Here is a 57,671-nt window from a genome sequence, read left to right on the forward strand (position 1 = left end):
TCCTACCCTCTGAGCTAAATCCGTGGTTGGCTTTGAGGGGAGTGTAAGTCTATCGCCCCACCAGCCATACTCATCACTGACCATCGAAGACTTTTTAGAAGGGGAGGGGCTGCTTATTGTGTGCCCCACACTTCTAATACAGACCTAGCTCCCAACAAACCTATCCATGGGGCTCTGCCACCGCATCCATGCGGTGGAAGGTCTATCATGGTGCTTCCTACCCTCTGAGCTAAATCCGTGGTTGGCTTTGAGGGGAGTGTAAGTCTATCGCCCCACCAGCCATACTCATCACCGACCATCGAAGACTTTTTAGAAGGGGAGGGCCTGCTTATTGTGTGCGCCACACTTCTAATACAGACCTAGCTCTCAACAAACCCATCCATGGGCGATCTGCCACCGCATTCGTGCAGTGGAAGGTCTATCATGGTGCTTCCTACCCTCTTGGATAAATCTGCTGATGGCTTGAGGGAAATGTGGGACATAAGGTGAATCAGTAAGCATAAAAAAGCCGGCGATTTACGCCGGCTTGATAAGTGCTAGTAACTTACTAGATTATTAGTGTTTCCAATGGAAGTGATGTGCTTTCGCGTCAATCGCTTCCGCGGTAGTTCTTGGCATAAAGGTGGCGTTGTTTTCTTCAAAGAAGAAAGGGGAGCGCTTGGTTTTACTGCCTACTTCGTTCATGGTGGCGGCTTCGTATACACGGCCGTTAAGTACGGTAAATTCTACATATTCACTGCGGCGTAAGTCTGCTAATACATCGCCGTCAATCACGACTAAGTCAGCCAATTTACCTTTTTCAATACTGCCGATGTCGTTACCCATACCTAGGTGTTTTGCGCCATCGATAGTACCGCCGCGTAATGCTTCCCATGCGGTGAAACCGCCTTGTTGCATTATCCACAGTTCCCAGTGGGCGGCTAAGCCTTCACGTTGGCCATGAGCGCCAATATGTACACTAACCCCATTATCTCGAAGCTCTTTGGCGTAGCTGGCAACGTTTTGGTGGTTGTACTGGTTATCGGGCGCGGTAGGGCGTCTTATAGAGCGGCTATGCAACATGGTGGCAGGTGTGTAGCGAAGTAAGCGTGGGTTCTTCCATACTTCTGTACGGTCGTACCAATACTCTTCACCCATCATGCCGCCGTAAGAAACCACAAATGTAGGTGTGTAACCAAACTCGGTGGCTTTCCATAGCTGGGTTACATCACTATAACCGCGCTCAATAGGCAAGCTGTGTTCTAGCCCTGTATGGCCATCGACCAACATGGTTAGGTTTTGCTGAAACTTACCGCCACCCTCGGGGACTACCATCATGTCTTGATTTTTCGACGCCCATAACACTTGTTGGCGTTGATCCCGACGTGGTTGGTTGTAGCTTTTCACCGAAATTGCGCCGCTTTCTTTTAAGCGTTCTACGTGGAAGTACGCATCTTCATAGTTATTGATGATGGCTTTGTAGCCTAGGCCTTCTGCGCCGTACAAAATAGTACCGGTAGAGTAAATACGCGGTGCCACTATGTAGCCTTTACGCTGAAGCTCAGAGGCGGCAAAAATCTCTGTGGTATCGTTTGATGGGTCATGAATGGTGGTAACACCAAAGGCCACATTCGAGTATTGGCTCCAGTTTTTATCTGGAATAATCTCATTCCTGCCTTGTGCACCATGAGCATGAGTATCAACCAACCCAGGTATAATGGTTTTGCCACTGGCATCTATTTGCATAGCACCTTCAGGAATAGCAATATCTCCGCGCTTGCCCACAGCTTCAATACGATTATCTTTAATGATAATAACGCCGTCTTCAATCACTTCTTGGGTGTTGTCGGCATCACGCATGGTCACGACCTTTCCACCAATTAAGGCTTTGTAACCGCTTGGTTTATCGGCTTCGGTAGTGAACGATAAATTAATACCATCGGCTACAGGGTCGGGCAGGGTTTCTGGCGCGCCATCTACAAACGCAAAAGCTTCTTTAAGCGAGCGACTGTAGAAAGTGGGGCCATTAAACCAGCTCACCGTTTCGTTATCCGGCGACCATGTTAAGTACTCACCAGCTTTAGATGAAAGCTGAGTAATCGGAAGTGAAGTCATGTTGGGGCCAATGGTCACTTTCTTACCATTTTCCACAAACGGGGTAACGAAGGTTTTGAATTGGTAAACAAACGCCACCCATTTTTTGTCATGTGAAAGTTTGTACTCACTTACGTCATCAGCTCCGTATAAATGAGTTCGTTTGTCATTGCCTTGCAAGTTAACACTTGAAAGTTGTGTTTCTCGATACGGCGTGCCGCCTACCGATTCAGTGAAATACACTCGTGAATTGTCGCCTGCAAAGTGTGGGTTAATACCCCCATCAGACACTTTCTTTTCGGTTTTTCTATCAAGGTCTGCTACATAAATACCAGGGTCCACTGAGTATTTAGGGTCGAGTAAATAGCCGCCAGTAAACTTGCGGTACACCACCTTTTCACGATCACTTGAGAACGATGGTTCTATATAATGGCCAGGTTGCTTAGTAATCACTTTACCTTTACCGCCGCGGGCCGAAACAATGCGTACTGATCCTAATTCATCATCATTCCACGTGGTGTAAACAATGGCTTTGCCGTCGTTAGAAAAACGCGGGTAATATTCGCCATGGGCATTTTGCTTAGTCAGGCGTTTCATCTTGCCCGACTTTACGTCTTTAACGTAAAGCTTACCTAATGCTTGAAACAAGAGTGTCTTACCGTCAGGTGACATTTGCGACCAGCGAATCATGTTTACATCAAATTCATCCGGTGCCACATTTACATCAAAGCGCAGTGCATCCGCATATTGAAGGGTAGCTTCTACGTTAATGTTAATATCAGAGATAGTCTTATCGTCAATATTGATGCTATGGAAAGTACCACCAGTCCAATACACAATGGCTGATGAATCTGGCATCCAGTCGAAGTAGGCGAAGTAACCTTCAGAACCAAAGCCTTCTTGCATGTCACGTTCAAGTTCTGTGGTAAGCGGTGTTTCTTCACCGGTTCTAATGTCTTTTAAAAACAGAGCGGTTTTTTCTTTTACCCGGCGAACAAACGCAACGTATTTACCATCCGGTGATGGCGTAGGTACCACTGCACCGCCGGTGCCACTAATATAACGGCTTTCGTCGCCGTTCTCACGGTCAAAGCGGGTGATGGCGAATATGCCACCTAATGGGTCGCGGTTATAGTCGAAACGACTCCCAGGCACTGTGTTCTCTGTGAAGTAAATATATTTACCGTCGTGAGAAAAAACAGGGTCAGCTATGTTTTGCTGGTCCTTTTTACCATGATTACGGGCTTTAATTTGCAAGCCGTCACCACCGGTATTGTGGTACATCCAAATTTCACCTGCAGGTATACTGCGGCTAGACATAATGCCTTTCGATACCAGCAAGTATTCACCATCTGGGCTCCATTTAGGAGAGTGAATAAGGTTGTTCTTTTCTTTGGTCACTTGGCGCAGATTTTCGCCATTGCTGTCCATTATCCAAAGATTATTAATGCCATCGCGGTCAGAAATAAACGCAATCTTTGAACCGTCCTGTGAAATACTTGGGTGTATGTTCCATGCGAAATCTTGCGTGATAGGTGTGGCATCGCCGCCTTCAATATTCACTTTATAAATATCACCTAGCATATCGAACACCATATACTTGCCATTCGGGGCTATATCCAAGCTAGACCAAGTGGTTTCGGTGGTATTGATAGTGACTTCATTAAGTGCAAATGGCGGGTTACTTACATCCCACTTTTCTTCATTAATCGTTGCTTCTTTTTTGATGTCGTCAGCTGCATGCGTAGAGTACGTGGTACTTAAGCCTAAGGCGCTGACAAGTGTGGCGGCTAAAAAGCTTTTTGTTGTTTTTATCATAATGTGTTTCCAATTGCTTGAAATGCGTTTTCTGTCTATTGATGAGTATGCCCGTGAGCGTCTCATCTATTTGTAAATTTGTCGTTAACCTTAACCTAAAATGGTGGGGTGCTACCTAACTTATGAGATTTTACGCATAAATCTAACGACCAAATTACAGTTTTACCACCCACCCGTCTATTTATCCATCACTCACGATGATGCTTGTCTATTAAGTGGATAAACGCTAATTTTGCAACAAGCTGTTAACAATGTTTGATGTAGGTGCTATTCGTGGTTAATTCAAAGCAAGATGTGGTCATTTCAGAGCAGAAACTCCATTATTCAACCTGTACGCTGTGCGAAGCTATGTGCGGCATTGAAGTTGCCACACAGGGTAAACGCATACTATCCATTAAGGGCGATAAAGATAATCCTTTTAGTGCCGGCCACGTATGCCCCAAAGCCAGTGCGCTGAAAGATTTATATGATGATCCTGACAGGTTAAAACGACCGGTAAAAAAGGTAGGCGACGAGTGGCAAGAAATACCGTGGAGTGAGGCCTTTGGCTACGTTGCTGAAAAACTACACCATATTCAGTCCCAACATGGCAAAGATGCGGTTGGTGTCTATCTAGGTAATCCGAATGCCCACAACATGGGGGCTATTTTGTTCGGCCCTTATTTTTATCGCGCCCTTGAGTCACACAATAGATACTCTGCCACCTCGGTGGATCAGCTCCCTCATCATATTGTTAGCCGAAGGCTGTTTGGGCATATGTCACAAATTCCTATTCCAGATATCGATCACACCCAACACTTTGTGATTATCGGTGGAAATCCACTTGCTTCCAATGGCAGCATCATGACTGTGCCCAACGTTAAAAATCGCTTAAAAGGCGTGCAAAAACGGGGTGGTAAAATAGTGGTCATCGACCCTAAACGAACAGACACTGCTGATTTAAGCTGCGAGCATCACTTTATTCGCCCCGGCAGCGACGTATTGCTATTACTTGCTATGTTACATGTAGTATTTGAAAAGCAATTTCACAATGCCGAGGCGCTCTTACCTTACGCCGAAGAATTGCTTGAAGTTGAAGGTTATGTAAAAGACTTTTCTCCCGACACTGTAAGCGAATTAACGGGCATTGAAGCGTCACAGGTAATCAAATTGGTTACCGATTTTTGCGAAGCTGAATCGGCTGTATGTTACGGACGCATGGGCGCGAGTGTGCAAGCATTTGGCACACTCACTCAATATCTCATCATGCTGTTTAACATGTTGACCGGAAACTTAGATAGGCAAGGGGGGATGATGTTTACCCAGCCTGCAGCCGATATTTTACCGGTATCAAGCAGGGGCAGCATATCAGGCTATAGTTCACGGGTAAGGGGTCTACCCGCTTTTGCAGGGGAATACCCTGTGGCGTGTTTAGCAGAAGAAATATTAACGCCTGGTGAAGGCCAAATTAAAGCCATGGTCATAGGTGCTGGAAATCCAGTGGTGACTACGCCTAATACCGAGCAGCTGGAACGTGCGTTTTCACAACTCGATTTTATCGTGTCTGTGGACTTCTACATTTCTGAAACTTCTCGGCATGCAGATATTATATTACCTCCCGTTACACCGTTAGAGCGGGACCACTATGATGTGGTTTTTCATAATTTCGCAGTAAGAAACTACGCCACCTATTCTGAGGCAGTGGTCGATATAGATGATGATCAATTAACAGATTGGCAGATATACCTATCGCTGGCAGAGCGTCTAGATAAATTAAATGGCAAAAGTACCGCGCACTATCAAACACTATGGCAAAAACAGCCCAAAGGTGTGATAGACGATTTATTAAAAAGTGGCCAATACGGTGCACATGCTCGCGTAAACTCCAGTGCCAGTGATAACGCTAACGGCAATAAAAACGCTAACGCTCAGGGACAAACAGACGGCATTGGCAAGGAAGGCTATAACTTGTCGCTAGATAAGCTGAAAGCGCATCCACATGGCATTGACCTTGGGCCATTGCAGAGTGCACTACCTGACGCCATTTTTCATGAAGATAAAAAAATCAATTTAGATTTTGATTACTTTATGCCAGATATTGCCCGAGTAAAGACGCATTTCTTTGACCAGAAGCGTAAGGAAAATCAAATGGTACTCATTGGCAGGCGTCATATTAAAACGAACAACTCTTGGTTACACAATAGCCCTAGAATGGTGAAGGGAAATAATCGATGTACCCTACAATTGCACCCTGAAGATGCTGCTAAATACCAAGTCCAAGAGGGTGATAGCGTTAAGGTCACTTCAAGAGTGGGGGAATTATTCGTAGAGGTTGAAATTACCAATTCTATTATGCCAGGCGTGGTCTCTATACCGCATGGTTGGGGCCATAATAAGAAGGGAATAAAGCTGGGTGTTGCTAGCCAGTACCCTGGCGTGAATACGAATATTCTGACAGACGAAATGCAGGTAGATACCTTGTCGGGCAATGGTGTATTAAATGGTGTGCCGGTTTCGTTAGAGAGGATGTAAAAGAAAGGCGATAATCAACATATTGATTATCGCCTTACATTTTATAAGTACGCTATCGTTTTTACTAAGCTTGGTTAACCTGAGCTCAGTTAGTCGACCTAGGTCATGGTAACGTATTCTTCAGCACTAGTAGGGTGAATGGCCACACATGCATCAAAATCGGCTTTGGTCGCGCCCATTTTTATGGCGACGGCAAAGCCTTGTAGAATTTCATCCATACCGTGGCCTATACCGTGAAGGCCAACCACTTTTTCATCATCACCTGCACACACCAATTTCATTTTGGTCATTTGGCGGTGACGGGTTACTGCGGTGTACATAGACGCAAAGCTCGACGAATACACTTTAATATTGTCTTCACCGTACTGTTCTACCGCTTCTGGTTCGGTTAAGCCCATGGTGCCAATAGGCGGGTGGCTAAACACCACGGTGGGGATCATGGAGTAATCCATGTGCGCGTCTTCTTGGCCGTTGAATAAACGTTCGCTGAGTAAGCGACCTGCTTTTACTGCCACAGGCGTCAATTCGGCTTCACCAGTAATGTCACCCACAGCATAGATGTTCTTAGCTGTCGTGTTTTGGTATTTATCTACTTTCACGGTGCCGTTTTCGGCAAGCTCTACACCGGTGTTTTCAATCGCTATCACATCGGTTGATGGTTCGCGGCCAATGGCCCAAATTAGGCAGTCTGCTTCAAGGACTTCACCATTAGTTAGATGAATTGAAAGGTGCTTACCTTCACCGCGCTCTACTTTTTCAACGCTGGCGTGGTTGTGTAATGTGCAGCCTTCAGCGTGGATCATATCAACTAGGGTTTCATGGATGATAGGGTCGAAGTGACGTAGTGGAGCATGTTTACGCACCACTAAATGGGTCTCTGTCCCCAAACTATGCAATACGCCAGCGAGTTCAACACCAATGTAACCTGCACCCACTACAACGGCTTTTTTAGGTTGTTCTTTTAGCGCAAAGAAGCCATCAGAGTTAATACCGTGCTGTGCACCTGGAATATCAGGTATGACAGGGCGACCACCAGTGGCAATAGTAATGTGATCAGCGGTATAGGTTTCGCCATCGACTTCAATAGTATTGTTATCAACAAACTTAGCGAAACCACGAATAAGGGTGACGTCGTTAGCACTGAGCGAGCGGTCATACGATGCATGAATACGTTCGATATAGGCTTGGCGGCTGGCAATTAGGCTATCCCAACTGAAGTGGTTTACTGTTATATCAAAACCATATTCTGGTGCGTAGCGGTGAATAGCTTCGGCAACTTGTGCGCCGTACCACATGGCTTTTTTAGGCACACAGCCTACGTTAACGCATGTGCCGCCAATGTCTTTAGCTTCAATAATAGCTGCTTTTTTGCCATGCTTGGCGGCGCGGTTTGCAGACGCAATGCCGCCACTACCGCCGCCTATGCAGATATAATCAAAATGTTTCATGTTAACCGCCTTATTATCCGTTAGGCCTAAAATTGTCATTTATTGTGACACGAAATTGAAGGAATACACACTGTATACGCGTTTAAGGGACCGAGGCACAAGGTAGAAGATTTCATTATCGTAGGCATCATTTGTAAAAAAAAAGAAGCACTAATTGCATTAGTGCTTCTTTGTTCCAGTGTTATGGGTACTGCCACAGATACACTTAAGATCACGCGTCTTGAGGTGTAGCACCTTCTTCGCTTTCATTTAATGGCGTATCTGGCTCAATCAAAATGCTGAACTCTCGTCGACGTTCTTGTTCAAATTGAGTCAGCTTTTGAATAGTGGCGTCAGTGAAGATATGCCCTTCAGGCAGTATAAGAATATGGCTATCATTGTATAAATTCTTGGCTAACACCATGCCTGCTTTTAGCTGTGATGCTTTCATGGTGTTGTAAATGTATTTTGACGTGCTCACATTTTCATCTGCAAGTAAGAACGACAAAATTTCACCATCATACCGTGTGTTGGTATGCTTTTTCATTTCCGCTTTTGCATCTCGTGGTGTCATCTCTTCACCACTCATTCGGCCGGTGACTAAACGCCAGTAGTCTCTGGCTATTGAGACTATACGGGCACCTATGGGAATTTCTTTCGCCACCACATTACGTGGGCCAGCACCGTTATAATGCTCGAATTGAAATTCAATCATGTCTGATACAGGTTGTAACTCCATTGCGGGAGCAAGCATTAGTGCAGCTTTTTTGGTTTGATCCAAGTAGTTCTGTTGCTGCTGATACTTCAGCTTCGCAAACGGCGCTTGAAAATCATCTGTACTTAGCCCCAACAGGCCCAGCTCACAGATTAAACCCGCATAGCTAACGCGTTTAACTTCTTCAGGAGAAAGTTGAAGGTACTTCGCTAATTTAGCGGCAAGTTCGCTCACTTCAATGGCAAATTTTCCATCTATGTTCGGGTTTATACTGATAACGTTGAACAGTACTTGTTCCATTGCAAGATTATGTTTTTCAATCTTGTTCAGGGCAGCTTTAATTTGGCGAGTACGCTTATGTACCATTTGCTCAAGCGACGTATTAACTTCTTTTAATTTACGGTTTTGTAACCGTGTTAATTTTTGCAAACGGGCATTTTCATTTTTTAATTTTACCCGCTCTAACCCGTCTTCAATGGCAGATATAAGCTCTTTGTTGTCCCAAGGTTTTTGCAAGTAACGATGAATTTTTCCTTCGTTAACCGCTTTGATGGTAGATTCGATATCGGCATAACCGGTTAGCACCAACCGATAACTTTCAGGGTACAACTCTGCAACTTGTTGAAGTAATTCAGCACCAGACATCTGTGGCATTTTCATATCTGAAATGATCACGTGAACATCATTTTCTTTCATGATCTCCAATGCTTTTGCGCCACTGTCAGCCAGCAATAAATTGACTTTTAAAGAAAAAAGCGCGCGCTTAATGGCGCGAAGAATATTAGGTTCATCGTCGACAAATAAAACAGTGTACACGTCTGCGTTTTGGTCAGTGGTATCATTCATAGTGAATCGTCCTGAAAAGAATCTTCGGCGTTGTCGTCTAACGGGTTATGTATTGGTAGGCATAGTGTGAAACAGCTTCCTTCCCCATCTTTACTTGAAGCATGAAGGGTGCCGCCGTGCTCTTGAGCAATGCCGAAAGAAATAGAAAGCCCAAGCCCGGTACCTTGCCCTTCTGGTTTGGTAGTGAAAAACGGGTTAAACAATTTATCTAAGTGACTCGATTGAATACCGCAGCCAGTGTCTTGAATGCTAAGCTCAATGTAGCCATCTACTTCTCGCGTCGTAATCGTAATCGCACCCTGCACACCAGTGCTTTCGATAGCTTGCCCAGCGTTTATAAGAAGGTTGGTCACCACTTGGGAAATTTTACCCATGTTCATCATGGTATGGGGAATCGACCCTAAATGGGTTTCTACGCTACATATGTATTTCAGCTGGTTGTTCACCATCGCTAGGGTGGTTCGAACGCAATCATTTAGGTTGTAAGATTGCATTTCATCACTGTCTACGCGAGAGAACAGTTTTAGCCCTTTAACTATTTCGGCCACCCGAATCAAACCATCTTTCGAATCGGTGATGAGTTCAGAGATATCGCTGTTGATAAACTCCATGTCTTGCTGCTGTATAATGTTGCGCAGCTGTTTAATCGCTTCATCCTGATGGATAGCGGTATCTTTTGAGAGCACATCATTAAGCTGTTGGAATATCATTTGATAGGTGGATACATATTCGCTGAGGGTATGCATATTACTATTTACAAACCCGATTGGGTTATTGATTTCGTGCGCTACACCCGCAGCCAACTGGCCAACCGATGCCATTTTCTCTGCTTGTAACAATTGAACCTGTGCTTCTTTTAAGTCTTTATTTGCCTCTTCAAGTTGGAAGTTTTTCTGGTTTAACAACGAGGTACGTTGTTTAACTTTTACCTCCAATAAGCTATTGAGTTCTTTAAGTTCACCTTCAACGCGCTCGCGATGAATATTCTCATCTTTTAAAAGCTCAACCAATTGATTAAAGGCTTCAGCAAGCTCACTGAGTTCATCTTTGCCGCGCACTTTTACAGAGATATTCTGGTAATTTTTATCTTTAACTGCCGCCCCTAAATGCCTAGTACCTGCACGTAGCAGCTTTAACTGCGACATTAAGTACGAGCCAAGCAAATATGAGCACAATGCAATGAGGCCTAGTTCTATGGCGGCAAGTGTTAATGTCCAAGTACGTACCCGTTTTACCGACTGATTAATAGAATCAACATCAAGGCCTATTTCTACTCTGCCAAATAAGGTTTCGCCAACTTTAATATCAGCTGCGGTATCGTAAATACCATCCACTGCACTCATTACATCGCTGTCTTGCTGAAAGGGGTGACTGAGAGCTTCTGGCTCACCTTTTTCGACATATACATTGTTGTTGTTATCGAGAACCCGAACATAACTGATATTTGGGTTTGAAAGCATTTCAGTTGCATCTGCCTCTAGCGAAGCGAGGTCGTAGCTTAAAAAAGCATTTTTCGCTGTGGACACAAATAGGTTTGTAGTGGTTTGGGCTGACGTATCAACACTGGTGTCGACTAAGTCATTTAGCAGTTTAAATACGGTTGTGATAAGAATTAAAAACAAAATGGCAGCAATAAGCGCCACCCCAACAATGGTTTTTGTTCGTAGCGATAGCGTAAGCAACGCATCCCTTTTCACAATTGTGGCCTAGCCAATGAGGTGATGCCAAGTGCCCGTACGTCGTCCCAATCTTCATCTGCTGACGACATAAATCCTTTAAAGCCAATATTTTTCAATAGCTGATGATTGTCTTTGTCCTTCGACAGGGTAAGCAATGCATTTAATAGTGCGTCTCTTTGCGCCTCGGTAACCCGAGGGTGGGTGGCTACAGCATGAGGGGTGTACCCATCACTTTCCCATAAAATACGAAGGGCATTTTGAGTACTGTCATCAGTGTTATTGAAGGTTCTTATTATGCCGCCGCCGGCGTCAAAAAAGCCTCGTTGCACATTGAGGTACACCGAGTCATGAGAATGCACATAGCGCGGTGTAAAGAGAATATCTTGTTGTCTCAAATATGCACTAGGGATAATGGTGGCAGCGAATGCAGCAGGAGAGGGAAAGGCTATGTCCTTACTGTCCAGATCATCAAGTGACATAATATCGCTGTTCGCATTCACAACAATAATGCCTTTAATTCGCTTATCTTTTTGACGAGCCAACGCGCGATAGCCAACCGTGTCATGAAATACCACAAAGTGGTATGGGTTCATGTAAGCAACGTCATATTCACCCTCAGCCAGTCTTTGTTCGAAGGTCGGAATATCTTTGGCTGTTTTAAACACCACATTAATGTCTGAGTGCGCAGAGATATAGTTAATAAGTGGCTGCCACGTTTCAGCGAGCTTCTTCGCAGACTGTTGAGGCACTATGCCAAGCGTTAACGTATTGCATGCACCATGAGCGGCGAACAATGCGAGCGCTAAAAAAACAAACATATGTCGTGCAGATTGAAAAACTGATTTTTCCACCATGATTCACCTCAAACCGACCCAGTTAAAAAGACCATATTAAAAACATTGGCCACAGCTACTTACTATGAACTTACTCAAACATAAACTTTTCGATAGTTTCAATAAGTTCGCCATTCGCGAATGGTTTGGAAAGCGCTGCATTTGCGCCAAGGTCTATTGCCCGCTCAAGACTAATGTCGTCAAGAGCAGAAATGACAAGAATTTTTAAGTTTTTGTATTTAGGTTGCTCTCGAACAAACTGGATAACGCTGTAGCCATCCATGCCAGGCATACTCAAATCGAGAGTCATCAACTTTGAATTATACTGGCTCAACATAATGCCAGCTTGAAAACCACCCGTAGCAATATGGCTTTCGAATCCCCCCCGGCGTGCCACGCGTTGAATCGACTTTGCCACCGGCATTTCATCATCGACAATGAGAATGGAAGGTGAAATCTCACTTTGGAGGTCATCAGGAATAGGAATGTTATGATGTTCAAGAAAGGAAACGAAGTCTGATACTAGCACGCGATTATTGCCACGACCTGGCAGCTTAAACCCTTTAAGTTTTCCGCTTTCTATCCAGCGGATCACAGTTCGAAGGTTTACATCACAATAAGTTGCGATCTCGCCTGATGTTAATGTCTTCATTGTTCAATTCCTATTGCCAACTTGTAACGTTATAGCACTGAATAGGATTGTTCACAATTTAGACAAAAGTAGTGAATGTGACATTTGTGACACTCTTTTTTCTCGTTTTTAGTCGCCAAATTAATGAGTTACATGATTCACACCACGCGGTTAAAAAGAAAAAATTAGTCAAAATTTGATCTGCACGCTTACCGTTTACAGTAATCCTAGTATAGAACCTAGAAAAATCACTGTTGTGTTGAACAATTACAGCGCTTGTTTTTATTGCAATTAACCCCAACATAACTTGCTATACGAACTGAAAAGAGTAGACGGATTATGACGACCCCAGCAATTGAATTGGTAGATGGTTTACCTTTGTTTTCATCCATTAAGCCCGCACAGATAAAGCCCGCCATCGAAAAAGCGATAGCTAAATGCAAGCTTGAAATTGATGAGGTGGTTGCATCTAAAGATTACTCTTATGCGAACTTAGTACTGCGCTTAGAAGAGGTAGACGACAATTTAAGTAAGATGTGGTCACCGGTTTCTCACATGAATTCAGTGGTGAGTAGCGACGAACTGAGAGAAGCGCATGATGCTTGCTTACCTTTGCTTTCAGAATATGGCACTTGGGTAGGTCAGCACGAAGGCCTATATAACGCTTATGTGGCGATTAAAGCGTCAGACGAATATGCCAACCTTGATGAGCAGCGTCAAAAAGTTATTGATAATGCTATTCGCGATTTCACTTTAAGTGGGGTGGCACTGCCTAGCGGGGAAAAGAAACGCTATGCAGACATTCAAGCGAAGCTAAGCGAGTTATCATCCACATTTTCAAACAATGTGATGGACGCGACTATGGGGTGGAGCAAACATGTCACTGACGAAGCCATCCTCTCTGGTATGCCAGAATCAGCCCGCGATGCAGCTGCACAAGCGGCACATCAAAAAGACTTACAAGGCTGGCTATTTACATTAGATATTCCTTCTTACTTACCTGTTATGCTGTATGCAGACAATGCAGCGTTACGAGAAGAAATGTATCGCGCTTATGCCACGAAGGCGTCAGATCAAGGCCCCAATGCGGGTAAGTGGGACAACACCGACATTATTCAACAAACACTGGCTCTTCGCAGTGAAATTGCACAATTACTCGGTTTTAGCAGTTATTCTGAACGTTCTCTTGCCACCAAAATGGCTGAGTCGACTGGTCAAGTTACCGGCTTTTTACGTGATTTAGCTGCTAAATCGAAGCCACAGGCTGAAAAAGAGTTAGAAGAAGTGCGTGCCTATGCGAAAGATACCCACGGGGTAACAGAGCTTAACGCGTGGGACTTACCTTACTACAGCGAGAAGCTGAAACAGGAAAAGTACACCATTTCAGATGAAATGCTGCGTCCGTATTTCCCTGAAGACAAAGTATTGTCGGGTTTGTTCGAAGTGGTGCATAGATTGTATGGCCTTAAAATCATTGAACAGCCAGGTATTGATACATGGCATAAAGATGTACGCTACTTCACTATTACCGATAGTGCAGATGCCCTGCGTGGTAGCTTTTACCTAGACTTATACGCTCGCGCTAAAAAGCGAGGTGGTGCGTGGATGGACGAGTGCCGTGTTCGCCGCGAAAAGTTAGACGGCGAATTACAGTTACCTGTGGCGTATCTCACTTGTAACTTTAACGCACCAGTAGGGGATAAGCCTGCCTTATTCACGCACGATGAAGTGGTTACTCTTTTCCATGAATTCGGACACGGCATACACCACATGCTAACTAAAATGTCGGTGGCTGGTGTATCTGGAATTAACGGTGTGCCGTGGGATGCCGTAGAGCTACCAAGTCAGTTTTTAGAAAACTGGTGCTGGGAAGAAGACGCACTTAACTTTATCTCGGGTCACTTCGAGACGGGGGCCCCCTTACCCGCTGATTTACTTGACAGAATGTTAGCGGCCAGAGATTACCAAGCCGCTATGCAAATGGTGCGTCAGCTGGAATTCAGTTTGTTTGATTTCTTATTGCATAGCGAGTCTGGCGACAAGGTTGATGTTCAAGCCATTCTTAATAGCGTGCGCGATGAAGTTGCCGTTAATACACCTCCAGCATTTAACCGTTTTCAGCATAGCTTTGGGCACATTTTTGCTGGTGGTTATGCAGCAGGGTATTACAGCTACAAATGGGCAGAAGTGTTATCTGCCGATGCTTACAGTAAATTTGAAGAAGATGGTATTTTTAACCGAGATACGGGTAAAGCATTTTTGGAAAATATACTTGAAATGGGCGGAAGCCGTGCGCCTATGGACTTATTCGTTGCCTTCAGAGGCAGGGAGCCAAACGTAGATGCCTTACTTCGCCATAGCGGCATTCGTGGCTAATTAGTATTAGGGTAATAATCATGGGAATAGAATCTTTCTCCACCATTTACCAGCGGGCATGCAAGCGAAAAGGTGGTGAAAAGGCGCTTGAAAGCATGCTTTCAGCGCCGCTTTCCTCTGAGCACGTTGCCAAAATACCGGACGATCGTTTCTTAGCAGCCATGACGAAGCAAGTGTTTCAGTCAGGCTTTGTTTGGCGCGTAATCGAGAAAAAGTGGCCTGAGTTTGAAACCGTGTTCTTTGGTTTTGATATCGAAAAAGTGCTGCTGATGCCTGATGAGATGTTAGAGCAAAAAGCATCTGATAAGCGCATTGTGCGTAATTACAAAAAAGTAATGACCGTTCGCGACAACGCCATGTTCATTAAAGATATTAGCCGTGAACACGGCGGCTTCGGTCAGTTTGTGGCTAAATTCGACGCCAGTAATATTACCGATTTATGGACCACGTTAAAGAAACGTGGGTCGAGACTTGGTGGGAACACGGGGCCCTACATGCTGCGTGCGTTAGGCGTAGATACCTTCTTGTTCTCACGCGATGTTGAAGACTACTTAAGAAAGCACGATATCATTGATGGTGGCCTCACTAGCAAGAAAAGCTTAACCGCTGCGAATGCGGCTTTTGCACAGTGGCATCAAGAAAGTGGCCGCACGTTACAAGAAATAAGCGTTATTATTGCGTTCAGTTGGGGCACAAACCAGTATTTAGCATAAGGTAAATACTGTTGCTGGGCGCTACAATCCGATACACTTCAGCCTTTACTATGAATCACTATTGCAGGAATGCCATGAGCGACAACCATAACAACACATCGCCCACCGAGGCATCGGATGCACCTACTACTCATTTCGGCTTTAAGCAGGTTGAGAAAAACCAAAAAGCGTCGTTAGTAGCCAATGTATTCGATTCTGTTGCCGCTAAATACGATGTCATGAACGATTTAATGTCGATGGGTGTGCACCGTTTATGGAAGCGCTTTGCCATCGATTGTTCAGGTGTGCGTGCAGGGCAAAAAGTGCTTGATATCGCTGGTGGTACTGGCGATTTAACCGCAAAATTTTCTCGTCTTGTTGGCCCTACGGGCAACGTAACGTTGGCCGACATTAACTTATCGATGCTAAAAGTTGGCCGCGATAAACTAAGAGATCGCGGACTAGTTAGCAATATCGATTACGTTCAAGCAGACGCTGAGGCGTTACCTTTCCCTGACAACCACTTCGACGTGGTTACCATGGCTTTTGGTCTAAGAAACGTGACCGAAAAGCAAAATGCACTTAATTCAATTTACCGAGTGTTAAAGCCGGGTGGTCGGCTCTTGGTATTGGAATTTTCTAAGCCAACGTCAGAGCAATTAAGCAAACTTTACGACACGTATTCGTTCCATATATTGCCTAAAATGGGGCAGTTAGTGGCCAACGATGCCGAGAGTTATCAATACTTGGCAGAAAGTATTCGTATGCATCCTGATCAAGAGACCTTGAAAGGTATGTTCGAAACCGCTGGATTTGACCAGTGTGATTACCAGAACTTAACTGGTGGAATTGTAGCACTGCACCGAGGCTATAAGTTTTAATGCCAACGTCAGCATTGGTAAGTGCCGTTATTGAAACGGCAGCGAATAAAATTTTAGCGTTAGATCCAGACAGCGTTGCCAGAATGGCCTCGCTGAAAGGCGCGCGACTTATTGCTTATGTAGACCCCTTACCTTTTGCTGTAGTGCTTGTATTTTCTGAGCAGGTAGATGTACTGGCCTTACATGAGCCGTTTCAAGACACAGTCGCTACGCTAAATCATAAAGACTGCTGTATTAAAACATCCTTAGATACCCTGCCTGAACTTAAGCACATCAATCAGCTAACCCGACTTATTCAGCAAAACAAATTGCAGGTTGAGGGTGAACTTGCTGTGGCTCAGCAGGTTAGCGGCTTATTTCAGCAGCTAGATATTGATGTAGAAGAGCTGCTGGCTGCTAAAACCAACGATGTGGTAGCCCATCAAGCGATGAGCTGGTTTAGTGCTGTTAAGCGCAAAGCGACGGGTGCCCTGTCAGAGTTTAATAAAGTCGCTAGCAATGCCTTGATAGAAGAAAAGCAAATAGCAGCGCCCAAATTAGCGGTATTACATTTTAGTGATGAAGTGAACGCACTACGTGACGATGTAGCGCGATTAGACGCCCGCTTACTTCAGCTAGAACAAAAATCAATTTAAGAGACAAGCATGCGCATTGTTAGGTTGTATAAGATTAATAAGGTGTTGTTAGAGCATGGGCTAGACGACCTTATCCCTGCGAAATGGCTACCATGGTACGCACGCCTTATGCGTCACAGCATCTTTTGGATCCGCAATAAACACAAAGATAAGACTGCCGGTGAGCGCATTACGCTTGCACTACAAAGCCTTGGCCCGGTTTTTATCAAGTTTGGCCAAATGCTCTCGACACGCAGAGATTTGCTCCACCCTGCCATTGCTAATGAACTTGCTCGTCTGCAAGACAAAGTGCCTCCGTTTTCGTCAGAAGCGGCACAACAGATTATTAAAACCTCCCTTGGTCTAACCCATTTATCTGAGTTATTTAGTGAGTTTGATGAAGCGCCGTTAGCTTCAGCCTCTATTGCGCAAGTGCATGCTGCAAAATTAAAAGCGAATAATGAAGATGTGGTGGTTAAGGTTTTACGCCCAGATATACGTGAAACGATTGTGGCAGACATGGAGCTGCTTTTTAGTTTAGCGTCAGTTCTGCAAAAATGGCTGCCAGATGGCAAACGTCTTCGCCCCGTTGAAGTGGTGGTGGAATATCGCAAAACCATAGTAGATGAATTAGATCTTCTTCGTGAATCGGCAAGTGGTATTCAATTAGGGCGCAATTTTGAGGGCTCAGATTCACTATATATACCTAAAATATACAGCGATTATTGTCACAGCAATGTCATGGTGATGGAGCGCATATACGGGCTACCTATTTCCAATATAGATGCCTTGCTGGCACAAAACACCAATATGAAAAAGCTAGCAGAGCGAGGCGTAGAGGTCTTCTTTACCCAAGTATTCCGCGACAGCTTCTTTCATGCTGATATGCACCCCGGTAATATTTTTGTTTCTACCGAGCATCCAGAAAACCCCAAATACATTGCAATCGATTTTGGCATTGTGGGCACGTTAAACCGTGAAGATAAACGTTATTTGGCTGAAAATTTTATTGCGTTTTTTAACCGAGATTATCGCAAGGTAGCGCAACTTCACGCCGACTCTGGTTGGGTGCCAAACGACACCAATATTGATGAGTTCGAAATGGCGATACGCACGGTATGCGAGCCCATCTTTCAAAAGCCCCTTGCTGAAATATCGTTCGGTAATGTGCTACTACAGTTATTTAATACTGCCCGCCGGTTTAATATGGTGGTGCAACCTCAGCTAGTTCTGCTGCAAAAAACGCTGCTTTATATTGAAGGATTGGGGCGTCAGCTTTATCCGCAATTAGATTTATGGAAAACCGCAAAACCCTTTTTAGAAAATTGGATGCGCGAGCAAATTGGCGTAAAAGCCATGCTGGGTAAGGTAAAAGCAAACCTGCCGTTTTGGTCTGAAAAGCTACCTGAAATGCCGGATTTACTTTACGACAGCTTACAGCAAGTTAAGCGGCTTCCTTTGCAACAACAACGAGCTCAACTCGCTCTATTAGAACAGCAGAAAAGAAGCGCGCAATCCATTCAATGGGGCGTAGCGGGCGCTACCCTTATCTTGTTGTCGGCTATCTTACCCATGTATGAATTGAACTGGTGCTTCCCTGCACTTTCTGCCTGTGCAGGATCCCTCTGTTGGGTATTGGCGTGGCGTAAGAACCGTTAGCGACTGTTACGCTGGGGTGAAATTTTTATGAAATGCATTTTTTAGTGAATAAATTGTATATTAATCAGTTCGAAGAGTGTTATAGTTGCTTTGGCTTTAAGCCAAAAGTCTTTAAATAGACGAGATATGAAATTATTTGCTATATGTAAAACCGCTCAAGTTACCTTGTGATTTGTAGTAAGTTGTTGCCCATTCGTAAGTAAGACCAACTCCGCCTATTAAAGACACTCGCTATACGCGCTTATTGCGCAATTTAATATGATATTTGAGGTCTATACGACATGTCTAAAGTTACAGGCACCGTTAAGTGGTTTAACGCTGATAAAGGTTATGGTTTTCTAACTCAAGATAACGGCGGTAAGGACGTATTCGTTCATTTCCGTGCTATCGTTTCTGACGGTTACAAAACTCTTCCAGAAGGTCAGCGCGTGGAATTTGAAGTAGAAGAAGGTCAAAAAGGTCTTCAAGCTGCTAACGTGCACGCCATCTAAGAAATTCAAAAACGGCGGTCTGAAAAGACCGCCGTTTTTCTTTCTTTTATAAACACTACATTCGTTAATATAGTTGGTTTTCCCGCTATTAAGTGCTTTACTGTTGCAGTAATAGACTTAATGAAAGGATTTGCTAATGTTAAGGATGAATAGTGTTTTTTTCGCTTTTATTCTACTTACCGCGTTTATATCTTCTTCGTCATTCGCGCAATCATCCAGTAATATACAAAATACTTCCCAAGGCACCCAAGCTGCCAGCAGCGCCAGTAGTAAACAAACTAATAGCAAACAAAATAGTGCTATTGCCAGGCTATTCGGTGAACCGATTACCCTAGCTGACATTACTCCCGACCAAGACACTATTTCGAAGATTCGAAAGCAAGCGCCAGATAACGTCACACAGCTTGTTACTCAGATGCGAGCTATTAACCTAGCGAATCAGATTATAGAAGCCGTGCTTAGCGACTACGCTAGCACACACAATATCAAGGTAGACTCAGCCTTGGTTGATATTTTTAAGCAAAAATTTGGGGCAGAATATGAGAAGAACAACCAGAAAGTAGCTGCTAAGAAAGATGCTCAACAAAACGATAATGGGTTAGAGGAAAGTGCTAGCGCTGAAGACATTACCAGCATTGATGAGATTGCATCAACGCAAGTAGAGCGCTGGCAAATAGAAAAACACTTGTATAACACCTATGGCGGGGTAGTGATTTTCGAGCAGTCTAACCCTTCAATGCCAGTAGAAGCATACTTAACACTAATGAAAGAATATGAGAGCAAAGGCAAATTCCAGGTGGTAGATGAAGCCTTGGCCGAGCGCTTTTGGGAGGCCTTCAAGCCGCCATATGAATTTGTGATCGCGGCGGAAGATGTCGACTTTAGTCAGCCATGGTGGCGTTAACGTTTAAGTGGCATTACCTCTGGCAACACCGCTATTCGCTGTTAGTCGGCGAATAGTGGCGTAGAAAAGTAACGTTCAGCGCCGTCGGCAAGAATGACCACAATGTTTTTACCCTTACTACTAGGTTGTTGGGCTAATTGAGTGGCAGCAAACAGAGCGGCTCCCGAAGAAATGCCTACTGCTAAGCCTTCTGCCCTGGCGATCTGCTGGGCGTAGGCTATGGCCTCGTTGTCTTCTACCGTAATTACCTGATTAATTTGGCTTACATCAAGTACATCAGGAACATGGCCTGAACTTAGCCCCTGAATATTGTGCACCCCACCATGACCTTTGCTTAACACCGGACAACTTGCTGGTTCTACAGCCACTACTTCCAAATGAGGAATATGAGCTCGCATGCTTGTGGCTAAGCCAGTTAGCGTACCACCAGTACCCACACCCGCAACCACAATATCAATATTCCCATTAGTATCGCGCAGCAGTTCCTGAGCGGTAGATTGGGCGTGGGCGTTAGGGTTAGCTTGGTTTGAAAATTGGGACAGACCCACAGCATTCGGGTTTTGATCGATAAGTGCAGCAGCTTGCTCTATAGCCCCTTTCGTTCCGAGGTGCTTTGGCGTAGTGATTATATCGGCGCCATAGTGGCGAATCAGTTTCTGGCGCTCGATAGACATGTGTTCTGGGATGCATACCGTCAGCTTAATACCGTTGATAGCGCAAAGCCAAGCACAGGCCACACCGTTGTTTCCTGACGACGCCTCTATTATTTCAGTTTTCTCATTAAAGTCAGAACTCTCCATTAGCGCGTTAAGCATGGCCATTGCCGGCCTGTCTTTTATCGAGCCAGCGGGATTAAAAAATTCCACCTTGGCTAAAAGCGTTGCACACACGTTATGGCGTGCAGCAAATTTACTCAAGCGTATTAATGGTGTGTTTCCAATGGTTTGCGTTACATCGTCAACCACACCAGGCATGGTATTTCTCGCGTAATCAAGCATTTCAAAAATCTCTACAAGTCAGTTTTACTTAATAGTGACAGCTAGAAAAAGAGAAATTTACTCATTCCTACCCTTTTGATAAGCTGAATGTAGTAAATAATTCTAACTTAGTTGTTAAATATGAAAAATATTACTCTTGATGGTGTCGATAGAGCTATATTGTTGTTGCTTCAGCAAGATGCCGATGTACCAGTCGCTGACATAGCAGAGAAAGTTGGGCTAACGGCAACGCCTTGCTGGCGACGTATACAGCGTCTTGAAGCTCAAGGCGTTATCACTCGTCGTGTGGCGCTATTGCAGGCGCACAAATTAGGCTTGGCAATGACGGTATTTGTTCAAATTAAGGCCGCACGTCACGACGGAAAGTGGTTAACAGACTTCGCCAAGCATGCTTCGTCATTTGAAGAAGTGGTTGAATTTTATCGCATGTCTGGTGAATATGATTACCTGCTTAAAGTCCTGGTAACCGATATGGCAGCGTTCGATCATTTTTATAAAAGACTAGTTAATGGGATTGATCTCAACGATGTCACCTCTAGTTTTGCCATGGAACAGCTTAAATATACCACTGCACTTCCGCTTACCCATCTTTAATAATGTCCGAATAATGCTTCAATGGTTTTTGATTTACGAAAGTAAAAGAGCGGAGATCGGGTCTATGTTACTTATGCAGTACTAAAGACACTATTATCAGTTAGTTATTAATTTATGATTTAAGCTGTTTTTAGTGGTGCTTCAAATTAACTTTTTCCCCGGAAGGCAGTATGTAATGTTGAACACTATAAAAGTACGAATTTTAACGGGCTACGCGGGAATATTACTCGCTACTCTAGTTGCTGCCGTGGTATTAACACTTAATAATAAGCAGGTGACGCATCAGGTCGACACCTTTGTGAGTGAAACCTTACCCGCGTTAAGTACATTGGATAATGTGCAAAGTAATAGCAAGCAACTCGTGTTAATTGGTTACTCACTTTATGGCACAACGTTATCGGGCAATGCCTTTAAAGAACAAAAACAAGTATTAGTGCAACACGTTGATGCTGGATTCAAAGCACTAGGCTATATGGCCGGTGATACCCTTAAATCCCAGTTTAATTCGCTGGTTTCTAGTATGGACTCACTTCATGCAACTATGTCTGCATCGCGGGTTGATTGGGATCGAGCCCGAGATGATTTGCAGTCACTTAATGAATTAGCCTCTGTTTTTGATAACGCATTAATTGAAGTAAGAAATCAGGTGGCAAGCAAAGCCGGTGAGCGTTCTCAGGCGATAGGAAGTCAGTTACAAACCAGTCAATTCACTATTTATTTTCTTGTACTCATTCTGGCTGTTGTTGCCATGGCAGGTTTCTATAGCGCAAAAAAACAAATTGCTCAGCCTATAGAAAGCATGGCTGAGAAGCTCGATAGTTTAGCAAAAAGCAGAAATTTAGTGGCGCGCCTGCCAGAACAAAGCACCCATGAGCTTTGTCGAATGACCAACAGTATTCAAGGCTTGGTATCGGTTTTTCAAGCGGGCATGAATGAAGTAAAGGGGGCGGTTTCTGGGATAGAGGGTGCAGTTAGTTCTTTATCTGCATCATCTGAACAGTCAAGTTCGTCTGTTGCGACTTTGCTCACCGATATTACCGGCCTTGTGAACATCATGGACTCATTAGAGGCTGATATGGTGGAGAGCCTTCAGCGTTCACAAACTGCAGCAAGTGCAGCCCAGGACAGCGCAAAACAGGTGGATGCAGGTCGTGTGCAAGTAAAAGAGACCGCCGACGCTATTGCTGACTTAGCAAGCGATATTGAGCAAACGGCGAGTATGCTAGAAACCCTTCAAGTCGAAGGGAACAACGTTTCAAGTGTAGTAAAGACCATTGCAGACATTGCCGATCAGACAAACCTACTGGCATTAAATGCCGCTATAGAAGCTGCAAGGGCTGGAGACTCTGGAAGAGGTTTCGCGGTAGTCGCTGATGAAGTGAGGACCTTAGCTGTAAGAACTCACCAATCTACGGTCGAGATAAACACCATGCTAGAAAAAATTGTGGTTTCAATTACCTCTGCGGTATCCACCATGAGCTCAAACCAAAATAAGGCAAATGACTCAGTGAGGTTAGCGAATGATTTGGTATCAACCCTTGAAGCAGGAACGCAAAGCATTTTGGCGTTAGTAAGTGTTAGTGAAGAAGCGGCCGTCTTGGCGAAACATTCACAGTTGCAGGCCAATGAAGCGAAAAATGGTGTTAATCAATTCAAAAATTTGGGAGATAGACTGTCTCAGAACAACAGTCAGGTAAACGATGCGGCTGAAGATTTGTCTGCACTTGCAAATGGATTAAGTGCTAATGTGAACCAATTTAAAATAGGCTAATGCAAGGAGGGCCCTGTTAGGGGCCCTTCGTTACTAATGCTGTTGTTCTTCAGTTTGCTTGCTAGCAAAAATCTTGGATTTCTTTTGGATCTTACATCCTAAAATATTTTGAGCATTTTTCCGACCTATATAGTAAGCCACTGTATAGGGGTGAGCACGCCTGAAGAACCTTGAAAATGATTTAACTACATTGTTCATAATGGTCTCCTTTTAATTCTGCCCAAAATAAGCATACGTATATTTAATAATTATGTCAACACTGTCACAAAAGAAATTTATAACAAAATTTATTTTATTTTTAGTGTAATTATTCGTTTACATATGGGTGGGGTCTAAATTGGAAAGAAAGTGATCTAGTAATTTAGTTATGAAGTTAATGTGTTCTGGGTGAAAAAAAGGCTCCGTAACCAAGTGGTTAGGAGCCTATTATCTTTTTTAAGGGTGAACTGGTAGACAGGCGCTAATAGTAGCTAAGCTTTTCTGATTTACCTGAAAATATTTTGTATACCATTGCGGTGTAAGCCAGAATGCAAGGTACTACAATAACGACACCCACTAATAAGAAGCGAAGTGAGTTAGCGTCGCTGAGTGCATCTTGCACCGTAAGATGTCCTGGTATGACAAACGGGTAATAGCTTACCCCGAAGGCGGTGAAGCAAAGTACAAACACGGTTAATGCTATGGCAAAAGGCATCCATTCGCCTTTCCCGCCCGCATCAGGTAGCTTTTTCAATAACACGCCACATAAGCTAAGTAATAAAAAGCAGGCAACAGGAATAGCCATCAATACATAGCCAATAGTGGATGATAACCACAAGTCACGCACATCATCATGCAAGGTTAAGTTTGCTAGGCTTACCGCGACTATCCCTATAGAAAGCGCAAACAACCCTCTGCGCGCCCAATAATAGGCTTTGGCTTGTAAGTCGTTCTCTGCTTTTAATATTAACCAGCAAGAGCCAATAAAAGCATACGCAGCCGTTACGCCAATAGCAGACAATAAGGCAAACCCTTGTGCCCATATGTCGGTACGCAAGCCGGTTACATAGATGCCTAGCATATAACCTTGCGCCAGCGTGGTAAGTAGTGAACCGTACTTAAAGGTGAGGTCCCACTTACGTTTATGTACTTGAACGACCTTTGCCCTAAAATCGAAAGAGACGCCACGCAAAATGAGCCCCAGTAACATGATAGTGGCAGGGATATATAAGCTTTGAAGCACCTCACTGTGTGCCTCGGGAAAGGCAATCAGCAAAAGTCCAACGGCCAATACCAACCAAGTTTCATTGGCATCCCAGTAGGGGCCAATAGACGCAATCATATCGTCACGAAACGTTTCTTCTCGGGGCGGTATTAAAACACCTACCCCTAAATCGTAGCCATCTAAAATAGCGTAGAGCAATACTGCTAGCCCAAGCAGGCCAACGTAAATATTCCCTAATGTTTCTGCTGATACATTTTCGAATAACATAGCTGCTCCTTAAGTATTGGCCGGCGACATTTTGCTGGCTTTAGCCATTTCACGCTCTTCTGTAGAAATCTCTTCAATTTCAACGGCGCGCCGACACATCAACATGAGTGTACCCATATAAGCGAACAGCAAGATGGTATAAATCGTTGCGTACATGGTGAACGAGAAAGCGATATTAGAAGGAGGAAGCGTTGTTACCGCTTCTTGGGTGCGCAAAACACCACTGACGAGATAAGGCTGTCTACCTATTTCAGTCACATACCAACCCGCTAAGGTCGCTATCCAACCACTAAACGCCATGCCTGCGAATACACGCTTGAGCCAAAGTGGGAAAGATTTTCCTCTAAGTAAATAGCTACTACCAAGCCACGAAACCGCCAACATTAAAAAGCCCATGCCTACCATCACCCGAAACCCGAAGAACACAGGCGCTACCGGTGGATGTTCGCCTTCAAAGTCGTTCAGGCCTTGAATTTTGCCATCCATTTTATGGGTTAAAATTAAACTTGCACCGTTGGGCACTGGTATTTCAAAGTGATTTTCTCTGCTTTCTTCATCGGGAATAGCAAACAGCAGTAAGGGCGCGCCTTCAGTGGTATCCCATAAGCCTTCCATTGCGGCGACTTTTTGTGGCTGATGCTCAAGGGTATTTAATCCATGCATATCACCCGCAAAAATCTGTAAAGGAATAAGCACTGCTGCGGTATAAGTCGCGGTTTTAAGGGCAAGCTTTGGCGCTAGTTTGTCATCACCTTTCAGCATACGATATGCAGATAAACCGGCAATTAAGAAACTGGCTGTCAAACCCGAGGCTAGCATCATGTGTACAAAGCGATAGGGAAACGAAGGGTTAAAAATAATTTCGCTCCAGTCTACGGCATACACTACCCCGTCGATAATTTCATGCCCTTGAGGCGTTTGCATCCAGCTGTTAAGCGCCAAAATCCAAAAGGCTGACATGGTAGTGCCCACCGCCACAATCAATGTTGAAAGGGTGTGCAACCAATTGGGTACCCGACGAATACCAAATAACATAATACCAAGGAACGTGGCTTCTAAGAAAAACGCAGTAAGGACTTCGTAACCTAATAGTGGGCCCGCCACATTACCCACTCGCTCCATAAAGCCAGGCCAGTTGGTCCCAAATTGGAAAGACATGGTCACGCCACTCACTACACCAAGAGCAAAACTTAGTGCGAATACGCGCACCCAGAAGCGGTACATACGCATCCATACAGGGTGACCGGTTACATTTGAGCGAAATTTGAAGTAAAAAAGAAACCATCCCATTGCCATGGTGATAGTTGGAAACAGAATATGAAAACTAATATTTAATGCAAATTGTAAACGAGACAGCAAAAACGCATCCACAGATAGTCTCCTTAGTTAACGGAATTTTTTCCCGGCAGAATTTTGTCTTTCAGTTCTAACATACGGCCTACGCCCGAGCCGAGTTTCATCAAGGTGTTAAGTTTATCTGGGCCTAGGTTCTGAAGCTCTTGTGACCACGCGGTCACCGACTCTAATAAGTCGTGAATTTCATTCAGCTTATCTTGCGCATTGGCTTCAGTTTTGTTGGCGGGGGTATCTAATAGCAAATCCCGCAATAAGCTCATGGTAGGGTCTATTTCACGTTTACGGCGTTCTTCGAATACGCGGTTAGCAAGTGTCCAAATGTCACCGCCGGCAATAAAAAACTCTTTGCGCTCACCGGGAACAAGGTGTTGCTTAACCAAACGCCATGATTGCAATTCTTTTAGCCCCATACTGGTATTGCCTCGGGATATATTTAGCGCGTCGGCAATTTCTTGTGCTGAGATGGGCTCATCAGCAAGTACAATCAGCGCCAAAATTTGGCCCACAGTACGGTTAAAGCCCCAACGACTGCCCATTTCGCCGAAATGCATAACCGCAGAAGTAATAAGTGGTGTCATTTTCATGTCTATACCTGCTGAACTTTCAGAAATTACTGAAAGTTTATGCCGAAGTTTGATTGAGATCAACAAGTATCAGATGATAATTATGTTAGGAGGAACTCGAAGTCTAAATTGAAGGGCATAGTGAATCTTATGTGTGTTGATAAGTTGTCTCGTGACGTTTCGATTTATTGTTAAGTTTTAAAGATAGATGCTATAAACAATTTAGAATTAAACAGAAAACGCGATGTTGAGTTTTTTTGCTTTTAACACGCTAAAAAATAGGGATAAATGGTGAAAATATTTTCTGCGTTATTATGCGTGTTATTGATAATGTTCAGTGCTACCTCTTTTGGCAATGGCAACAGCAAAGAAGTTAAAGCCGCCAAAATAATAAAAAATGCTAACAAAGTGGAAGAGGCCTTTACCTCGCGCGGAGGGATGGAAGGTTGGACAAGAGTTTCATTTATAATAGACAAAGACGGTACAACGAAAGACATCGTTGTTTTTGATTATTCAGGCAAAGACAGATACGTTAAAAAAGTCACTAAATACATAAGAAACCTTCAATATTCTCCTGCACTCGTTAACAATAAGCCAGTAGCAAGTGCTCAAACCCTGTTTGTTAAACACACATACTCAGAGGCTGGCCATAGCGAAGGTAGTGTGACGCCTGCTTTTGCAAAAGAATACCAAGCTACCATAGATGCGCTTTCTAGCCCTACCGCGGATATGCTTAGCATAAAAAAATCCATAGACGATTTGGTGGAAGACCATACTAAAAATTTAAACGAACATGCTTTGGCTGCGTGGTTAAAGTCTATCTATTATTATAAAAATGAAGAATTTTTAGAATATATGCGCCAATCCCACATTACAGTAGATTTATACGAACACTTGCCTATAGCAATATTGGCTAAGTCTACGGTGAATCTTTTTCAGTCACAGCTTTATTTCGGCAATTTTAATGGCGCCGCCGAAACCCTTTCGCGTATGGGGAGTGTTAATGGCCTTAATTTATCTGAAGAAACCTATCAACAATTTGCAGACGCACTTAACGCTGCTAAAGCGACTGAATCAGCAAACGTCACTAAAGGTCAGCTTAGTAGTTTGGGCGCGTGGTCTCAATTTTATGAATTCTCAACATTTAAAGTTGAAGTGTCTCAAGGGAATGTTGATTCAGTGGAACTTAGATGTAACGATTATCAACAAAAATACGTAGAAGGTTGGGAGAACAAAATAGAGTTTCCGGCGCATACTTCTGATTGCATTTTGTTAATCAGAGGGGATGCGGGCTCAACATTTGATATTCTCGAAATTACTAGTTGAAAACCAAGAAAGCGAGAGCGGTTTCGCAAAATCATTGACTACAAGGCCGCTCTTCTAGTTTGCTAGCAAAAGACGCTGCTAAAAAGCGCGGCTAAATAATTACCAGCGCCTAATCATGGTTTGATAAACATCAGGGTCGAGTAGACTTTCTCGCTCGGCTTTAACGCCATCAAGCATAGCCATCGCCTCAGCTTTAGTTTCAACGATAACACCATCAATAACGTAAACACTGCTATCACCAGGTAATGCTTTATCTAATGGGTAGGCGATAAGTGCACTTGCTGGCACAAGGCTAACGCTAGTTTCACCAATATAGTCGGCAATACCATCGTCGTCAATATCTTTGGTAAGCCAAGGCAGCCCTAGAATTTTATTGTAACTGCCATCTTGCTGCATGACGTCAATCGTTTGTTCAAACGCTTTAATAGTGGCCTTAGCGTTAGGCGTATTGTTGCCCAATGCTAAAGAAAAACCTGCGTTCATTAATGCTGCTGAAGACACATGTAAAAGCTCTTCACCGTCTTTATCAAGAAGTAAATTAAACTCTTCAATAAGCAAACGGGTGGTAATTAAGTACGGCGCTCTGTCATCGGCCAATTGCTTAAATGCGTCGTACGTACTGGGATTACGTGACCACTTCACTTCTTTTAGCATGCGGAACTTTGGCGTATTAGCAAAGCGGTTTTCTATCGCTACGCGACTGTCTTTTAAATGCGGTATCAGCTTAATCTCTTCCACATCGTATTTTTTGCCCGTGGCATACAAATAGATGGGTAAGTAGGGGGCTGAAAGGGTAATCGCGTCTTTTCTTTCGCCTAAGTCTATATAGGCGAACTCGCCATCCACCTTACCAGAACGTACTGCGCTACCTAAGAAGGCATCGCGCATAACCTGAAGTTCTAGGTCGGTTTGCATTCGCGAGAACGCCGCTTCAACGATAGACGTGAGTCTTGAAGGTTCGCCCTCATCGCTTACGTAAGTTTCAAATGGCGCTGCGGCAAGGGTGACACTGTTTGCCTTTAACGGCGCCACCACGGTGATAAAACTTAATAAAGCGATGACTCTCACCAACACGGGCGACATCTCCTAAACAACGTTATTATTATCTATCGGCGCTATTACCTATTAACAGTATAACCGTTACTGGCCAAAACTGCCTGCAGCGCCTGGGAATACAACTGGGCTTTCAATGCCATCGTTGTTCACACTGGCAACCCCGAAAAAGTAGTTATCAATCACTACGTTTTCTAACGTGGCTTCGTTCACCTTACCAACAAACTTACTAAATTCCCATTGCGGTGCATCGGTATGACGCCAGTAAACTTTATAGCCCGACAGTTGAGGGTTTTGCGCTGTATCTGCTATATCCCACATTAATGTGGTAGAAGGCTGAACGGCGCCTTTAATTTTTACGTTAGCTGGCGGGTTGGGCGCCCAAGCCATAGCCGCTAGCGATACTGCGTTTAAACCAGTTAGCTTGGCTGCGTAATCAAAATTCACACCGTCTAAGGTATCGCCATACTTGATACCATCTTCTTCTCGAAGGTCCTGATGCTGGCGAGTGTAGTTTTCATTGGTTTCCATAATACGAATACCGGGAAAACCTAAATCGTTGAAGGGGCGATGGTGCCCGCCACGACCAAAGCGATCTAATCGATAAATGACCATGGTATCTAGATTCTCAATGTATTGGTCGGCAATTTTATCAATGTATCTTGCTAAGTTTCTGCTTGGTGAATCGACTTCTCCACCTGTGAAGCGGCGGGTGCGAGCTTCATCTGTGGTTTCGGTTACGCGAGTGCCTTCAGCAAATATGCGCGCCGTGGTGTTGTTGATAACCCCATTAACGCCCTCTATATTGCCAATCATGTCGTTGTTCAATACGGCTTTTAACCGCCAGCCGTCTTTTTGCGCTTGGTTTGCCATAATACGCCCACCAAACAGGCCTTGTTCTTCACCTGCCAGCGCAGCATAAACAATACTGCCGTTGAATGTGTATTTTGATAATATTCGCGCAGCTTCCAGTGTGCCAGCTACGCCCGATGCATTATCGTTTGCGCCAGGTGAGTCTGATGTGAAATCCATCACATCAGATACGCGAGAATCTATATCACCAGACATCATCACGTAACGTTCTGGATCGGTACTGCCGCGTTGAATAGCAATAACGCTTACTACCTCGACAGGGTCGGGTATACGTTTTTCACCGCTAATGGTTTCAGACTGAAAATACACGTCTAAGCAACCACCACATTCGGCTGATATCTTTTCAAACTCAGCCTTAATCCAGCGCCTTGCGGCCCCTATGCCTCGGGTATCTGATTCGGTTTCCGATAAGGTATGTCGGGTTCCAAAATTCACAAGGGTGGTGATATCGCTTTCAATGCGCGTTGGGGAAATGTCTTCGGCTATTTTGTATAAGGCTTGTTGTTGTTCATTTTGCGCTTGCGCTGTAAAGGTCAAGGAAAGTGGTAATACTGCTAGCGCTGAAATTTTTACGAATGTCGGAATGCTTTTTATCATTGTTTTCTCCATCTCTTTTTTATCACCATACTGGATACGAGAGAAAGCAACAAATAGCCTTAACGTGTGGAGAAGTTAATTGTCGAATTAAAAGGTGTATTAAGAATAGCCTCTTCAAAAAGAGGCTATTGCCAAAGGTGAAAGTAATTTGCTAACTATCTTGCTATATAAAGGGCACCAAATGAAGAATTACTCCAATCAGATAAAGATTCAAGATAATCAGTTGTATTTAGTACGTCTTCTACTCGCAGATACAGGAACCCTGACTCTATTTCCTGTGTTATGTCTAAATCTAGTTCGAAAGGTAAAACAACATCATCAAAATTCAGCGTATCAAGAATGCTCATTGAACCTTGAGCGGGAGTGGTCAAGCTGAAAGAAAATTCACCACCTGAACTGAAATACAGGTAAACATTGTCGGCACCGGTATTGGAGAAATCATAATCGTCGCCTGAAAGCATATCTTGAGCGGCTTCAAGGAATGGGGTTGGTTCCATCACGGTAAAATCGACGACGCCTGCATAATCTGAATCGACCGAAACACCAGACACCATGTCCATCCAAACGAAACCTTCTATGTCATCAAAAAGTATCTCATCATAGGTTGTTTCTTGAAATGTAAGATAGGTTTCCAAGTTTTCGCTTTCGCTGTAAATAGGTAAACTTTGCGGTAAAAAGGCGAGTGAGTCAGCGCCTTTGTAAAAATCAAAAGAGTGTAAATCTTCAATCTGGCTAGAACTTGATACGCGGTAAACGCTTTCAGTAAATACAGGTGTATTGGTGACTAAATAAGGAACGTTTGTATTAAGGTGTGCATCTGATAGCGAAATAGTATTCGTGCTATCAACGTCATAATCAGATATCTGAGTGCTGTACACCTCTATTTCTTGGTACGGCTGGCCGTTAATGGGAGTTGAAATAACGACTGCTAAACTAGGCCATTCGCCATCAACCGTTCTACACACTTCGGCTTCAGCCACTTCGTCAATGCTAGATAAATACGTTTGCTCATTAGTATTGGCCGCAGATGCACGCACATTAACACTGCCTGATGCCGTAAATTCACTGATATCAAAAGTGACACTCTCGCATTCACATTGAGTCACATTATCATCGGCACCGGGAAAGGAGATCATATTAAGAATTTTATCGGCAGTAACCGACACGTAGGTTTTTACTTCAGGAAAGCGGCCACTGTCGCCGATTGAGAAAGTAATTGAGCTGAAAGTGGCTACATCACCATAGTCTATCGTAATATCGCCATTTTCATCGGCTTCATAGACTTCTACAGCGTCGCCTGATGCATCATGCCGTACGATAACCGCTTCAGGTTGGGGAGTAACAGTGCCGCACTTCGATGTGTAAGAGGCGTTAACAATATATTCAAATGATGAGTTTCCGCCACCAGAGCCGCCGGATGGAGGCGTTTGAGTATCTGGGGTACTATCGCTACCACCGCAGCCAATCAAGCCCATGGCGGCTGAAGCAACAAGAAGATTTTTGGCGTTAAACATGATTTACTCCTACATACGTTAAGAAAAGGCGCAAGCAAAAGCAAAAACAAACAATTAAGGTGCCAATGCTTCTTGCTAGGCCAAAAAGGGCTATCCCGCCCTTTGGATACCGATTATAACAAAGCAACTCGTTGAGCAGTCAGTGGAAAGGTGCTCAACGCTTTGTTAATCAATTTTCATACTATCTCTATATGTACAGAGCCACCATTTTAAAATGTAACAATATGTATGTATGTTTAAATAAACGCGAAGGCATCGCCAAATAGATTTTCTACTTTTAAGCCGCGAACGGTAAAGTCTTCACGTACGGTTTTAGCCATTTCAAAACGTCCAGCAACATACACTTGCATGTGTTCGAAGTCTGTATGGTCGGCTAATACTGCATGGTGAACCCATCCTGTTCTACCTTTCCAGTCGTCTTCGGCAAATTCCACTACAGGTACAAAGGTAAAGTTATCGTGCTTGGCAGCGAGTGCATTTAGCGCTTCTGATAGATATAAATCACCGGCATGACGGCCTCCCCAATAAAGGGTAATAGGCGTTTTATCACCGCTGTTCAGATGCTGCTGTAAGATAGAGTAGGTATAGGAAAAGCCTGTGCCGCCAGCGATTAGTACCATCGGCAAGCCGTTTGATTGCAAAAAGGCTTCACCGTTATTTACGCTAAGACTAATTTCGCCTTCTTCTTTCATACGACTCAATACTTCACCGGCAAAAGTATTGCCAGGCTCTGCGCCAATGTGAAGTTCAATGCGTGAATTATCATAGGCGGCATTGGCAATAGAGAAGGGGCGCTTGTCTTTTTCGCCCATATCAATAAGTGCGTACTGGCCTGCTTGAAAGGCAACTGGCGCGGGAGGTGTTAATTCAATTTTGTATACTACGTCGGTTAACGGCGTGATGCTGGCAACCTTACATTTAATTTCTGACATGTAATCTCTTCTTACGTTTGCTGTTAGCGTTTCGCCGTTGGTAAGTCCATGATACCAAGTTCATCCCAGATATCATCCACCCGTTTTTTCACGTCTTCGTCCATCACAATGGGTTCGCCCCATTCACGGTCGGTTTCACCGGGCATTTTATTGGTGGCGTCCATCCCCATCTTCGACCCAAGGCCAGACACTGGCGAAGCAAAATCTAAATAGTCGATGGGAGTATTTTCAATCATAACCGTATCGCGGGCCGGATCCATACGCGTGGTAATCGCCCAAATTACGTCGTTCCAGTCGCGGGCGTTTACGTCGTCATCGCACACTATCACAAACTTGGTGTACATGAACTGTCGTAAAAACGACCATACACCCATCATTACGCGCTTAGCATGACCCGGATATTGTTTTTTCATGGTAACCACAGCCATGCGGTAAGAACACCCTTCTGGCGGTAGGTAAAAGTCTACAATTTCTGGAAACTGCTTTTGCAAAATAGGTACGAATACTTCGTTTAATGCTACGCCTAAAATAGCTGGCTCATCAGGCGGGCGACCGGTATACGTTGAATGGTAAATAGGATCTTTACGATGGGTAATATGGGTTACCGTAAACACAGGGAAGTCATCAACTTCGTTGTAGTAACCCGTATGATCGCCGTAAGGCCCTTCGGGCGCGACTTCGTCTTGTGCAATATAACCTTCCAGAACAATTTCAGCACTCGCGGGTACTTGCAGGTCGTTACTTATCGATTTAACCACTTCGGTTTTATCGCCTCGTAACAACCCTGCAAAGGCATATTCGGAAAGGGTGTCAGGCACAGGAGTAACGGCACCTAAAATAGTGGCCGGATCGGCCCCTAGTGCTACGCTTACTGGATAGGGCTTTCCTGGGTGAGTTTGGCACCATTCACGAAAATCGAGCGCACCACCACGGTGAGATAACCAACGCATAATAAGCTTGTTCTTACCGATAACCTGCTGGCGATAGATACCTAGGTTCTGGCGGTTTTTATGCGGGCCTTTGGTCACACTTAAACCCCACGTAATAAGCGGCGCGGCATCACCGGGCCAGCAACGCTGGATAGGCAGTTTACCTAAATCGACATCATCACCGGTTAGCACGACTTCTTGGCAAGGTGCTTTTTTTACGACCTTGGCGGGCATATTCAGTACCTGTTTAAAAACAGGCAATTTTTGCCATAAATCCTTTAGTCCTTTAGGTGGTTCGGGTTCTTTTAAATAGGCCAGTAATTCGCCCACTTCTCGAAGTGCCGCAACCGACTCTTGCCCCATTCCCATTGCCACACGTTCTGGTGTGCCAAATAAGTTGGCCAATACAGGCATGCTATGGTTTTTAGGGTTTTCAAATAATAGCGCAGGGCCACCGGCACGTAGTGTGCGGTCAGCTATTTCGGTCATTTCTAAATCGGTATCGATTGGCTGGCTAATGCGAACCAATTCACCTTTGGCTTCCAACTGGTGAATAAAGTCACGTAAATCTTTGTACTTCATTTGAACAGGGGGTATCCGCAGACTAAAGTTAGGAACAAGAATATACTATTTCGACACAAAGTCCGATCAGTTCAGTGGGCTAAAAGGGTGGCTTCTCAGATTTTAGCGGCGTATGTTGATAAAATAATCTGGACACCCTGAGTAAATGGTAGTCTGATAGCGTTAGTGCGGTTGAACTTCAAGTAGTTGAACTGTCTATACAAAAGAGTGAATAACAATAATACCCTTTTTTGCCTAAGGTGAGTGTATGACAATATTTGACCAGGACATGCTCGACGAACTTAACTTATTAGTTAAGTTTCCTACAGACAGTTTATTACAAGGCCTAAAAATACATCACGATGCCAGCCAATCAATGGTGAATGCCGCATCAAGACTTTATACAAAGGGTTTGATTACTCAGCCTGATGGCGGTTACCTTACCGATTTAGGAATAGATTTGGCCGATCACTCCCGCCATCTACAGTCCGCGCTGTGTAACCGCAAAAGCAGCCACTAGCGAATACGGGCTTGAAGCGGGGCTGCCACAAAGCCCCGTTAAATTACCATTAAGTATTCGCTGTAATGGCCGATAATTAAACATAGCCAATAAGGCCTAGATGCAATAGCGTTATATACATACCGTTATTTGTTTCCCCGCCTTTATATCTGAACGATTTAAAAGTGTTACTTTTAAACATTAATTTCTAAACAAAGAAGCCATTGATATGAAATTGTATTCACTGCCCACAATTTGTTTATTGCTTTCTTCGCTTTTCAGCGCAGCGGTGTTGGCTGAAGGGGAAACTATTGATGAAATTCGTGCGGTGCAGTTATACGATCAAAATGCGCTTATCGATATGATTAATGCCAATACCCACTTAGATAAAGTGGTCACTGATAGATGTCAGCTGGTGCAAGACATAGAAGCCCGTGCCGATATACTTAAAGTGCCCGCGTATCAGTTTTTATGGGGTGACATGTTAGCGTGGGGTGTGTGTGTCGACGCAGAGCCCGCTCGAGGTATGACTCACATTGAAGACGCAGCAAATCAAGGCTTTCCAGCTGCTTTAGAACAGCTTGGCCGTTATTACGCCAATGGTACATTGGTGCAACAAGACAAAGAAAGAGCGGTGGTGTATTTGCGAGAAGCCGCGGCAATGAAAAGCTTAAAGGCGCAATTGCAGTTAGTTGAATTGTTTCTAGACGGCTACGGTAGCCCCTATGATTATCAAGATGCTTACCAATGGCTGCACAATTCAGTCACTAACGACAAAGCGCAACATCAAAAAATAGCCAGTTACTTAAGCAAGCTTGAACAGCTAATGCACCCTAAAGCAGTACGCGCAGCAAAACGCCCATTGGACAGCTAATCCACTTAGGCTAGCAATCACTGGTAGCACGTTCGCTCGCCATTAAGCACGTTCGCTAAAAAGTATATGGCGCGCTCGAAAACTTCCCCCACTGCAACAATGCTTGAGCAAATTCACTTCGCCCGCAATTCATTTAAACTGCAATATAGTTCGTCCGCAATTCACTTAAACCGCAATATAGTGCGACTTTAATAAATTAAGATCGCAAGAAAAAACATCCAGTAGGCTATCAATAGCCTCTTACTCCAATCCAACACATTCATTGTGTACTTATATACGTGCATGATATTTATTGGGTTTTGAAACATGTTGTCATAAAACTGCCTCTTACCTGTCACCTTCGCTTCATCATTTCGTCTTATAACAAGATTAGATTCATCTGCTTTGCAGAGCTCTGACCACTACTGCAATAAACCATGAAAAAACACACTCAATCAAGCGCACAACACACTAACGAAATATTCATTAAGGGACAGACACATGTTTTCAAAAACCCTATTAGCCAGCGCTATTTTTAGTGCATTGGCCGCTCCAACATTTGCTAATACAGATTCACCAGCAGATGAGAAAGACTACATTGAAGAAATTACTGTTACTGCTCAAATGCGTGAGCAATCGATAATGGATGTTCCGGTAACCATGGATGTAATTTCAGGCGACTTTCTAGAACGCACTAACATTATGGAACTTGATGAGCTATCTCGCGTTTTGCCAAACGTGCAAATACAAGAACAAGCGGTAAGCCTGCCTTCATTTAATATTCGTGGCGTTACAGACGACGGATCTTCCGTTTCGGCCACGCCACGTATCTCCGTATATCAAGATGGCTTCGATATCAGTAAGAAAACCGTATCAAGTGTGGCGCTTTACGATATTGCTCGCGTTGAAGTATTAAAAGGCCCGCAGCCCACACTATTTGGTGTTGCCGCGGCTAACGGTGCTATCAGTATTCACTCTCACTTGCCTACCAATGAAAAGGAAGCAACGGTTCAGGTAGGTTACGACACTGAGTCGGGTAAAGAAGCCGAGTTCATGTTCAATACACCTATTAATGACAATCATAGCGTGCGTATTGCGGGCTTATATCGTGAGATGGACGGTATTGTAGAAAACAATGCGTGTTCTGAAGACAGTTATTATGGCAACGCCGACATGATTGACCATTTAGGCAATACCGTACCCTGTAACAGCGAAGACTTACAAGGCATATCAGTGCAGGCCCTTCGTGGTACATGGAAGGCCAGCTACGATAACTTTGAAATAATCGCCCGTGCTTCAATGGAATATAACGACCAACCGGGTATTGCCTTTAAATCAGGTTCAATTGCCCCTAATGGCGGCGATACCAGCCCGTTTACGGCTGCTGAATTTAGTATGGGGAGCGAGCTTGGCATTGAGCGTACGCTGCAGGCCTACGATATTTCACTAGATTACGATATTAGCAACAGCTTAATGTTTCATGGCGATGCGTATTATAAAGACGTAGAAGTGAGTGAAGGGTTTGATGCCGATGGTTCAGCCCTTAGAATTCAAGATGCCTACTTCGATAACGATGCAACACTAAGCGGTGGATCTATGCGCTTGGTTTATGATTCGGGCGAAAAGCTGGTAGCTTTTGTGGGCGCCTCTGTAAGCCAAGATGATTCGATACTGCCGTATTACGTTATGGTAGACCCGTTTGTACGTGGCACCTTCGACGCGGTAAAAGCTCAACTAGAAGCCTCAACCAATATTCCGTTAAATCAAAATATTGCTACCGATGCCTCGCTTGAAGAAATTGAAGCTTTGCGTGCTATGTTAGTGTCTTCATTGTTTAATGCCGACGGCACGCCAATTTCAAGTGCAGACTTTCCCTCAACTATTATTCAAGGCCCTTATATTTTTGAGGCAGAGCTAGATATCACGTCTTATGTGGCTGAGGTATCTTACTTTGTGACTGACAAGGTGAATGTGACCGCTGGTGTACGTTATATTGATGAATCACGCTATACCAAAAACACCTATACATTAGATTCAGGCACATTTGAATTTGAGGGTGAAGGCGACTTCGACGATACGCTACCTCGCTTTGCCGTTAGTTATGACATGAACGATAGCTGGAATTTTTACGCAAACTACGCGCGCGGCCGTCGCTCACCCGTAGTTAATGCGGATTTTTCTGGGGTATCGACAACCAAAGCTGAAATTGTTGATAGCTACGATTTAGGGGTTAAATACCAAAGTAACAATTTCACTTTCTCAGGCGCGATTTTTACGTATGAATATAGTGATTATCAACAGTCTTATACTGATCCTGAAACTTTGCAATCCATTACCGTAACTGTGGGTGATTCAACCATGTCGGGCATTGAAGGCATGGGAACTTACCATTACAGCGATACGTTATCGATAACCGGTAGTATCGGCTTCCTAGACGCAGAGTTTGCTGATGAAACGGCTGATGGTAGTCCATTCCAGTATGCCGGAAATAAGTTTCGTCTAGCACCTGAGGTGAGTGGTGCTATTAATATTAATAAGGAATTTGAAGTTCAGAACTGGTTAGTGAATGTGAATTGGCTAACGAGCTTCCAGTCTGAAGTATTCTTTGAAAGCAGTAACTACCCTGGTTTGTCGCAAGATACTCATTCATTGACAGATATCTCTGTACAGTTTTCACAAGAAGCAAGCAGCTTTGCGTATGAAGTGTATTTAGAAAATGCCTTCGATAAAGAGTATGTGATTGATGCTGGTAATACCGGCGGTGGTTTAGGTATTCCTACTTATGTTCGCGGTATGCCGCGCATTGCAGGCGTGCGTTTCTACTATAGCTACTAATATCGGTAGCTTTTCAATAATAAAAAATCCCGTTTCGCTTTTGGCGGTAACGGGATTTTTTTTGTCTTGGTGCTAGGTGGCAAGTAACGCGGCTAGCGCTTTACTAGTCTCAATCCAGCCACTACTTACTTTTTTTACTTAGCCTCTACTCGGCCACTAAACAGGCCTTCGTCAGGCCTCAATGACAAACTCATGACTATTTACTGTGCTGGCAGACGTGGATTTAATGGAATCTACATAACGCCACGTGGCAACCGCCTGTTTTTCAGTAAAAGATACCGTTAAATATCCCCGCTGATGCAAATTGCAATATGCTAAATCATCGATAAGTACAGGAAGATCTTCCGCCATGGTTGTCGCAGCGTCAGCATCCATTTTCAAATAATGCTCCATACCCGGCGATGAGACACTGGGTGTGGCCAGCTCTGTTGCCACCGCTGTGCCATCTTGCAAGGTTAAGGTGTTATGCCACGCATTGTGCGTGTCGCCTGCTAACGCGATCACAGGTTTATTTAATTGTTGCACTGCCGTTAGCAATTGTTCCCTTTCTACCGGATAGCCATCCCAGGCATCAAGGTTGTATGGCATGGCAGCGGCTAGCAGCTTTTCTTCTTGTGCTGAAATGGTTTCTCCGGCTAGCTTTCTGCGTTTGCTATTTGCAAGGGCGTGCACATGAGCAGGAATTTTTTCAAAAGGGACACCATTAAAGATAGAGGCAGGAAACATCATGCGGCCAATTAAAAGCTGCTGCCCTAATACTTGCCATTTCGCTTTGCTATTGTTCATGGCCGTATTAAGCCATGTTCGTTGAGCAGCACCCAGTAAGCCTCGTTCTGGCGCACTAATCGCCTTGGTAAATCCGGGTAAATCAAAAGCCTCGGAATCGGGCGCATCAGGGTCGCGAAAGTCGCTATAGGCTAATTGCTTGTCTCGCGCGAGAACACGGGTATCTAGCATGTATAGGTCAACTAAGTCGCCAAAGGTAAACTGGCGGTATATTTCTAATCTGCTTTCGCCAAAGGTAGGTCGAATGGGTAGCCACTCATAATAGGCCTGCACCGCCGCGGCCCTGCGCGCATAAAAATCCCCTTCATCTTCTTGATGATTTTCTGCGCCATCTTTGTAGGTGTCGTTAGTGATTTCATGATCGTCCCACACCACAATAAAAGGCTTAGCACGGTGTAAATCTAATAAACCTTGGTCGTTACGATAGAGCGCGTAGCGTTTACGGTAATCTTCAAGAGTATAAAGCTCGGTGTCGTTGTCTTTAGCAAACGTGCGGCCTAATTCTTTAGCATGTTCGGTGGCATAGCCTTCGCCATCATATTCGTAAATGTAGTCGCCTAGATGTAATACAAAATCAATATTCTGTTGTGTCGCAGCATCAGCATACGGCGTAAAAAAGCCCGCAGGGTAGTTAGAACATGAAAACACCCCGAACATTACCTGGCTTACGTTGTCTTTCGGCAAGGTTAATGTTGTACCTACTTCGCTCATGTTATTTGCGCTTTTAAAACGATAGTAATAGCGGGTGGCTGGATTCAAACCGGTGACATCAACTTTAACGGTATAGTCTCGTGATTGCTTGGCCTCGGCAATATCACTGGCAACAAGCGTACTAAAATCTTTTGAAGTTGATACTTCCCATAAAATGTTGGCGTTTGCTGCGCTTTTGTCGGGCAAAGCGCGGGTCCAAAGTATAACGCTATTATGCAGTGGGTCGCCGCTTGCAACCCCATGAGTGAAGCTGGCACTATCTTGAGGCTTTTTAGTAGAAACACAGCCGGCTAAGCCCGTTGAAATGGCAACACTGGCACCGGCGATAGAACTTAATTTAATAAAAGAACGTCTGTCCATAAGGCGTGTCCGTAAACGTTATTTTTTTAGTGATTGAGAACTAAAGATATATCGAAAGAGTATGACACTGGCATGGCAGTTTTATAACGCAATGTTTTGTGTAGATTGCTGTTATACTGTGCGTAAATCGAACGCTTTAAAATTGCCACCCCTTGAACAGGGCAACAGTGTTTGAAAAATGAATAAACTAACGAGGCGACAGAACAACTCTATGAGTGATGATCCGCATTATCAGCGCGAGAAAGAAAAGTACGAAAATCCGGTAGCAAGCCGGGAGTTTTTGATGAGTTTATTGAAAGAAGAAGACAGACCTATGTCTTTTCTTGAAATATGTACGGCAGTGAATGCCGAAGAAGAAGATGCTCGCATTGGCATTCAACGCCGCCTTCGCGCCATGGAGCGAGAAGGGCAAGTTCAGTTCACCCGTCAAAAGAAGTACATTCTTCAAGATCAAGATGAGTTGTTCCGCGGTAAAGTCATTGGCCACCGTGATGGCTTCGGCTTTTTACGCCCCGAAGATAAAAGCGGCGACCTGTTCATTAGTGCAGGTCAAATGAAACTGTTTTTGCATGACGATATTGTAGAAGCACGAGTAAGCGGTACCGACCGTCGCGGTCGCAAAGAAGCCTTTATTACGCAGGTGGTAGAGCCGCGTTCAGAGCCTATTGTTGGTCGCTACTTTGTAGAGCAAGGGTTTGGCATGGTTGTGCCAGATGACAGCCGTCTACAGTATGAAATTGTTATTCCCCCTGAACACGTACACGGCGCCCGTATGGGGCAAATAGTGGTGGTTGAGCTTACGCAGCGCCCACGTCGTAAAATGAGCCCAGTGGGTAAAATTGTTGAAGTACTAGGTGAGCATATGGCGCCTGGTATGGAAATAGAGATGGCGCTTCGCACCTTTGATATTCCGCACCAATGGCCAAAAGGCGTTACCAAACAGGTTAAAAGCCTTACCGAGCAAGTGCCCGATGAAGCAAAAGAAGGGCGAATCGATTTACGTCAGCTTCCACTTGTTACCATCGATGGTGAAGACGCTCGTGATTTTGATGATGCCGTATATTGTGAACCGTTAGATGATGGCGGTTGGCAACTATGGGTAGCCATTGCCGATGTCAGTTACTACGTACGAAACGGCACAGCGTTAGACGATGAAGCCCAACAGCGAGGCAACTCGGTGTATTTCCCCGAGCAAGTTATTCCTATGCTACCGGAAGTGCTGTCTAACGGCTTGTGTTCACTGAACCCAGAAGTTGATCGCTTGTGTATGGTGTGCGAGATGACCATTACCGCTCAAGGTAAGTTAGATACTTACCAATTCTATGAAGCCGTAATGAATTCTCACGCGCGTTTAACTTACACCAAGGTATGGCAAATACTGCAAGGCGACAAAGATCTTCATCAACGATATGAAGCACAAGTGCCGCATTTGCGTCATCTTCACGATTTATATCGTTCGCTGAAAAAAGCCCGTCAGCACCGTGGTGCTATTGAGTTTGAAACCCAAGAAAGTAAGTTTGTATTTAACGCCCAGCGTAAAATTGAAAACATCGTGCCGCTTATCCGTAACGATGCCCACAAACTTATTGAAGAGTGCATGATTTTAGCTAACGTTAGTGCTGCACTAACACTGTCTGAAAATGAAGCGCCTACACTATATCGTGTACACGATAAACCCGATGCCGATAGGCTGACAGCTTTCACCAGCTACTTAGCTGAAATAGGCGTGCCGCACAAAATTACCGATGAAGCCTTACCGGCAGATTTTACCGATGTGGTATTAAAAACCCGTGGTCGTCCTGACGAAGAGCTGATTCAAACCATGTTGCTTCGCTCAATGAAGCAGGCTATTTACGATGGCGATAACCTAGGTCACTTTGGCTTAGCCCTTGAAGCCTATGCGCACTTTACGTCGCCTATTCGTCGTTACCCAGACTTAGTGGTTCACCGTGCGCTGAAAGGTATTATTGCTAAGCAAAAAGGTAAAAATACGGTTTCAGGTGCGAAGAATTACACGGTTGAAGAAATTGAACAGCTAGGCGAACAATGCTCGATGACCGAACGTCGTGCCGACGACGCTACCCGTGATGTTGCTGATTGGCTTAAATGTGAATTCATGCTTGACCACGTTGGCGATACCTTTGAAGGCGTAGTCAGTTCAGTGACAAACTTTGGTTTGTTTATTCGCTTAACCGAATATCACATCGATGGCCTTGTGCATATCACCTCGCTAGATGATGATTTTTATCACTATGACCAAGTAAAGCAAATACTGGCAGGTGAGTCTGGACATCGTCAATTTAGACTAGGCGATACCGTAGAAGTGAAGGTGGCTGCGGTTAACCTTGATGAAAGAAAGATTGATTTATTGCTGGATAAGTCTATGCTGCGCGGCCCCGGCGGCAAGAAGGTTAAAGTAGCCAGTGCGAAGAAGCCGCCTAGAAATGCCAAGCGAGGCCCTAAAAAGGGCGCGCCAAAAGGCAAAGGGGCACCATCGCGTTCGAAGAAAGGGGATAAGCGTTAATGGCACAGCAAGAATGGTTATATGGTTTACATGCAATGCAGTCGGTTTTAGAACAAGAACCAGAGCGTGTAATGGAAGTTATGGTATTAAAAGGCCGTAACGACGAGCGTTTGACTAATATTGTTAATCAAGCACGTCGATTTGGTATATCAGTACAGTTTTGTCAGCGTAAAGCACTAGACGACAAAGTTAACGGCGAACAGCACCAAGGCGTGGTCGCCAGAGCGAAACCCGCTCGTGTAATGGATGAAGCTGACTTAGATAGAATCTTAGACAAAGAAAGTAAGCCCTTATTGCTTGTGCTTGACGGTATTACCGACCCGCATAACTTAGGTGCCTGTTTGCGTACCGCCGATGGCGCGGGTGTGCATGCAGTGGTAGTACCGAAAGATAAATCGGCCAGCCTTAACGGCACTGTGCGCAAAGTCGCGTGCGGAGCAGCGGAAGTTATCCCACTTATTCAAGTGACTAACTTGGCGCGTACGTTAAAGCACCTACAAGATAAAGGTTTATGGATTGTGGGCACAGCGGGCGAAACCGACAAAACCCTTTACGATATAAAACTAGATGGCCCAACCGCACTAGTAATGGGCGCTGAAGGTAAAGGCATGCGCAGGCTTACCAAAGAGACCTGTGATGAATTAGTGAAGTTACCAATGGCAGGTAGTGTAAGTAGCTTGAATGTATCGGTAGCTACTGGTGTTTGCTTGTACGAGATAGTGCGCCAACGTGGCTAATTAGCTCATTTCGTCGCTAAACAATTATTCATTACACATGTAAGCCGTTAACCTAACCGTAAGCGGCTTTTTCATTTCTGAAACACGTTAGGGCAGAGATAAGTTTGACTTAAGTTATTTTTAAGTTTTTCTAATTTCTGAATTAACATTTACTTACAAATTGGTGCTTTACACTTAAATATCACGCCCTGCCTGCATTTGCCAAAATTCCAACGCTACTAAAGCACAATCCAATCTGCAACTTACGTATATATTTTCAACATAAGGAACGTAACGTAATACTTAACTCGTTGATTCAATGCTTAATAGTTAATTGGTGCGTATTGGGTGTATTACCTAATGCCATGATAAAAGGCATGTGGGCCGTTGGCGAATTCGAGCATGGAGTGCTTTCGTAGGAAGTAGCGTTTGCCCTGAATGTCTATTAATAACAACGAAGTTTCAAAAACGCTGTAAAGCGTTGAAACACGACAAGACAGACAACAGGAAATAAAAGTGAATATGAAACACACAAGTATATCAGCCATTGCCCTTGCAGTATCTGTAGGGTTGGTCAGTCACGCTGCAACAGCAGCAATAACAAAAAATGCGACAGCGATAAACACCACCAATGCACCAGTAAAAGTTGAAGAAAAAGCATCGCTTCAATCTTTACTCGGCAAAAGACTTGTAATAAAAGGTAAGTCTGCACAAGAAGAGCAGCGCTATATTATTAAATTCAAAGAAACATTAACTACAGATGTCATTAGCAATGCCAGTAGCAGTAAATCTGGCTCAGCTGAGCTAGTTCAAGCCACTAAATCTACTGTAAAGCGACCTTTTGAAGTGCAATCTGCCCGCAGTGAAATACAGAAGGTGGGGGGAGATGTTCGTAAAGAGCTTGGAAAACATCGCATGATGGCGGCGTCTTTAAGCCGAAATGCCCTGAATAAACTGCGTAACAATGCAAATGTAGAAAGTATTGAAGTAGATGTAAAACGCACACCTATGGCACAAACCACCCCTTACGGTTACACCATGGTACAAGCTAATCAGCTTTCGCAAGCAGATACTACCGCTCGACGTGTATGTGTTATCGACACGGGATACAACCTAGGGCATCCAGATTTACCTGGCACCAACGATGGTGTAACCGGCCAGGCGAATAATAGTGCCGTAGGGAATTGGTATAACGATGGTAACGGTCACGGTACTCATGTTGCCGGTACCATTGCCGCTTATGACAATAGTGAAGGGGTTGTTGGTGTTTATCCTGGCGTGAATCTACATATCGTTAAGATATTCAATGACAATGGCGATTGGACCTACGCCTCTGATCTTATTGACGCTATTTCACAGTGTCAAAGTGCCGGGGCTAACGTGGTAAATATGAGTTTAGGCGGTGGCAGCGCTTCAACGACAGAGCAAAACGCGATGCAAGATTTCACTGATGATGGCTTACTTCTGGTTGCCGCTGCAGGTAATGCAGGTACAAGCGCTAAGTCATATCCAGCCTCTTACGACGCAGTAATGTCGGTAGCCGCGGTTGATTCAAACGAAAATAGAGCAAGCTACAGTCAGTACAACGACCAAGTTGAAATAGCTGCACCGGGTAGTGCTGTTTATTCAACATACCCCACCGACACATATGCTTCTTTAAGTGGAACTTCAATGGCTACGCCTCACGTAGCGGGTGGTGCGGCCTTAGTGTGGAGTTATTTCCCTCAGTGCTCAAACACCCAAATACGTAATGCGTTGACATCTGCTGCCGAAGATAAGGGGGCAAATGGACGTGATAACTTATATGGTTTTGGCCTTATGCAACTTGAGGATGCTTACAGCTACCTGAATACTAACGGATGCGACGGCAGTGGCGGTTCAGATCCAGGTACCGACCCAACTGTTGAGCCGGTATCAGGTCAACTGACGGGACTATCTGCATCACAAAGTAATTGGAATCGTTATACGTGGACTATTCCTGAAGGCGTGACGACCATGACGGTACAAACGTCTGGCGGTAGTGGTGATGCAGACTTGTACATGAAGTTTGGGTCGCAGCCAGAAACCAGTGACTTTGATTGCCGCCCTTACGAGAATGGTAATAACGAAGTGTGTACGTTCCAAGCACCCGCTGCGGGTACGTGGCATATCGGAATTCGTGCTTACTCGACTTACAGTGGCGTAACGTTATCGTATTCCTATGAATAGTTAACCCACAAATAAAAAGCTCGCCCCTATTACCTTATGAACAGGTAATAGGGGCTTTTTTGTATAGAAAGACAAAAATACTTTTGTAGTGAATTGTCAGCTTTGTAAAGGCTGCGTAAAGGTGTGAACTATAACAAGCTTTGTAGTGCCATACGGCAGTATAGTTCACGCCTTTCTGGGCAGTGTAACTCCCTTCAAACAATCACGAATTTAGTAAGGACGTTCAGTATATGCAATTTCAATTTCCGGCTTGGTTACGAAACGTAGCTATCGGTCTGGTGGCAATTTCAGGGTTAGCTGCTTGTGGTGGCTCTGACAGCAGCTCCGATTACTCGTATGCTTATATACAATTCTATAATGCTTCGCCAAATGGTGCGAATGTAGAAATGCGAGAAGTCGATGGAGATAGCTTTGGCTCTGCGCAATTTGGTGATACTACTGCGATGTACTCAATGGACAACGGTGAAATTGAACTTGAGTTCATTCGCACCGACTCAGATGACCAAGAAGTGCTTATCGATACTTACACCGTTAATCTTAAGAACGGTGACAAGCACCTTATCGTTATGAGTGGCGATTTTGCATCACCGATTCTCAGCGATTACAGCTATACCCGTGAAACGCTAGAAGATCACTTCAGGTTATTCGCATTGTCTGTAACCATTGATGAAGGTTCTTACGACTTTTATTTAGCTGAGTCTGGCGACCCGTTTGAAGCGGCAAACTTCTTAGGTACGGTAACTGCATCTGAAATGATTGAGTTTGACTACTGGGATCCAGATGACGACAGCGACTACTTTGATGAAGATGAGTACACCATTTATTTAACCGAGCCAGGAAGCACTGAGGTGCTATTTGAATCACAGACACTAGACTTTGCGTACGAAACTGAATATCTACTCACAATGCGTGATGTAAGTGGCGCAATCCAGTCAGGTTTGGTTGTAGATACTATCTTGAATTCATCATCAGTGACAGCGTTAACCGACGTTGAAGCAGATTCACAGTACCGTATTTATAACTCGACAAATATTACCACTGCACTTGATGTGACCTTTGGTGGTAACACTGATGAAGAGGATGTTGCTTTTTCTCTGGATGCGGGGGAATTATCTGAATTCACTGAGATTGGGTATGGCGATTACCGCGTAACAGTAACGGATACATCTGGTGAGGCCACAACGCTAAGTAATAAGCTTATCACCTTGAACCAAGGTGAAAGTAAAGCAATTCTAATCTACGAAAAAGCGGGTGCACTTGGCGCGGTAACATTCGTAGAAAGTGGGCTGCCTCAAGCGTACGATAAAACAGTAAACTTCATTAACTTGGTTGAAGACTTTGATGATGTGGACTTCTATCTAGTGCGTAACGATGAAACTATCGATACCGCAGAATACGACCTGCAAAATCTAGAGTTTGGCGAAACGGACAGTGAAGTATTACCGTCTGATTACTACGAAATCATTGCCGTTTACGAAGATGATAATGAAGAACAAATTCTGCTAGATCGTACAGCCTTGTTCGGATTTAACGAAGAAGAGAACTATATTGTTACGGTAGAACCAGCAGATACCGCAACTGGCTATGAAATTAACATTTTGTATTAATCACTTATGTGCAAACAATACTAATTGTTAATGCTGGTCTGCTTTAAATACCGAGAGTTTCAGTTACCTTTAGAAAAGACTATTACTTTCCCGTAATGGTCTTTTTTGTCTCTAGGGCTTTTTAAGGGAGGGCTGAAAACCTCATGAGTGTAATTAAAGATCTTCACAAAATTACCACTGATGGTGCTTTGTCTTTCAGTGAAAAAGTGGCTCGATTACTCGAAATTGGCACTGAAGTTTTAGGCCTCGAAACCGGCATTGTTAGCTACGTGCATAACGGGACCTATACGGTGGTGCAGGCTATTTCTCCATTAAATGAAATTGTAAGCGGCGCTGAATTTCCGTTATCTAATACCTATTGTGCTGATACTGTAAATGCAAATGGTATCGTGGCCTACAACGACGTTGACGTTATGCCAGGCAATAGACATCCGTGCTATTCCCTCTACACATTAAAAAGCTACTTAGCCACCCCTATACATGTGAATGCTGCCTTATATGGCACACTGAACTTTTCTTCCACTACGTCGAAGACCGATGGGTTCACCGCTGTAGATTATGATTATTTGCTGTTACTTGCCGACTGGATAGGGGCAGAGGTGACACGTGAAGAAGCGTTAAGCGAAATCATTTCTCAGAAAGACGCATTAGAAGAACAAAACGCACTGCTTAATCAAATTACTGAATTGGCGGGGGTAGGTACGTGGGAGCTCGATTTAGAGACAGGTGCACTTACGTGGTCAGCGTCTTTGAAGCGCATGTTTCAAATCAACGACAAACAAGAAGTCACACCAGCACATGCACTTAAGTTTGTGGCAAATACAAAAGTGCGAAATGTCTACGAATCTAAAATGGAGGAAATTGCCAGAACCGGGAGCGACTGGGCTTACGAGTTCGAAATTATTACCGATGGCGGAGAAAAGCGGTGGTTAGAAAGTCGAGCACACCCCATCATGAAAAATGGAACCTGCCTTAAAATCATTGGCGCGACCCGAGATATAACTGAGCGTTTTAACACCACCCAATCTTTGAAACAAAAAACCGCTATTGCAGAACAAGCACTAAAAGCACGTAGTGAGTTTCTTGCGAACATGAGTCATGAAATACGAACCCCTATTCATGGTGTACAAGGCATGCTCGAAACCCTTTGCAGCACGTCTCTTAATGAAAAACAGAAAGAATATACACATGTCGCAATGCGTAGCTCGGAATCGTTGCTCAACATCGTGAATGATATTTTAGATTTTTCAAAAATTGATTCAGGCCATATGACCTATGATGTTGAGCCTGTAAACTTGAAAGAATTAATTGAGCAACAAGTTCCCATGTTTAGCCGCTTAGCCGATAAAAAGGGGATTGAATTTATCACCGAAACGGCGGCTGTTTCAGATACATTATTTCTCGCTGATTCATTAAGGCTAAGTCAGATACTGATGAACCTTTTGAATAATGCGGTGAAATTCACTGAGAAAGGGTCAATTAAAATTAGTACGCGATGTACTAAGTATGGTGTGGGGCGCTTTAAGGTTAAGCTAATCGTTACCGATACGGGTATTGGTATTAGCGATGAACAGCAAAAAGTTATCTTTTCGCCATTCCTTCAGGCTGAAGAGTCGACACAGCGACGCTTTGGCGGCACAGGTTTAGGCTTGGCCATTGTGAATAATATTGTTGAGCATTATGACGGCAATGTAGAAGTATCAAGCGCGCTTGGGGAAGGGGCGCGATTTATCGTTACCATGACTCTCGATTGTGCAAATGCCGGCGTGTTGAAAGAAAAGACTATCGCAGCAAACAAGGCAAAGCCGCTTTGCAAAAAAGTGTTGTCAGAATCACGAGTGTTAGTCGTGGAAGATAACGAAATAAATCAGATAGTCATTAAAGAGCAATTAAAAGAAATTGGCGTGTCGGTAGAGCTAGCCAACAATGGTGCCTTAGGCCTAGCAAAGGTGAAAAGTGCGATAGCGCGGAAGAAGCCATACGATCTTATCTTCATGGATTGCCACATGCCGGTGATGGATGGGCTAGCTGCCACGAAAGAAATAAGGGCGCTAGGTGAAACAGTCCCTATCATTGCACTTACTGCAAACGCGATGAGTGGCGAAAAAGAAAAGTGTTTGAGAGCAGGAATGGATGACTTTATATCGAAACCTGCAGGCGTTACGCGGCTAGGTGACTGTATTAACTACCACTTGTCTCATAAACAGGAGAGGTTCAGAAATCCTGCTTGATAGCCAACATTTGGTTATCAGCCCCGACAATGCTGAGGCTTTTTTATGTGTACCTATAAAACCACAAGACAAACGATAAAATTCTGAGTATAATGCGCACAAGTTTCCGGCACATTTCGTGCGCCCCTCGCGCTTTTCATAAGCGATTTACTCAAATTCCCCATCGATTAAAAATAATCCAATTTAACGCTATCTCTAGCTCAAAATTTCTGTTATAGTTTCGCGCCCTTTTTATGGGGGTATGTATATAAATTCAACAATGTTTGTTGGGTTTAGCAGCAATAACGACTCGGCAGAGTCTCATAATAGAGCGGAGCACTAACATGATCCAAATGCAAACTAACCTGGACGTTGCAGATAACAGCGGCGCTCGCAGGGTTCAGTGTATTAAGGTTCTTGGTGGCTCGCATCGCCGTTATGCAGGTATCGGTGACATCATCAAAGTTACTGTGAAGGAAGCAATTCCTCGCGGTAAAGTTAAAAAAGGTGACGTACTGAATGCAGTGGTGGTGCGTACTAGAAAAGGCGTTCGTCGTGCAGATGGTTCATCCATTCGTTTTGACGGCAACGCAGCTGTTTTGCTTAACGCAAACAAGCAACCAATTGGTACGCGTATCTTTGGACCGGTAACCCGTGAGTTGAGAAGTGAAAACTTCATGAAAATCATCTCATTGGCCCCAGAGGTACTATAAGGAGTCACGATAATGGCTAATAAAATTCGTCGTGATGATGAAGTAGTCGTATTAGCGGGTAAAGACAAAGGCAAACAAGGCAAAGTCCTTAAAGTGCTTATTGCTGATAACCGTGTAATTATAGAAGGTGTTAATCTTATCAAGAAGCACACTAAGCCAAACCCACAATTGGGTGTAGCTGGTGGGATTGTTGAGAAAGAAGCTTCTATTCACGTTTCTAATGTTGCGATTGTTAACCCGGCAACGGGCAAAGCAGATCGCGTTGGTTTCCGTTTCGAAGATGAGAAGAAAGTTCGTTTCTTCAAATCTAACGGCGAACTTGTTTAATTATATTGGAGAGTACGATGGCGAAACTGCATGATTTCTATAAAGAAACAGTAGTAGCTGAACTTGCTAAGCAGTTCGGGTACAAAAGCGTCATGCAAGTCCCTCGGATTGAAAAAATCACTCTAAACATGGGTTTAGGTGAAGCAATTGCTGACAAGAAGGTGCTTGAGAATGCTCAAGCTGACATGGCGGCTATCGCCGGTCAGAAGCCGATTGTTACAGTTGCTAGAAGATCAGTAGCGGGCTTTAAAATCCGTGAAGGTTATCCGATTGGCTGTAAAGTAACCTTACGCGGCGAGCGTATGTGGGAATTCCTTGAGCGTTTGATTTCAATCGCTATCCCACGTGTTCGCGACTTCCGTGGTTTGAACCCTAAGTCATTCGACGGTCGTGGTAACTACAGCATGGGCGTGCGTGAGCAAATCATTTTCCCTGAAATCGATTTCGATAAAGTGGATAAAGTTCGTGGTATGGATATTACTATCACTACCAGTGCGGACTCAAATGAAGAAGCACGTGCTCTGCTGGACGCGTTCAACTTCCCATTTAAAAAGTAGGGTGTAGGGTTATGGCAAAAGAATCAATGAAGGCCCGTGAATTAAAGCGCGCTAAGCTAGTAGCTAAGTACGCAGAAAAACGTGCCGCACTTAAAGCGACTATCAGCGATGTTAACGTATCTGAAGAAGAGCGTTGGGACGCTGTTCTTAAGCTACAACAACTGCCACGTGACTCAAGTTCTTCACGTCAGCGTAACCGCTGCCGCGTAACTGGTCGTCCACATGGTTACCTTCGCAAATTCGGTCTTAGCCGTATCAAACTGCGTGAAGCAGCGATGCGCGGCGAAGTCCCTGGCCTTAAAAAAGCCAGCTGGTAAGGAGTAGCTGATAATGAGCATGCAAGATCCTATCGCGGATATGTTTACCCGCATCCGTAACGGCCAAATGGCAGAAAAAGTTTCTGTAGTTATGCCTTCTTCTAAACTTCGCGTAGCAATTTGTGAAGTATTAAAGTCTGAAGGTTATATTACTGACTTCGCTGCATCTGGTGACGTTAAGCCTGTTTTAGAAGTTACGCTTAAGTACTTCGAAGGCAAGCAAGTAATTGACACTATTGAGCGTGTAAGCCGCCCAGGTCTGCGAATCTATAAGAAAAAAGATGAGCTTCCTAAAGTAATGGGTGGATTGGGTGTCGCGATCGTGTCGACTTCTAAAGGTGTGATGACTGACCGTGCAGCGCGTAACGCTGGCATGGGCGGTGAGATCATCGGTTATGTAGCATAACGGAGGAGTTGAAATGTCACGAGTAGCAAAAGCCCCAGTAGACTTGGTTTCAGGTGTAGATATTTCTATCGCTGGCCAAGAAATTACCGCAAAAGGTAGTAAAGGCACTTTGACCCGCGTTTTTAACGACGCTGTAGAAGTTGTACAAGAAGAAAACCAACTGAAAGCACTTCCTCGTGAAGGTTTCGCTGACAGCTGGGCGCAAGCAGGTACTGCTCGCTCTCTTCTTAACGCAATGGTTCAAGGTGTTTCACAAGGTTTTGAGAAAAAGCTTCAGTTAAATGGTGTTGGTTACCGTGCGCAAGCACAAGGTAGCAAACTAAACCTGACGCTTGGTTTCTCTCACCCAGTAGTATACGAGATGCCTGAAGGCATTACCGTTGAAACGCCTACGCAAACTGAAATCGTCGTGAAAGGCGCCGATAAGCAGGTTGTAGGACAGGTTGCGGCGAACATTCGCGCTTACCGTCCACCAGAGCCTTACAAAGGCAAAGGTGTACGTTACGCTGACGAACATGTACGTCGTAAAGAAGCTAAGAAAAAGTAGGTGGGTGATACGATGGATAAGAAAACAGCTCGCATTCGTCGCGCTACACGCGCACGAGCAAAAATTCGTGAACTGGCCGCGCATCGCTTGGTAATTAACCGTACACCTCGCCACATCTATGCTCAGTTAATCGCTCCTAGCGGTTCTGAAGTATTAGCAGCGGCTTCTACTGTAGATAAAGAACTTGCAAAAGATCTTAAGTCAACAGGTAACGCTGAAGCAGCGGCGATAGTCGGTAAAGCAATTGCAGAACGCGCTAAAGAGAAAGGCATTGAAAAAGTGGCTTTCGATCGTAGTGGTTTTAAATACCACGGTCGCGTTAAGGCATTAGCTGATGCAGCTCGCGAAGCTGGCCTTCAGTTCTAGGAGTTTATAATGGCTAAACAAGAAGTTCAGAACGGTGAACTATTAGAGAAATTGATTGCTGTTAACCGCGTATCTAAAGTGGTTAAAGGTGGTCGTATCTTTAGTTTTACTGCATTGACAGTAGTGGGTGACGGTAATGGTCGCGTAGGTTTTGGTTACGGTAAAGCACGTGAAGTGCCTGCTGCAATTCAGAAAGCTATGGAAAAGGCACGTCGCAACATGGTTGACGTTGACCTTAACGGCCACACGTTACAGCACCCAATTAAAGGTCGTCACTCTGGCTCTAAAGTCTACATGCAACCAGCATCAGAAGGTACCGGTATCATCGCCGGCGGTGCAATGCGTGCAGTACTTGAAGTAGCTGGTGTACAGAACGTACTTTCAAAATGTTACGGTTCTACGAACCCAATCAACGTTGTTCGTGCAACAATCAACGCGCTGACAGAGATGAATTCTCCAGCGAAAGTTGCTGCGAAACGTGGATTGTCTGTATCAGAAATTTTGGGGTAATCAGACATGGCAACGATTAAAGTAAAGCAAACTAAAAGTGCGATTGGCCGTCTGCCAAAGCACAGAGCTACGCTTAAAGGTTTAGGCCTTCGTAAAATCAACCATGTTCGTGAACTGGAAGATACGCCAAGTGTACGCGGCATGATTCACCGTGTTAATTACATGGTCGAAATAGTCGAGGAGTAAGTTATGCGTTTAAATACTATTGCTCCTGCTCCAGGAGCTAAACATTCTGGTAAGCGTACTGGTCGTGGTATCGGTTCAGGTCTAGGTAAAACAGGTGGCGCAGGTCACAAAGGTCAAAAAAGCCGTTCAGGTGGCCGTGTTAAGCCAGGATTTGAAGGTGGTCAGATGCCACTTCAGCGTCGTCTTCCGAAATTCGGTTTCACATCACGTAAGAGCTTCGTTACTGACGAAGTAACTCTTGCAGAAATCGCAAAGGTTGATGGTGATACAGCATCTCTAGAAACTTTAAAAGCAGCTGGTCTTGTGAAAAAAGAGATTCAGTTCGTTAAAGTTATCAAGAGCGGTGAAGTATCACGCGCTGTTACAGTAAGCGGTTTAAAGGTTACTAAAGGCGCTAAAGAAGCGATTGAAGCTGCTGGCGGTAAAGTAGAGGAATAAGCTAGATGGCTAAACCAGGATTGGATTCAGGCGCGAAAAGCGGCTTGAGTGAGCTTAAAGCAAGATTGTTGTTCGTACTCGGTGCGATTGTTGTATTCAGATTAGGTTCTTACGTTCCTATTCCGGGCATCGATCCAGCTGTACTTGCTGACTTGTTCGAGCAACAGAAAGGTACCATTGTAGAAATGTTTAACATGTTCTCCGGTGGTGCGCTTGAGCGTGCATCCGTTCTGGCTTTGGGCATCATGCCATACATTACTGCATCAATTATTATGCAGTTGCTCTCGGTGGTTCATCCACCGATGATAGAGCTTAAAAAAGAAGGCGAAGCAGGTCGTCGTAAAATTAGTCAGTACACACGTTATCTAACGTTGGTATTGGCTATCTTCCAATCAATTGGAATATCGACGGGTCTGCCTAACCTAATTAATGGACTGGTATTGAACCCTGGCTTCGGATTCTACTTTACGGCAGTAGTGAGCTTGGTCACAGGAACGATGTTCCTAATGTGGTTAGGTGAGCAAATTACTGAACGAGGTATCGGTAACGGTATTTCTATATTGATATTTGCTGGTATTGTTGCCGGTCTACCAACAGCGATAGGTCAGACGGCAGAACAAGCAAGGCAAGGCGACATTAACTTGTTGTTCTTGTTGTTGATGGCTGTGATTGTTATTGCGCTTACATACCTTGTGGTATTTGTAGAGCGCGGACAGCGCAGAATTGTGGTAAACTACGCAAAGCGTCAGCAAGGCCGTCAGGTTTTTGCCGCGCAAAGCACGCATTTACCACTGAAAGTCAACATGGCTGGTGTAATTCCACCCATCTTTGCTTCCAGCATCATTTTGTTTCCGGGTACTATCGCAGGATGGTTCGGACAGAATGAATCTACGGCGTGGTTGCAGGACGTAGCACTTATGCTATCTCCAGGTCAGCCCCTGTATGTGATGTTATACGCAACAGCGATAATCTTCTTCTGCTTCTTCTACACGGCGTTGGTTTTCAACCCGCGTGAAACAGCGGATAACTTGAAGAAGTCTGGTGCGTTTGTACCAGGTATCCGTCCTGGTGAACAAACATCACGTTATATCGATAAGGTAATGACTCGTCTGACTCTGGCAGGCGCGCTGTACATAACCTTTATTTGTTTGGTGCCTGAATTCATGCTAATTGCCTGGAATGTTCCGTTCTACTTCGGTGGTACGTCGCTTCTAATTATTGTGGTGGTTATCATGGACTTTATGGCACAGGTGCAGACACATTTGATGAGTAGTCAATATGAGTCTGTTCTGAAGAAAGCTAATCTTAAAGGCTACGGCCGTTAAGTTAGCCCCTTAATTTATAAGATAGGGGAGTGATGTAATGAAAGTTCGTGCATCAGTTAAAAAGATTTGCCGTAACTGTAAAGTTATCAAACGCAACGGTGTTGTGCGCGTAATTTGTACAGAGCCGAAGCATAAGCAAAGGCAAGGTTAATCTACGCGGTACTGAATACTCGCAAAGCCAATAAGCAGGGCCTGACTTATACTTATCAGGTTCTGCTGGTTTTGTTTAAAGTGTTCAGAACCTAAATATTTGCAATTTAGTTGACGGGTAAGTATCCTATCGGGCTTTTTAGGTCGTCAACAATAAATTAGAGGAGTGCTGTTAATGGCCCGTATCGCTGGCATTAACATTCCTGAGCACAAGCATGCTGTAATCGCTATCCAAGCGATCTATGGCGTTGGTCCTACACGTGCTAAAAGCATTTGTGTAGGTGCTGGTGTTGCAGAAGATACAAAGATCAAAGAGCTAGACGAAGCGACTATTGATAAGCTTCGTGACGAAGTGGCTAAATTTACCGTTGAAGGTGATTTACGCCGTGAAGTCTCTATGAGCATCAAACGTTTGATGGACCTGGGTTGCTTCCGTGGTATTCGCCACCGTCGTAGCTTGCCTCTACGTGGTCAGCGCACTAAAACAAATGCGCGTACCCGTAAAGGTCCTCGTAAGCCAATTAAGAAGTAAACGGGGAATAAGTTATGGCTAAAGCACCAGCTCGTAGTACGCGTAAGCGCGCTAAACGTCAGGTTGCAGACGGTATGGCTCATATCCATGCGTCTTTCAACAACACAATTGTGACTATTACAGACCGTCAAGGCAATGCATTAGCATGGGCGACATCTGGTGGTTCAGGTTTCCGTGGTTCACGTAAATCTACCCCATTTGCTGCACAGGTTGCTGCAGAGCGTGCAGGTGTTGCTGCACAAGAATACGGTCTTAAAAACCTAGAAGTGTTTGTAAAAGGTCCAGGTCCAGGCCGTGAGTCTGCGATCCGTGCTCTTAACGCTACTGGTTATAAGATCACAAATATTACCGATGTGACACCAATTCCTCACAACGGTTGTCGTCCACCGAAAAAACGTCGCGTTTAATCGACGGACAGTTGGAGAAAGATCATGGCAAGATATTTGGGTCCAAAACTCAAACTTAGCCGTCGCGAAGGAACTGATTTGTTCCTTAAGAGCGGCGTTCGCGCAATCGATTCTAAATGTAAAATCGATACAGCGCCTGGTCAGCATGGAGCCCGTCGTGGCCGTTTGTCTGACTACGGTGTTCAGCTGCGTGAAAAACAAAAAGTTCGTCGTATGTATGGCGTTCTTGAAAAGCAATTCCGTAACTACTATAAAGAAGCTGCACGTCTAAAAGGGAACACAGGTGAAAACTTGTTACAACTTTTAGAAAAGCGTCTTGATAACGTAGTTTATCGTATGGGATTTGCTAGCACACGTGCAGAAGCACGTCAGCTAGTTAGCCACAAGGCGATCATGGTAAATGGTCAAGTTGTGAACATTCCATCATTCAACGTTTCTGCCGAAGACGTGGTTTCTGTTCGTGAAAAAGCTAAGAAGCAAGCTCGTATCGTAGCTGCTTTGGAACTGGCTGACCAACGCGAGAAGCCAACTTGGATTGAAGTAGACAGCACTAAAATGGAAGGTACTTTTAAGCGCCTACCAGAAAGAACTGATTTGTCTGCGGAAATTAACGAACAGTTGATCGTTGAACTTTACTCTAAGTAAAGCTAACTAAAGAGGAAGCATTGTGGGTTCTGTGACTGAATTCCTTAAACCGAGATTAGTTGAGATCGAAAACGTTTCTCCTACTCGTGCCAAAGTAACTTTGGAACCACTAGAGCGCGGCTTTGGCCACACTCTAGGTAACGCCCTACGTCGTATCTTGTTGTCATCCATGCCAGGATGCGCAGTTACTGAAGTAGAAATTGATGGCGTTCTTCACGAGTACAGCACCAAAGAAGGTGTGCAAGAAG

Annotated in this window: 52 protein-coding genes (1 of these 52 running past the window's edge); 35 read left to right on the plus strand and 17 right to left on the minus strand. The window is 44.4% G+C overall.

The window, feature by feature from the left end:
• Positions 1-555 precede the first annotated feature (555 nt).
• Positions 556-3,891 (minus strand): amidohydrolase family protein, encoded by a 3,336-nt coding sequence (locus tag KYS23_RS16425; protein ID WP_218419428.1) that lies wholly within the window; start codon positions 3,889-3,891, stop codon positions 556-558.
• A 348-nt stretch (positions 3,892-4,239) separates the two neighbouring features.
• Between KYS23_RS16425 and KYS23_RS16430 the strand changes: the two genes are divergently transcribed.
• Positions 4,240-6,402 carry a molybdopterin oxidoreductase family protein gene (locus tag KYS23_RS16430; RefSeq protein ID WP_246604465.1) on the plus strand — a complete coding sequence of 721 codons (2,163 nt, stop codon included), beginning with the start codon at positions 4,240-4,242 and terminating at the stop codon, positions 6,400-6,402.
• 98 nt (positions 6,403-6,500) lie between these two features.
• On the opposite strand, the gene gorA is transcribed toward KYS23_RS16430, so the two are convergent.
• The 5 genes from gorA to KYS23_RS16455 all read right to left on the minus strand — a co-directional run bounded on the left by gorA (position 6,501) and on the right by KYS23_RS16455 (position 12,554).
• Positions 6,501-7,850 carry a glutathione-disulfide reductase gene (gorA, locus tag KYS23_RS16435; protein WP_218419430.1) on the minus strand — a complete coding sequence of 450 codons (1,350 nt, stop codon included), beginning with the start codon at positions 7,848-7,850 and terminating at the stop codon, positions 6,501-6,503.
• A 211-nt stretch (positions 7,851-8,061) separates the two neighbouring features.
• A complete protein-coding gene (gene nosR, locus KYS23_RS16440; protein WP_159533533.1) occupies positions 8,062-9,390 on the minus strand; it encodes a response regulator c-di-GMP phosphodiesterase, NosR family in 1,329 nt (442 codons plus the stop codon).
• A complete protein-coding gene (locus tag KYS23_RS16445) occupies positions 9,387-11,087 on the minus strand; it encodes a HAMP domain-containing sensor histidine kinase (RefSeq protein ID WP_218419432.1) in 1,701 nt (566 codons plus the stop codon). The genes nosR and KYS23_RS16445 overlap by 4 nt, the downstream gene beginning before the upstream one ends.
• Positions 11,084-11,923, minus strand: a complete 840-nt coding sequence (locus KYS23_RS16450) for a phosphate/phosphite/phosphonate ABC transporter substrate-binding protein (protein ID WP_246604459.1) — start codon at positions 11,921-11,923, stop codon at positions 11,084-11,086. Before KYS23_RS16450 ends, KYS23_RS16445 begins: the two co-directional genes overlap by 4 nt.
• Positions 11,924-11,993: 70 nt before the next feature.
• Positions 11,994-12,554 carry a response regulator gene (locus tag KYS23_RS16455; RefSeq protein ID WP_159533529.1) on the minus strand — a complete coding sequence of 187 codons (561 nt, stop codon included), beginning with the start codon at positions 12,552-12,554 and terminating at the stop codon, positions 11,994-11,996.
• A gap of 318 nt (positions 12,555-12,872) precedes the next feature.
• Here KYS23_RS16455 and prlC point away from each other — a divergent pair, with 318 nt between their 5' ends.
• The 7 genes from prlC to KYS23_RS16490 all read left to right on the plus strand — a co-directional run bounded on the left by prlC (position 12,873) and on the right by KYS23_RS16490 (position 20,150).
• Positions 12,873-14,909, plus strand: coding sequence for an oligopeptidase A (prlC, locus tag KYS23_RS16460; RefSeq protein WP_218397830.1), 2,037 nt, complete (start codon positions 12,873-12,875; stop codon positions 14,907-14,909).
• Between the two features lie 20 nt (positions 14,910-14,929).
• Positions 14,930-15,622, plus strand: coding sequence for a DNA-3-methyladenine glycosylase I (locus KYS23_RS16465; protein ID WP_218397833.1), 693 nt, complete (start codon positions 14,930-14,932; stop codon positions 15,620-15,622).
• A 74-nt stretch (positions 15,623-15,696) separates the two neighbouring features.
• Positions 15,697-16,482: a bifunctional demethylmenaquinone methyltransferase/2-methoxy-6-polyprenyl-1,4-benzoquinol methylase UbiE gene (gene ubiE, locus KYS23_RS16470; protein ID WP_013786255.1), complete on the plus strand. Its 786-nt coding sequence runs from the start codon at positions 15,697-15,699 to the stop codon at positions 16,480-16,482.
• Positions 16,482-17,117 (plus strand): ubiquinone biosynthesis accessory factor UbiJ, encoded by a 636-nt coding sequence (locus KYS23_RS16475; protein ID WP_159533523.1) that lies wholly within the window; start codon positions 16,482-16,484, stop codon positions 17,115-17,117. Before ubiE ends, KYS23_RS16475 begins: the two co-directional genes overlap by 1 nt.
• Before the next feature lie 9 nt (positions 17,118-17,126).
• A complete protein-coding gene (gene ubiB / locus KYS23_RS16480) occupies positions 17,127-18,755 on the plus strand; it encodes a ubiquinone biosynthesis regulatory protein kinase UbiB (RefSeq protein ID WP_218419434.1) in 1,629 nt (542 codons plus the stop codon).
• A gap of 281 nt (positions 18,756-19,036) precedes the next feature.
• Positions 19,037-19,246, plus strand: a complete 210-nt coding sequence (gene cspE / locus KYS23_RS16485) for a transcription antiterminator/RNA stability regulator CspE (protein ID WP_013786252.1) — start codon at positions 19,037-19,039, stop codon at positions 19,244-19,246.
• A gap of 136 nt (positions 19,247-19,382) precedes the next feature.
• Positions 19,383-20,150 (plus strand): hypothetical protein, encoded by a 768-nt coding sequence (locus KYS23_RS16490; RefSeq protein WP_159533519.1) that lies wholly within the window; start codon positions 19,383-19,385, stop codon positions 20,148-20,150.
• 41 nt (positions 20,151-20,191) lie between these two features.
• On the opposite strand, the gene cysK is transcribed toward KYS23_RS16490, so the two are convergent.
• Positions 20,192-21,148 carry a cysteine synthase A gene (gene cysK, locus KYS23_RS16495; protein WP_218419436.1) on the minus strand — a complete coding sequence of 319 codons (957 nt, stop codon included), beginning with the start codon at positions 21,146-21,148 and terminating at the stop codon, positions 20,192-20,194.
• A gap of 120 nt (positions 21,149-21,268) precedes the next feature.
• On the opposite strand from cysK, the gene KYS23_RS16500 reads away from it, so the two are divergent.
• Together KYS23_RS16500 and KYS23_RS16505 are read left to right on the plus strand one after the other, a co-directional pair.
• Positions 21,269-21,742: an Lrp/AsnC family transcriptional regulator gene (locus tag KYS23_RS16500; RefSeq protein WP_159533515.1), complete on the plus strand. Its 474-nt coding sequence runs from the start codon at positions 21,269-21,271 to the stop codon at positions 21,740-21,742.
• A 175-nt stretch (positions 21,743-21,917) separates the two neighbouring features.
• Positions 21,918-23,513, plus strand: a complete 1,596-nt coding sequence (locus KYS23_RS16505) for a methyl-accepting chemotaxis protein (protein ID WP_159533513.1) — start codon at positions 21,918-21,920, stop codon at positions 23,511-23,513.
• Between the two features lie 33 nt (positions 23,514-23,546).
• Here KYS23_RS16505 and KYS23_RS16510 read toward each other — a convergent pair whose 3' ends face one another.
• The 4 genes from KYS23_RS16510 to KYS23_RS16525 form a co-directional block, all read right to left on the minus strand.
• Positions 23,547-23,711 carry a hypothetical protein gene (locus tag KYS23_RS16510; RefSeq protein ID WP_167347530.1) on the minus strand — a complete coding sequence of 55 codons (165 nt, stop codon included), beginning with the start codon at positions 23,709-23,711 and terminating at the stop codon, positions 23,547-23,549.
• 262 nt (positions 23,712-23,973) lie between these two features.
• Positions 23,974-24,984, minus strand: a complete 1,011-nt coding sequence (locus tag KYS23_RS16515; RefSeq protein ID WP_159533511.1) for a cytochrome d ubiquinol oxidase subunit II — start codon at positions 24,982-24,984, stop codon at positions 23,974-23,976.
• A 9-nt stretch (positions 24,985-24,993) separates the two neighbouring features.
• Entirely contained in the window at positions 24,994-26,355 is a 1,362-nt protein-coding gene (locus tag KYS23_RS16520) for a cytochrome ubiquinol oxidase subunit I (RefSeq protein ID WP_159533509.1), read from the minus strand.
• 11 nt (positions 26,356-26,366) lie between these two features.
• Positions 26,367-26,924 (minus strand): GbsR/MarR family transcriptional regulator, encoded by a 558-nt coding sequence (locus tag KYS23_RS16525; RefSeq protein ID WP_013786244.1) that lies wholly within the window; start codon positions 26,922-26,924, stop codon positions 26,367-26,369.
• Between the two features lie 270 nt (positions 26,925-27,194).
• Between KYS23_RS16525 and KYS23_RS16530 the strand changes: the two genes are divergently transcribed.
• Positions 27,195-28,229, plus strand: a complete 1,035-nt coding sequence (locus KYS23_RS16530) for an energy transducer TonB (protein ID WP_218419438.1) — start codon at positions 27,195-27,197, stop codon at positions 28,227-28,229.
• Between the two features lie 99 nt (positions 28,230-28,328).
• On the opposite strand, the gene KYS23_RS16535 is transcribed toward KYS23_RS16530, so the two are convergent.
• The 5 genes from KYS23_RS16535 to ubiD form a co-directional block, all read right to left on the minus strand.
• Positions 28,329-29,303, minus strand: a complete 975-nt coding sequence (locus KYS23_RS16535) for a substrate-binding periplasmic protein (RefSeq protein WP_218419440.1) — start codon at positions 29,301-29,303, stop codon at positions 28,329-28,331.
• A gap of 66 nt (positions 29,304-29,369) precedes the next feature.
• Positions 29,370-30,752: a M28 family metallopeptidase gene (locus tag KYS23_RS16540; RefSeq protein WP_246604460.1), complete on the minus strand. Its 1,383-nt coding sequence runs from the start codon at positions 30,750-30,752 to the stop codon at positions 29,370-29,372.
• 155 nt (positions 30,753-30,907) lie between these two features.
• Positions 30,908-32,266 (minus strand): hypothetical protein, encoded by a 1,359-nt coding sequence (locus KYS23_RS16545; RefSeq protein WP_159533501.1) that lies wholly within the window; start codon positions 32,264-32,266, stop codon positions 30,908-30,910.
• A 236-nt stretch (positions 32,267-32,502) separates the two neighbouring features.
• Entirely contained in the window at positions 32,503-33,198 is a 696-nt protein-coding gene (fre, locus tag KYS23_RS16550; RefSeq protein ID WP_159533499.1) for an NAD(P)H-flavin reductase, read from the minus strand.
• A 23-nt stretch (positions 33,199-33,221) separates the two neighbouring features.
• On the minus strand, positions 33,222-34,709 hold the full coding sequence (gene ubiD, locus KYS23_RS16555; RefSeq protein ID WP_013786238.1) for a 4-hydroxy-3-polyprenylbenzoate decarboxylase: 1,488 nt from the start codon (positions 34,707-34,709) through the stop codon (positions 33,222-33,224).
• A 247-nt stretch (positions 34,710-34,956) separates the two neighbouring features.
• Between ubiD and KYS23_RS16560 the strand changes: the two genes are divergently transcribed.
• From KYS23_RS16560 to KYS23_RS16570, 3 genes are all read left to right on the plus strand, one after another.
• On the plus strand, positions 34,957-35,208 hold the full coding sequence (locus KYS23_RS16560; protein ID WP_126871752.1) for a TIGR02647 family protein: 252 nt from the start codon (positions 34,957-34,959) through the stop codon (positions 35,206-35,208).
• Positions 35,209-35,416: 208 nt separating this feature from the next.
• Complete coding sequence (locus KYS23_RS16565; protein ID WP_159533495.1) at positions 35,417-36,061, plus strand: tetratricopeptide repeat protein; 645 nt, start codon at positions 35,417-35,419, stop codon at positions 36,059-36,061.
• Between the two features lie 480 nt (positions 36,062-36,541).
• A complete protein-coding gene (locus KYS23_RS16570; protein ID WP_159533493.1) occupies positions 36,542-38,875 on the plus strand; it encodes a TonB-dependent receptor in 2,334 nt (777 codons plus the stop codon).
• 171 nt (positions 38,876-39,046) lie between these two features.
• Here KYS23_RS16570 and KYS23_RS16575 read toward each other — a convergent pair whose 3' ends face one another.
• Positions 39,047-40,732, minus strand: a complete 1,686-nt coding sequence (locus KYS23_RS16575; RefSeq protein ID WP_218419443.1) for an alkaline phosphatase D family protein — start codon at positions 40,730-40,732, stop codon at positions 39,047-39,049.
• Positions 40,733-40,943: 211 nt separating this feature from the next.
• On the opposite strand from KYS23_RS16575, the gene rnr reads away from it, so the two are divergent.
• From rnr to KYS23_RS16680, 21 genes are all read left to right on the plus strand, one after another.
• Positions 40,944-43,256 (plus strand): ribonuclease R, encoded by a 2,313-nt coding sequence (gene rnr / locus KYS23_RS16580; protein ID WP_218419499.1) that lies wholly within the window; start codon positions 40,944-40,946, stop codon positions 43,254-43,256.
• Positions 43,256-43,993 carry a 23S rRNA (guanosine(2251)-2'-O)-methyltransferase RlmB gene (rlmB, locus tag KYS23_RS16585; RefSeq protein WP_013786232.1) on the plus strand — a complete coding sequence of 246 codons (738 nt, stop codon included), beginning with the start codon at positions 43,256-43,258 and terminating at the stop codon, positions 43,991-43,993. The genes rnr and rlmB overlap by 1 nt, the downstream gene beginning before the upstream one ends.
• Positions 43,994-44,494: 501 nt before the next feature.
• Entirely contained in the window at positions 44,495-46,180 is a 1,686-nt protein-coding gene (locus tag KYS23_RS16590) for a S8 family serine peptidase (RefSeq protein WP_159533489.1), read from the plus strand.
• A 230-nt stretch (positions 46,181-46,410) separates the two neighbouring features.
• Positions 46,411-47,787, plus strand: a complete 1,377-nt coding sequence (locus KYS23_RS16595; protein ID WP_159533487.1) for a DUF4397 domain-containing protein — start codon at positions 46,411-46,413, stop codon at positions 47,785-47,787.
• 143 nt (positions 47,788-47,930) lie between these two features.
• Positions 47,931-50,018: a GAF domain-containing hybrid sensor histidine kinase/response regulator gene (locus KYS23_RS16600; protein WP_218397854.1), complete on the plus strand. Its 2,088-nt coding sequence runs from the start codon at positions 47,931-47,933 to the stop codon at positions 50,016-50,018.
• A 323-nt stretch (positions 50,019-50,341) separates the two neighbouring features.
• Entirely contained in the window at positions 50,342-50,710 is a 369-nt protein-coding gene (rplN, locus tag KYS23_RS16605; protein WP_013786228.1) for a 50S ribosomal protein L14, read from the plus strand.
• A gap of 12 nt (positions 50,711-50,722) precedes the next feature.
• A complete protein-coding gene (gene rplX / locus KYS23_RS16610) occupies positions 50,723-51,037 on the plus strand; it encodes a 50S ribosomal protein L24 (RefSeq protein ID WP_013786227.1) in 315 nt (104 codons plus the stop codon).
• A gap of 17 nt (positions 51,038-51,054) precedes the next feature.
• Positions 51,055-51,594, plus strand: a complete 540-nt coding sequence (rplE, locus tag KYS23_RS16615; RefSeq protein ID WP_013786226.1) for a 50S ribosomal protein L5 — start codon at positions 51,055-51,057, stop codon at positions 51,592-51,594.
• Between the two features lie 11 nt (positions 51,595-51,605).
• Positions 51,606-51,911, plus strand: a complete 306-nt coding sequence (gene rpsN, locus KYS23_RS16620) for a 30S ribosomal protein S14 (protein WP_126871760.1) — start codon at positions 51,606-51,608, stop codon at positions 51,909-51,911.
• A 13-nt stretch (positions 51,912-51,924) separates the two neighbouring features.
• The gene (rpsH, locus tag KYS23_RS16625) at positions 51,925-52,317 is read left to right on the plus strand and encodes a 30S ribosomal protein S8 (protein WP_013786224.1); all 393 of its coding nucleotides are present in this window, start codon (positions 51,925-51,927) and stop codon (positions 52,315-52,317) included.
• Positions 52,318-52,330: 13 nt separating this feature from the next.
• Positions 52,331-52,864 carry a 50S ribosomal protein L6 gene (rplF, locus tag KYS23_RS16630; RefSeq protein ID WP_057795824.1) on the plus strand — a complete coding sequence of 178 codons (534 nt, stop codon included), beginning with the start codon at positions 52,331-52,333 and terminating at the stop codon, positions 52,862-52,864.
• A 12-nt stretch (positions 52,865-52,876) separates the two neighbouring features.
• Positions 52,877-53,230, plus strand: a complete 354-nt coding sequence (gene rplR, locus KYS23_RS16635; protein WP_041453128.1) for a 50S ribosomal protein L18 — start codon at positions 52,877-52,879, stop codon at positions 53,228-53,230.
• 9 nt (positions 53,231-53,239) lie between these two features.
• On the plus strand, positions 53,240-53,740 hold the full coding sequence (gene rpsE / locus KYS23_RS16640) for a 30S ribosomal protein S5 (protein ID WP_013786221.1): 501 nt from the start codon (positions 53,240-53,242) through the stop codon (positions 53,738-53,740).
• Positions 53,741-53,746: 6 nt separating this feature from the next.
• Positions 53,747-53,926 (plus strand): 50S ribosomal protein L30, encoded by a 180-nt coding sequence (gene rpmD / locus KYS23_RS16645; protein WP_013786220.1) that lies wholly within the window; start codon positions 53,747-53,749, stop codon positions 53,924-53,926.
• 3 nt (positions 53,927-53,929) lie between these two features.
• Positions 53,930-54,364: a 50S ribosomal protein L15 gene (gene rplO / locus KYS23_RS16650; RefSeq protein ID WP_013786219.1), complete on the plus strand. Its 435-nt coding sequence runs from the start codon at positions 53,930-53,932 to the stop codon at positions 54,362-54,364.
• Positions 54,365-54,369: 5 nt separating this feature from the next.
• Positions 54,370-55,689 (plus strand): preprotein translocase subunit SecY, encoded by a 1,320-nt coding sequence (secY, locus tag KYS23_RS16655; protein ID WP_013786218.1) that lies wholly within the window; start codon positions 54,370-54,372, stop codon positions 55,687-55,689.
• A 37-nt stretch (positions 55,690-55,726) separates the two neighbouring features.
• Positions 55,727-55,840: a 50S ribosomal protein L36 gene (gene rpmJ, locus KYS23_RS16660; protein ID WP_013786217.1), complete on the plus strand. Its 114-nt coding sequence runs from the start codon at positions 55,727-55,729 to the stop codon at positions 55,838-55,840.
• A 174-nt stretch (positions 55,841-56,014) separates the two neighbouring features.
• Positions 56,015-56,371, plus strand: coding sequence for a 30S ribosomal protein S13 (gene rpsM, locus KYS23_RS16665; RefSeq protein WP_013786216.1), 357 nt, complete (start codon positions 56,015-56,017; stop codon positions 56,369-56,371).
• Between the two features lie 14 nt (positions 56,372-56,385).
• Positions 56,386-56,778 carry a 30S ribosomal protein S11 gene (rpsK, locus tag KYS23_RS16670; RefSeq protein ID WP_013786215.1) on the plus strand — a complete coding sequence of 131 codons (393 nt, stop codon included), beginning with the start codon at positions 56,386-56,388 and terminating at the stop codon, positions 56,776-56,778.
• A gap of 24 nt (positions 56,779-56,802) precedes the next feature.
• Positions 56,803-57,423 (plus strand): 30S ribosomal protein S4, encoded by a 621-nt coding sequence (gene rpsD, locus KYS23_RS16675; RefSeq protein WP_013786214.1) that lies wholly within the window; start codon positions 56,803-56,805, stop codon positions 57,421-57,423.
• 19 nt (positions 57,424-57,442) lie between these two features.
• A protein-coding gene (locus KYS23_RS16680) for a DNA-directed RNA polymerase subunit alpha (protein WP_041452624.1) crosses the window boundary here: on the plus strand, positions 57,443-57,671 show its 5' portion. Its footprint extends 761 nt past the window's final position; 229 of the gene's 990 nt are visible here — the first part of the coding sequence; the start codon lies at positions 57,443-57,445; its stop codon lies off the right edge, out of view.

This window comes from Alteromonas lipotrueae, from assembly GCF_019249255.1.
GTDB classification, from domain to species: domain Bacteria; phylum Pseudomonadota; class Gammaproteobacteria; order Enterobacterales; family Alteromonadaceae; genus Alteromonas; species Alteromonas lipotrueae.

Excerpts from the sequence above, each read along its gene's own strand:
- KYS23_RS16500 (WP_159533515.1), top strand. The coding sequence starts at position 21,269 with ATGAAAAATATTACTCTTGATGGTGTCGATAGAGCTATATTGTTGTTG.
- rpsK (WP_013786215.1), top strand. The coding sequence starts at position 56,386 with ATGGCTAAAGCACCAGCTCGTAGTACGCGTAAGCGCGCTAAACGTCAG.
- KYS23_RS16425 (WP_218419428.1), bottom strand. The coding sequence starts at position 3,891 with ATGATAAAAACAACAAAAAGCTTTTTAGCCGCCACACTTGTCAGCGCC.
- rpsH (WP_013786224.1), top strand. The coding sequence starts at position 51,925 with ATGAGCATGCAAGATCCTATCGCGGATATGTTTACCCGCATCCGTAAC.
- ubiD (WP_013786238.1), bottom strand. The coding sequence starts at position 34,709 with ATGAAGTACAAAGATTTACGTGACTTTATTCACCAGTTGGAAGCCAAA.
- KYS23_RS16560 (WP_126871752.1), top strand. The coding sequence starts at position 34,957 with ATGACAATATTTGACCAGGACATGCTCGACGAACTTAACTTATTAGTT.
- KYS23_RS16465 (WP_218397833.1), top strand. The coding sequence starts at position 14,930 with ATGGGAATAGAATCTTTCTCCACCATTTACCAGCGGGCATGCAAGCGA.
- rpmD (WP_013786220.1), top strand. The coding sequence starts at position 53,747 with ATGGCAACGATTAAAGTAAAGCAAACTAAAAGTGCGATTGGCCGTCTG.
- KYS23_RS16505 (WP_159533513.1), top strand. The coding sequence starts at position 21,918 with ATGTTGAACACTATAAAAGTACGAATTTTAACGGGCTACGCGGGAATA.
- KYS23_RS16515 (WP_159533511.1), bottom strand. The coding sequence starts at position 24,984 with ATGTTATTCGAAAATGTATCAGCAGAAACATTAGGGAATATTTACGTT.
- rpsN (WP_126871760.1), top strand. The coding sequence starts at position 51,606 with ATGGCAAAAGAATCAATGAAGGCCCGTGAATTAAAGCGCGCTAAGCTA.
- rlmB (WP_013786232.1), top strand. The coding sequence starts at position 43,256 with ATGGCACAGCAAGAATGGTTATATGGTTTACATGCAATGCAGTCGGTT.
- gorA (WP_218419430.1), bottom strand. The coding sequence starts at position 7,850 with ATGAAACATTTTGATTATATCTGCATAGGCGGCGGTAGTGGCGGCATT.
- rplF (WP_057795824.1), top strand. The coding sequence starts at position 52,331 with ATGTCACGAGTAGCAAAAGCCCCAGTAGACTTGGTTTCAGGTGTAGAT.
- rpsD (WP_013786214.1), top strand. The coding sequence starts at position 56,803 with ATGGCAAGATATTTGGGTCCAAAACTCAAACTTAGCCGTCGCGAAGGA.
- KYS23_RS16570 (WP_159533493.1), top strand. The coding sequence starts at position 36,542 with ATGTTTTCAAAAACCCTATTAGCCAGCGCTATTTTTAGTGCATTGGCC.
- nosR (WP_159533533.1), bottom strand. The coding sequence starts at position 9,390 with ATGAATGATACCACTGACCAAAACGCAGACGTGTACACTGTTTTATTT.
- ubiB (WP_218419434.1), top strand. The coding sequence starts at position 17,127 with ATGCGCATTGTTAGGTTGTATAAGATTAATAAGGTGTTGTTAGAGCAT.
- ubiE (WP_013786255.1), top strand. The coding sequence starts at position 15,697 with ATGAGCGACAACCATAACAACACATCGCCCACCGAGGCATCGGATGCA.
- cspE (WP_013786252.1), top strand. The coding sequence starts at position 19,037 with ATGTCTAAAGTTACAGGCACCGTTAAGTGGTTTAACGCTGATAAAGGT.
- rplE (WP_013786226.1), top strand. The coding sequence starts at position 51,055 with ATGGCGAAACTGCATGATTTCTATAAAGAAACAGTAGTAGCTGAACTT.
- KYS23_RS16540 (WP_246604460.1), bottom strand. The coding sequence starts at position 30,752 with ATGATAAAAAGCATTCCGACATTCGTAAAAATTTCAGCGCTAGCAGTA.
- rnr (WP_218419499.1), top strand. The coding sequence starts at position 40,944 with ATGAGTGATGATCCGCATTATCAGCGCGAGAAAGAAAAGTACGAAAAT.
- KYS23_RS16600 (WP_218397854.1), top strand. The coding sequence starts at position 47,931 with ATGAGTGTAATTAAAGATCTTCACAAAATTACCACTGATGGTGCTTTG.
- KYS23_RS16590 (WP_159533489.1), top strand. The coding sequence starts at position 44,495 with ATGAAACACACAAGTATATCAGCCATTGCCCTTGCAGTATCTGTAGGG.
- rpsM (WP_013786216.1), top strand. The coding sequence starts at position 56,015 with ATGGCCCGTATCGCTGGCATTAACATTCCTGAGCACAAGCATGCTGTA.
- rplN (WP_013786228.1), top strand. The coding sequence starts at position 50,342 with ATGATCCAAATGCAAACTAACCTGGACGTTGCAGATAACAGCGGCGCT.
- rplO (WP_013786219.1), top strand. The coding sequence starts at position 53,930 with ATGCGTTTAAATACTATTGCTCCTGCTCCAGGAGCTAAACATTCTGGT.
- KYS23_RS16490 (WP_159533519.1), top strand. The coding sequence starts at position 19,383 with ATGTTAAGGATGAATAGTGTTTTTTTCGCTTTTATTCTACTTACCGCG.
- cysK (WP_218419436.1), bottom strand. The coding sequence starts at position 21,148 with ATGCTTGATTACGCGAGAAATACCATGCCTGGTGTGGTTGACGATGTA.
- rpsE (WP_013786221.1), top strand. The coding sequence starts at position 53,240 with ATGGCTAAACAAGAAGTTCAGAACGGTGAACTATTAGAGAAATTGATT.
- KYS23_RS16510 (WP_167347530.1), bottom strand. The coding sequence starts at position 23,711 with ATGAACAATGTAGTTAAATCATTTTCAAGGTTCTTCAGGCGTGCTCAC.
- KYS23_RS16525 (WP_013786244.1), bottom strand. The coding sequence starts at position 26,924 with ATGAAAATGACACCACTTATTACTTCTGCGGTTATGCATTTCGGCGAA.
- KYS23_RS16575 (WP_218419443.1), bottom strand. The coding sequence starts at position 40,732 with ATGGACAGACGTTCTTTTATTAAATTAAGTTCTATCGCCGGTGCCAGT.
- prlC (WP_218397830.1), top strand. The coding sequence starts at position 12,873 with ATGACGACCCCAGCAATTGAATTGGTAGATGGTTTACCTTTGTTTTCA.
- fre (WP_159533499.1), bottom strand. The coding sequence starts at position 33,198 with ATGTCAGAAATTAAATGTAAGGTTGCCAGCATCACGCCGTTAACCGAC.
- KYS23_RS16455 (WP_159533529.1), bottom strand. The coding sequence starts at position 12,554 with ATGAAGACATTAACATCAGGCGAGATCGCAACTTATTGTGATGTAAAC.
- KYS23_RS16545 (WP_159533501.1), bottom strand. The coding sequence starts at position 32,266 with ATGTTTAACGCCAAAAATCTTCTTGTTGCTTCAGCCGCCATGGGCTTG.
- KYS23_RS16595 (WP_159533487.1), top strand. The coding sequence starts at position 46,411 with ATGCAATTTCAATTTCCGGCTTGGTTACGAAACGTAGCTATCGGTCTG.
- rplR (WP_041453128.1), top strand. The coding sequence starts at position 52,877 with ATGGATAAGAAAACAGCTCGCATTCGTCGCGCTACACGCGCACGAGCA.
- KYS23_RS16450 (WP_246604459.1), bottom strand. The coding sequence starts at position 11,923 with ATGGTGGAAAAATCAGTTTTTCAATCTGCACGACATATGTTTGTTTTT.
- KYS23_RS16475 (WP_159533523.1), top strand. The coding sequence starts at position 16,482 with ATGCCAACGTCAGCATTGGTAAGTGCCGTTATTGAAACGGCAGCGAAT.
- rplX (WP_013786227.1), top strand. The coding sequence starts at position 50,723 with ATGGCTAATAAAATTCGTCGTGATGATGAAGTAGTCGTATTAGCGGGT.
- KYS23_RS16430 (WP_246604465.1), top strand. The coding sequence starts at position 4,240 with ATGTGCGGCATTGAAGTTGCCACACAGGGTAAACGCATACTATCCATT.
- KYS23_RS16565 (WP_159533495.1), top strand. The coding sequence starts at position 35,417 with ATGAAATTGTATTCACTGCCCACAATTTGTTTATTGCTTTCTTCGCTT.
- rpmJ (WP_013786217.1), top strand. The coding sequence starts at position 55,727 with ATGAAAGTTCGTGCATCAGTTAAAAAGATTTGCCGTAACTGTAAAGTT.
- secY (WP_013786218.1), top strand. The coding sequence starts at position 54,370 with ATGGCTAAACCAGGATTGGATTCAGGCGCGAAAAGCGGCTTGAGTGAG.